We start from the raw sequence: 57,671 nt of genomic DNA on the forward strand, positions 1-57,671 counted from the left end.
GGCATGCTCCTGCTGGAGCGGTTGTCAGACGCCCGCCGCAACGGGCACCGGATCCTCGCCGTCATCAAGGGTTCCGCGGTCAACCAGGACGGCGCGTCCAACGGCTTGACCGCGCCCAACGGCCCGGCCCAGCAGCGCGTCATCCGTGCCGCGCTGAAGAACGCGAAGCTGACCGCCGCCGACGTCGACGCCGTCGAGGCGCACGGCACCGGCACGACCCTCGGCGACCCGATCGAGGCACAAGCGCTGCTGGCCACCTACGGTCGCGAGCGGGAAACCCCGCTGTGGCTGGGTTCGGTCAAGTCGAACATCGGGCACACCCAGGCCGCGGCGGGGGTCGCCGGGATCATCAAGATGGTCGAGGCCATGCGGCACGGCGTGCTGCCCCGCACGCTCCACGTGGACGAGCCGTCGCCGCATGTCGACTGGACGGCCGGAGCCGTCGAACTGCTCACCGAACCGAAGCCGTGGGACACCGGCGACCGCCCGCGACGGGCCGGGGTGTCGTCCTTCGGCATGAGCGGCACCAACGCCCACGTCATCCTGGAACAGGCCTCCGCGAGCGAGGACGCCGAGCCGGAGCGGACCCCGCCAGCCGTCCAGACGTGGCCTCTTTCGGCTCGCGGTCCCGCCGCGCTGAAGGCCACCGCCGCACAGCTTCTGTCCACAGTGTCCAATTCGGACGCCGTCGATCCGCTCGACCTCGGCTGGTCACTGGCCATCACCCGTACCGCGCTGGAAAGCCGCGCCGCGATCGTCGGCAGCGGCTTGGAAGACCTCAAGGCCGGGCTGACCGCGCTCGCCGAGGGAGAACCCGCTCCCGGCGTCGTCACCGGCGAACCGCTGCTCGGCCGCACCGCGTTCCTGTTCTCCGGCATGGGTTCCCAGCGCTGCGGCATGGGCCGCGAACTGTACCACACCTTCCCCGCCTACCGTGCCGCCTTCGATGAGGCGTGCGCCGCCCTCGACCCGCACCTCGACCGCCCGCTGGCCGGCGTCGTCTTCGGTGACGACCAGAAGCTGCTCGACCGGATGACCTTCGCCCAGCCCGCGATGTTCGCCCTGCAAGTGGCGCTGTTCCGGCTGCTGGAGTCGTGGGGCGTCCACCCGGACTACGTCGTCGGGCACTCCGCCGGTGAACTGGCAGCGGCCCACGTCGCCGGCGTCTGGGACCTGGCCGGTGCCGCGCGGATGATCACCGCGCGCGGCCGTCTGATGGAGGCCCAGCCGCCGGGCGGCGCGATGATCGGCATCCAGGCCACCGAAGAGGAGGTCGCCGCCGAACTGACCGACGGCCTCGCCATCGGCGCGCTCAACGCCCCAGACTCGGTCGTCGTCTCCGGTGAGGAGGCCGCCGCCGAGGCACTGGCGGAGAAATTCGCCGGACGCGGCCGGAAGATCAAGCGGCTCAACATCTCCCACGCGTCACATTCCGCGCGGATGGACGGCATGCTCGCCGAATTCGGCGCCATCGCCGAAGAGATCCCGCACGGGACCCCGTCGATCCCCGTGGTGTCCAACGTGACCGGCCGCCTCGCCGGACCCGACGAGGTCACCGTGCCCGGCTACTGGCCGCGGCACGTCCGGCAGCCGGTCCGGTTCGCCGACGGCATCGGATTCCTGCGCGGTGAAGGGGTTTCCCGGTTCGTCGAGATCGGCCCGGACGCGGTGCTGGCCGGGATGGCCGCGCGAACGCTGCCGCCGGAAGGCACCCTCGTCGTCCCGGTGCTGCGCAAGGATCGCCCCGGGGCCCAGACGGCGATGACCGTGCTCGCCGAGCTGCACGTCCGCGGCGCGCGCGTCGACTGGACCGAATTTTACGAGGGCACCGGCGCCCGCACGATCGATCTGCCCACGTACCCGTTCCAGCGCGAGAACTACTGGCTGCGCGGCGGCCACGGCGCGGGAGACCCGGGCGGGCTCGGACTCGCCGACGCCGCGCACCCGCTGCTGGGCGCGGCCGTCCCGCTGGCCGACGGCGCCGGGGTCGTGCTGACCGGCCGGATCTCGCCGTCCACCCATCCCTGGCTTGCCGATCACGCTGTCGCGGGCACGGTCATCGTGCCCGGCACCGCGCTGGTCGAACTCGCGCTGCGGGCGGGCGACGAAGCCGGCTGCGCGCACCTGGAAGAACTCACCTTGCGTGAGCCGATGGTCCTGGCCGGTCCGCTGGACGTCCAGGTCGTCCTGGCCGGGCCGGACGAGAGCGGCCGTCGTGCCGTCGCCGTGTACTCCCGCGCGGGTGAAAGCACCTGGACGCTTCACGGTTCGGGGACCCTGGCCCCGCAGGCCCCGGCCGCGGGCTTCGACCTGGCCGAGTGGCCGCCGCGCGATGCCGTCGCCGTGGACGTCGCCGAGGTCTACCCGGTGTTCGCCGCCGCCGGTCTGGAGTACGGCCCGGTCTTCCAGGGGCTCAAAGCCGCCTGGCGCCTCGGTGAGGAGATCTTCGCCGAGACCGCGCTACCGGAAGACACCGCGAAGGCCGACGTTGAGCGGTTCGGCCTGCACCCCGCGCTCCTGGACGCCGGTCTGCACGCGATCGGCCTGCTGACCGAGGAGCCGGGTGGCGCGAAGCTGCCGTTCCTCTGGCAAGACGTCACGCTGCACGCCACCGGCGCGTCCGCGCTGCGGCTGAAGCTCACGCCGGGGCCGTCCGGCGCCGTCTCCCTGCGCGCCGCCGACGGCACCGGCGCGCCGGTCGTCACCATCGGCTCGCTGACCCTGCGGGAACTCAGCCCCGTCACCTCGGCGACGCCTGGTCTCGACTCCCTGTTCCGCCTCGACTGGACACCGCTGCCCACCCCGGCCGACCCGGCTCCCGTCGAGTGGGCCTACCACGGAAGGGTCGGCAGTGGCGCCGTACCGCCGGTGGTCGTGCTCCCGGTGTTCACCGATCCGGCGGGCGCCCGCATCGCCACCCGCGAGGTGCTCGCCGTCCTGCAGCAGTTCTCCGCCGAAGACCGTTTCGCCGACGCGAAACTCGTCCTCGTCACCTGCGCCGCGATCGGGCCCGGTCGTGTCGATCCGGCCGCCGCCGCGGTCTGGGGTCTCGGCCGCTCCGCGCAAAGCGAACTGCCCGGCCGGGTGGTCCTCGTCGACACCGAGACCGGCGACCTGACGGACGCCGAACTCGCCGCCGCGCTGGCGACCGGCGAACCCCAGCTGACCTTGCGCGACGGCGGATTCGCCGCCCTGCGCCTCGGCCCGGTCCCCGGAACCGACGAACTGAACCCGCCCGCCGAACCCGCGTGGCGGCTCGGCATGGCCGCCCGCGGCACGCTGGAGGAACTGCGGCTCGAACCCTGCCCCCAGGCCCTGGAACCCTTGGCGCCCGGGCACATCCGCGTCGCCGTCGCCGCCGCGGGTCTCAACTTCCGTGACGCGCTCAACGTTCTCGGCATGTTCGAGGGCGAGCCCGGCCCGCTCGGCAACGAGATCGCCGGTGTCGTTTTGGAAACAGGGTCCGAAGTGGACGATCTGGTGCCCGGTGACCGCGTGATGGGTGTCGCCATCGGCGGTATCGGTTCCATCACCACCGCCCAGCGTTCGATGTGCGCCCGGATTCCCGACGGCTGGACGGACGAGGAAGCCGCGTCCGTGCCACTGGTGTTCCTCACCGCGTACTTCGGCCTCAAGGAACTCGCCGGATTGGAGGCGGGGGAGTCCGTGCTGGTCCACGCGGGCGCCGGTGGCGTCGGTATGGCGGCGATCCAGATCGCGCGCCACCTCGGCGCCGAGGTGTACAGCACCGCCAGCCCCGCGAAGCAGCACGTGCTGCGCGAGGCCGGGCTGGATGACGGCCACATCGCCAACTCCCGCACGCTCGAATTCGAACAGCACTTCCTCGCCACCAGCGAAGGGCGCGGTGTCGACGTCGTCCTCGACGCCCTCACCGGTGACTTCGTCGACGCCTCCCTGCGGCTGCTGCCGCGCGGCGGCCGGTTCCTGGAGATGGGCAAGGCGGGTCTGCGTGACCCCGAAGAGGTCGCCGCACAGCACCCCGGTGTGCACTACCGGCCCTACGACCTCATCGAGGCCGGGCCCGAGCAGTTCTCCCGGATGTGGGCCGAAGTACTGGAGCTGTTCGCGAGCGGTGTGCTGAAGCCGTTGCCGCGCCGGGTCTGGGACGTCCGCCGCGCCCCTGAGGCGTTCCGGCTGCTCAGCCAGGCCAAGCACATCGGCAAGGTCGTGCTCACCATCCCGCGCGGGCCGGAGCCCGATGGCACCGTCCTGATCACCGGCGGTACCGGTGGTCTGGGCGCGATGCTCGCCCAGCACCTGATCGCCGAGTACGGCGTCCGGCATCTGCTCCTGATCAGCCGTCGCGGCCCGGACGCCCCCGGCGCGACCGAGTTGTCACAAGTGTTGCAGGCGCTCGGTGCCGAAGCCACCATCGCCGCCTGTGACAGCGCGGACCGCGACGCCGTCGCCACGCTGCTGGCCGGGATCCCCGCCGAGCACCCGCTCACCGCCGTCATCCACGCGGCCGGTGTCCTCGACGACGCCCCGATCGACGCGCTCACCCCCGAACGCCTCGACCGCGTCCTCGCCCCGAAGGCCGACGCCGCCTGGCATCTGCACGAGCTGACCGCGGATCTGCCGCTGCGCTGGTTCGTCCAGTTCTCGTCAGCCGCCGGTGTGCTCGGCAACCCGGGCCAGGGCAACTACGCCGCCGCCAACGCCTTCCTCGACGGTCTCGCCACCCGGCGTCGCGCCGAAGGACTGGCCGCACAGTCCGTCGCGTGGGGCCTGTGGTCCGGCGGCATGAAGGGCGAACTCGGTGACGCGGGCGAAGAACGCATGCGCCGCAGCGGTTTCCCGCCGATCGACCCCGAAGAGGGCCTGGCGATGTTCGACCGCGCGGTCGGCCTCGACCACGCAGTCCTGCTCGGCCTCAAATTCGACCGCGCGACCGTACGCGGCAGCGACGCCCCGATCTCGCCGCTGATCCGCGCGCTGGTCGGCGGCTCGGGTCGCGCCAAGGCCAAGACCGCCACCGCCGAGCAGGCGGGCGAACTGCGGCGCAAACTCGCCGGGTTGCCCGCTCCGGACCAGGACGAACTGCTGTTGGACCTGGTGCGCCGCGAGGTCGCGCTGGTCCTCGGCCACGCCGACGCGGCCGGGATCGTCGCGACCCGCGCGTTCAACGAAATCGGCTTCGACTCCCTCACCGCGGTCGAACTGCGCAACCGTCTCGGCGCCGCCACCGGTCTCCGGCTGCCCGCGACGCTCGTCTTCGACCACCCGACGCCCGATGCGCTGAAGATGTTCCTGCGCGGCGAACTCGTCGGGGACGAGACGCCGGCCCCGGTCGCGGCCACGTCCGCCACGGCCGGGGCCGGTATCCACGACGATCCGGTCGTCATCGTCGGCATGGGCTGCCGGTACCCGGGTGAAGTCACCTCGCCCGCCGAACTGTGGCAGCTGGTCGCCGAGGGCCGCGACGGCGTCGGGGACTTCCCGGCCGACCGCGACTGGCCCCTGGACTCGCTGTTCCACCCGGACCCCGATCACCGTGGCACCACCTACGCGTCCGAGGGTGCTTTCCTGTACAACGCGGGCGACTTCGACGCCGAGTTCTTCGGGATCTCGCCGCGTGAAGCGCTGGCCATGGACCCGCAGCAGCGTCAGGTCCTGGAGACCGCGTGGGAGGCGCTGGAGCGGGCCGGGATCGAGCCGGGTTCCCTGCGCGGCACCAGCACCGGTGTCTTCGCGGGTGCCCTGTCCAACGACTACATCTCGCGGCTGAGCGCGATTCCCGAGCAGGTCGAGGGTTTCCTCGGCACCGCCTCCTTCAGCAGCGTCGTCTCCGGCCGCGTCGCCTACGCGCTGGGGCTGGAGGGCCCGGCCGTCTCCGTCGACACCGCTTGCTCGTCTTCGCTGGTCGCCGTGCACCTGGCGGCGCAGTCCCTGCGGTCGGGGGAGTGCACGCTGGCGCTGGCGGGTGGTGTCAACGTGATGGCCTCGCCCGACATGTTCGTCGAGTTCTCGCGGCAGCGCGGGCTGGCACCGGACGGCCGCTGCAAGCCGTTCGCAGGGGCCGCCGACGGTACGAACTGGGCCGAAGGCGTCGGGATCCTGGTGCTGGAGCGGCTTTCCGACGCTCGCCGCAACGGGCACCGCGTCCTGGCCGTCGTCAAGGGCTCGGCGGTCAACCAGGACGGCGCGTCCAACGGTCTCACCGCTCCCAACGGCCCTTCGCAGCAGCGCGTGATCCGTTCGGCGCTGGCGAACGCCGGGATCGAAGCGTCCACTGTGGATGTCGTCGAAGCGCATGGCACCGGCACGCCGTTGGGTGACCCTATCGAGGCGCAGGCCCTGCTGGCGACCTACGGCCAGGACCGTGAGCGGCCGCTGCTGCTCGGTTCGGTCAAGTCCAACATCGGCCACACACAGGCCGCGGCGGGGGTCGCAGGGATCATCAAGATGGTCGAGGCGATGAACCACGGTGTCGTCCCGGCGAGCCTGCACGTGGACGAGCCGACCCCGCACGTCGACTGGACGGCCGGTGACATCTCGCTGCTCACCGAGCAGACGCCGTGGCCGGAGACCGGCGGTCCGCGTCGCGCCGGGGTGTCGTCGTTCGGGATCAGCGGCACGAACGCCCACGTCGTCCTCGAACAGGCCCCGGCCGGACCCGAGCCCGAGCTTTCGGGAACGCTGCCGGCGGTGCCGCTGGTGCTTTCCGGACGCACGCCGGAGGCACTGGTAGCGCAGGCTTCCCGTCTGTCCGCAGCAGACTTCACGGCCGACACCGGCTACTCCCTCGCCACCACTCGTACTCACCACCAGTACCGTGCCGTCGTCGTCGGCGAGCCCGCCGCCGGACTGCGAGCGTTGGCTTCCGGTGGATCAGCCCAGGGCGTCGTCACCGGCGAGCCCGCGTCCGGCCGCCTCGCCTTCCTGTTCACCGGCCAGGGTTCTCAGCGCGAAGGTATGGGACGGGGGCTCTACGACGCCTTCCCCGCTTTCGCCGAGGCGTACGACGAGATCGCCGCGCTGCTTCCGCTCGACGGTGATCTCGGCCGGACCGGGACGGCCCAGCCCGCGATCTTCGCTCTCGAAGTCGCGCTCTACCGGCTCTTCGAGTCGTGGGGTGTGCGCCCCGCGTTCGTCGCCGGGCACTCGATCGGCGAGATCGCCGCCGCGCACATCGCGGGCGTGTTCTCCTTGGAGGACGCGGCGAAGCTGATCGGAGCGCGCGGCAGGCTGATGGAGGCACTGCCCGAAGGCGGCGCGATGGTCGCTGTGCAAGCCACCGAGGACGAAGTCGCCGAGTTCGACGGGGTCGCCGTCGCCGCGGTCAACGGACCGGACGCCATCGTGCTCTCGGGCGCCGAGGAATCGGTGCTGGCCGCCGCGTCGGCGCTGGAAGCCCGTGGCCGCAAGGTGAAGCGGCTCGACGTCTCCCACGCGTTCCACTCGCCGCTGATGGACCCGATGCTGGACGACTTCGCCGAAGTCGCGCGCGGCCTGACCTACGCCGAGCCGTCGATCCCGGTCGTCTCGGCGGTCACCGGTGCCGTCGCCACCGAGCTGACCGACCCCGGCTACTGGGTGCGGCACGTGCGGGAACCGGTCCGGTTCGCCGACGCGTTGACCGCCCTCTCGGCCGAGAACGTGACGACCTTCCTCGAAATCGGCCCGGCGGCGGTGCTTTCGGCGCTGGCCGCGGGATCCGGCGAGGCGATCCCCGCCCTGCGCGAGGACGGGGACGAGCCCACGGCGGCGGTCACGGCGCTGTCCCGCCTGCACGTCCGCGGGATCGACGTCGACTGGCCCGCGTTCTTCGCCCCCGCGAAACCGCGCGTTGTCGACTTGCCGACCTACGCCTTCCAGCACGAGCGCTACTGGTTGCGCGAACCCGCCGTGGCGCGCGTCGCCGGCGGCCTGCGGCATCCGGTGCTGGCCTCCGCGGTGACCTCCGCCGACGACGGTTCGGTCCTGTGCACCGGCGTTCTTCCCGCCGCCCCCTCGGATTCGCTGCTCGTCGAGCTGGCGATCCGCGCCGGTGACGAGGCCGGCGCGGGCACCCTGGCCGAATTCGCCGTCGAGGCTCCTCTGGCCGGGGACCGCGAGGTCCAGGTCGCCGTCGGCGCCGAAGCCGACGGCCGTCGCCCGGTCTCGATCCACAGCCGCGCCGGGCAGGACTGGCAGCGGCACGGCACCGGATTCCTGGTCACCACACCGGCCCCGGCGCCGTCGGTCCCGGACGGCACCCTGACCGAGCTGACCCTGCCGGACGACAGCGCGCAGCTGTACGGCCTGCACCCGAGCCTGCTCGATCCGGTCCTGGCCGAACACGGCTGGCCGGTCGCCTGGCGGAACGTGACCCTGCACGCCACCGGCGCCACCACCGTCCGGGCTCACCTGAGCCCGGCGGGGGAGCTGGCGGTGTTCGACCTCGCGGGAGCCCCGGTGCTGTCCGCCGAGGTGACCTTCGGCGAGCGCCCAGTGGCCGTGACGGCTCCGAGCGAGTCGCTCCACCGGATCGTCTGGTCGCCGGTTCCGGCGGGAGACGGCGAAACGTCGTGGGCACGCCGTGAAGACGTCGGCGCGGAGCTGCCCGATGCCGTGGTCCTGGAACTCGCCGAACCGGCGGGTGACGTGGCCGACGCGGCGCGCTCGGCGACCGCGACCGTGCTCGCCGCGCTTCAGGTCTGGCTCACCGAACCGAAGTACGCGGACACCCGCCTGGTCGTCCTGACCGCCGGTGCCGTCGCACTGTCCGAAGAGGACGGTGCGGATCCCGCCGCCGCGGCGGTCTGGGGGCTCGTGCGTGCCGCGCAGTCGGAGAACCCCGGCCGGTTCGTCCTCGTCGACGGCGACGGTGACACCGCGATCCTCGGCAAGGCGCTGGCCACCGGTGAGGACCAACTGTTGTTGCGTGAAGGGAAGCTGTACGCGCCGAGACTGGCGCTGGTGCGCGCTCCAGCCACCGAGGCCCCGGCCCTGGCGGACGGCGCGGTGCTCGTCACCGGCGGTACTGGCGGGCTCGGTGCCCACCTCGCGCGGCACCTGGTCCGGGCGCACGGCGTCACGGAACTCGTGCTCACGAGTCGCCGCGGGCCGGACGCCCCCGGCGCGACCGAGTTGTCCGACGAGTTGAAGGCTCTCGGCGCGAACGTCCGCATCGAAGCGTGCGACGTCGCGGATCGTGCGGCTGTCGAGGCCGTCCTGGCCGGGATCCCCCGGCTGAGCGGGGTCGTGCACGCGGCGGGTGTCCTCGACGACGGTCTCGTCGGCGCGCTCACCCCGGAGCGGCTCGCGACCGTGTTCGGTCCCAAGGCCGCCGCCGCTTGGCATCTGCACGAACTGACCAAGGGCCACGAGCTCGCGGCGTTCGTCCTGTTCTCCTCGGCCGCCGGGGTATTCGGCAACGCGGGACAGGGCAACTACGCCGCCGCCAACGCCTTCCTCGACGGTCTCGCCGTGCATCGCCGTGCCCTCGGCCTGCCCGCCCGTTCGCTGGCCTGGGGCCGCTGGGCGGACGGCATGGGCGGGGCGCTGGGCGCCCAGGCCGGGCAGCGCTTGAGCCGCAACGGTTTCCCCGCGCTGAGCGTCGGCGAAGGGCTGGCGTTGTTCGACGCGGCACTGGCAACGGACGTGGCCGCGTCGGTCCCGGTGAAGCTCGACAAGGCCGGTCTCGCCGACGCCGCCGCGGCCGGGCAGCTCACGCCGGTCCTGCGCGATCTCGTCCCCGCGGTTCGCCGGACCGCCGCGGCGGCCGACGCCGGCGCGCTGCGGCTCAAGCTCGCCGGACTGGCCGAAGCGGAGCAGGAACGCGCCCTGCTCGACCTGGTGCGAGGACAGGCCGCGGCCGTGCTCGGGCACGCCGGGGCGGCCGCGATCGCCCCCGGCCGCGGCTTCCTCGACCTCGGATTCGACTCGCTCACCGCGGTCGAGTTCCGGACCGCGCTGGCCGCCGCGACCGGTCTCACCCTGCCCACCACCGTCGTCTTCGACTATCCGGCGCCGGACGCGCTGGCCAAGTACCTCCAGACCGAACTCGCCCCCGAGACCGGTGCCGCCGCCGCGGTGACCGAGCAGATCGCCCGGCTCGAAGCCCTGCTCGACGGCGCCGACCCCGGCGACGCTGAGATCGACGGACGGCTGAAGCGGCTGGTGTCGGCCTGGGCGGCGAAGAAGCCCGCGCACGCCACCGCCGACCTCGAAGCCGCGTCCCCGGACGACCTCCTCGCGCTGATCGACGACGAGTTCGGCCCGCGCTGAGACCGCCCTCCCTCTCATTCAGTGCCGGTCGGCGGAGCTGAGACAACTCCCGGAAAGGTGACCAGACGCGTGAACCCGCATCGGCCGAAGGCCCCGCTATCGCGGTGGCAGGGCGCCTTTCCCTTGCTCGTGACGTGGATGACCAGGCAGCGCCCTGCCGACGTCGATCGCGGTCGCGGGTTCACCACAGACATCGAGGAGCCGTGACCCATGCCTTCGGAAGAGCAGTACGTCGACTACCTCAAGCGGATGGCGGCCGACCTGCGGGAGAGCCGCCGCGAGCTGGCGGACGCGCGGGAGAAGGAGACCGAGCCCATCGCGATCGTCGCGATGAGCTGCCGGTTCCCCGGCGGTGTCCGCACCCCGGAACAGCTGTGGGAGCTGGTCGACGGTGGCGGCGACGCGATCTCGCCGTTCCCCGCCGACCGCGGCTGGGACACCGAGGCGATCCACGACCTCGACCCGTCCGTACCCGGCACCAGCTACGTCCGTGAGGGCGGTTTCCTGCACGACGCCGCGGAGTTCGACAACGAGCTGTTCGGCATCTCGCCGCGCGAGGCCGAGGCGACCGACCCGCAGCAGCGATTGCTGCTGGAGACGGCGTGGGAGGCCGTCGAGCGGGCCGGGATCGACCCGCTTTCGCTCAAGGGCAGCGCGACCGGCGTGTTCGCCGGGGTCGGGTTCACCGACTACGCCTCGCGGCTGACCGCGCTGCCCGAGGAACACGAGGGCTACCTCGGCATCGGTACCTCCGGCAGCGTGGTGTCCGGCCGCGTCTCCTACGCGCTCGGTCTCGAAGGGCCGTCGGTGTCGATCGACACGGCGTGCTCGTCGTCGCTGGTCGCGGTGCACCTCGCGGCTCGCGCGCTGCGGTCGGGGGAGTGCACGCTCGCGCTGGCAGGCGGTGTCACGGTGATGGCGACGCCGGGCGCGTTCGTCGAGTTCTCGCGGCAACGAGGGCTCGCGCCGGACGGCCGGTGCAAGCCGTTCGCGGCCGCCGCCGACGGCACGAACTGGGCCGAGGGCGCCGGGATGCTGGTGCTGGAACGCCTTTCCGACGCGCGGCGCAACGGTCACCCGGTCCTCGCGCTCGTCCGCGGCAGCGCGGTCAACTCCGACGGCGCCTCCAGCGGCCTGACCGCACCGAACGGCCCGTCGCAGCAACGCGTGATCCGCGCCGCGCTCGCGAACGCCGGAGTCGAGGCGTCCACCGTGGACGTCGTCGAGGCACACGGCACCGGTACCGCGCTGGGCGACCCGATCGAGGCGCAAGCCCTGCTGGCCACCTACGGCCGCGATCGGGAAACGCCGCTGTGGCTGGGTTCGGTGAAGTCCAATATCGGCCACACCCAGGCCGCCGCCGGTCTCGCCGGGATCGTCAAGCTGGTCGAGGCGATGCGGCACGCCACGCTTCCCGCGACCCTGCATGTCGACGCGCCGTCCCCGCATGTGGACTGGTCGGCCGGTTCTGTGGAACTGCTCGACAAGGCCCGCCCGTGGACCGCGACCGACCGGCCGCGCCGCGCGGGCGTGTCGTCGTTCGGGATCAGCGGGACCAACGCGCACGTCATCCTGGAGCAGCCGTCCGAAGAATCCCCTGAAGACCGCGAGATCGTCGCTCCGCCGGTGGTTCCGTATGTGCTGTCCGGCGCTTCGCCCGCCGCCGTCCGCGCGCAGGCCGCCGCTCTGCTGTCCACTGTGGACGAATCCGGTGCCGAGCCGGTCGACGTCGCGCTCTCGCTGGCCACCACTCGCGCCGGGATGGAACACCGCGCGGTCGTCACCGGTGCCGATCGCGCCGAACTGGCCACCGGTCTCCGCGCCCTCGCGGGCGGAGAAGCGGGCACGGTCACCGGCAGCGACACCGCCGGACGGCTGGCCGTGCTGTTCACCGGCCAAGGCTCACAGCGGCTCGGCATGGGCCGCCGTCTCCACGAATGCTTCCCCGCCTTCGCCGAGGCCTTCGACGAGGCCTGCGAGCATCTGCCCGGTGTCCGGGACGTCGTGTTCGGCACCGACGCCGCGAGCCTCGACCGTACCGAATCCGCCCAACCGGCCCTGTTCGCCTTCGAGGTCGCGCTCTTCCGGCTCGTCACCTCGTGGGGCGTCACCCCGGACTTCCTCGCCGGGCATTCGGTCGGTGAGATCGCGGCCGCTCACGTCGTCGGCGTGCTTTCCCTGGAGGACGCGGCGAAACTCGTCCAGGCTCGTGGTCGCCTGATGCAGGCGCTGCCCGAGGGCGGCGCGATGATCGCACTGGAGGCGACCGAGGACGAGGTCCGCCCGTACCTGTCGGCCGACGTCGACCTGGCGGCGGTCAACGGTCCGCGCGCGGTCGTCCTGTCCGGTGCCGAGGCGGCGACGACCGCCGTCGCCGAACGCTTCCCGGGTCGCCGCACGACCCGGCTGTCCGTCTCCCACGCCTTCCACTCGGCGCTGATGGAGCCGATGCTCGCCGAGTTCGCCGCCGTGGCGCGGACCCTGACCTTCCGCGAGCCCACGATTCCGGTCGTCTCGACGCTGACCGGCGAGATCGCCGTCCGGCTCACCGATCCGGAGTACTGGGCCGAGCACGTCCGCGGCACCGTCCGGTTCGCCGACGCGGTGGAGACCCTGCACGGTGAAGGCGTCACGACCTTCCTGGAACTCGGCCCGGACGCGGCGCTCACCCCGATGGGCCGCTCGGTCCGTCCCGATGGCGCCGTCTTCGCCGCGGCCCAGCGCAAGGACCGCGACCAGGCCGCCACGCTCGTCACCGCGCTGGGCCTGATCCACGCGCACGGCGCCCGCGTCGACTGGGCCGCCTACCTGGCCGGCAGCGGCGCGCGGATCGTCACGCTGCCGACCTATCCCTTCCAGCGCAAGCGTTTCTGGCTGGAGGATCCGGGTGCGGGTGTGGTCGCCGCCGAGGACGGCCGGTTCTGGTCGGTCGTCGAGTCCGGCGACGTCGGCCAGTTCGCGGCAGAACTGAAGCTGTCCGACGTCGAAGCGCCGCTCGGCACCGTCCTGCCCGCGTTGTCGCGCTACCGCCGCGCCCGGTCGCTGTCGGCCGAAGCCGCGTCGCTGGCCTACCACGTGCGCTGGCAGCCCTTCACGCCCGCGACGACCACGGCCACCGGACGCTGGCTGCTCGTCATCTCCGCTCAGGCGCACCCGTGGATCGAGACCGCGGCCGAGGTTCTGGCCGGTGCCGAGGTGCGGCGGCTTGTCGTCGAGCACCCCGATCGCGTGGAGCTGCCGGACGAGTCCTTCGACGGCATCCTGTCCTTGCTGGCCCTCGACGAGACCGAGACCGACGGACTGTCCTTCGGCGCCGAAGCCACGATGACACTGGTGCGGGAGCTGACCGCCCGCGATCCCCAAGGTCCACTGTGGACGCTCACCCGCGGTGCGGTCTCGACCGGCGTCCACGACATGCCGGACTCGCCCGCGCAGGCCCAGTTGTGGGGCTTCGGCCGGGCGGCCGCGCTGGAGAACCCGCAGGCGTGGGGCGGTCTCGTCGACGTCCCGGCCGAGCCGGGGGAGCGGACCGTGTCTCTTCTGCGTGGCGTCCTCACCGGCCCTCGCGGTGAGGACCAGGTCGCCGTCCGGGCCACCGGCGCCTTCGGCAGGCGGCTCGCCCACGCCGAACCCGCCGGCACCGAGCGGTCCTGGCAGCCGCGCGGCACCGTGCTCGTCACCGGCGGTACCGGTGGCCTCGGCGGGATCGTCGCCCGCTGGCTTGTCGAGCACGGCGCCGAACACGTCGTTCTCGTTTCACGCCAAGGAAAAGACGCTCCCGGCGCCGCCGAACTGGCCGACGATCTCGGTACGCGCGTCACCATCGCCGCTTGCGACGTCGCAGACAGGGACGCCCTGGCCGCCGTCATCCAGCCGATCCGCGACGACCTCCGCGCGGTCTTCCACCTCGCCGGCGTACTCGAACTCGGCCTCATCGAGTCGATGGACCGCGCCCGCTACGCCGACGTCCTCCGCCCGAAGGTCGCCGGGACGCGCAACCTCGAAGAGCTGACCGAGGGACTCGATCTCGACGCCTTCGTCCTGTTCTCCTCGATCGCCGCCTCCATCGGCAACGCGGTCCAAAGTGCCTACGGCGCCGCGAACGCGTATCTGGAAGCGGTCGCGCAGCGCCGCCGGGCGAACGGCCTCCCCGCGACGTCGATCGCGTGGGGCCGCTGGGGCAAGGTCGGCATGGGGGTCGGCGCGGACCTCGACGAACTGCTCAGCGGTCTCGGCGTCCCGGCCATGGCACCGGAGACCGGCCTGGTCGCGCTCGGCCAGGCGCTGAATCGCGACGAGACCGCGCTGACCGTCGCCGAACTGACCTGGGAGAAGTTCGCGCCGCCGTTCGCCGCCCTGAGGCCGAGTCCGCTGCTCGCCGATCTCCCCGAGGTCGTCGCGATCGCCGAGGCCGAAGCCGCCCGCGCCGAGGAAGGCGCCGAAGCCGCCGACGCGTGGCGAACCCGCCTCGCCGGACTGCCCGAGGCCGAACGCGAACGCGTGATCACCGAACTCGTGCTGACCCATACCGCCGCGGTGCTCGGGCACACCGACGGCGTCCCGGCCGGGCAGCAGTTCACCAAACTGGGCATCGATTCGCTCACCGCCATCGAGTTGCGCGGCCGGATCAACACCGAGACCGGACTCGCGCTCCCGCCGACGATGGTGTTCGACCACGCCACCCCGGCCGCGCTCGCCGCGCACCTGCTGGCCGCGCTCACGCCGGTCGAGCGGGAGACGCGGACCGTCGTCACCGGACCGGCCGCCGCGGGCCAGGACGTCGCCGTGGTCGGCCTCTCCTGCCGCTTCGCCGGCGGCAGCGACACCCCGGAGAAGTTCTGGGAGAACCTGGTCCAGGGCAAGGATCTGGTGCGCGAGGTCCCGCCGGACCGCTGGACCGCCGCCGACTACTACGACCCCGACCGCACCGCGCCGGGCAAGGCGTACACGCAGCAAGGCGCGTTCGTCGACGACATCGCGGGCTGGGATGCCGCGTTCTTCGGCCTGTCGCCCCAGGAGGCGCGGCGGCTCGACCCGACCTTCCGCCTGCTCATGGAACTGGTGTGGGAAGGCATCGAGGACGCCGGGCTCACCGCCGACGAACTGCGTGGCAGCCGCACCGGCGTGTTCGCCGGGCTGATCGACACCATGCAGTACAGCATGCGGCAGCTCGAAGCCGACGGCATGGACGCGGCCGACGACCCCTACTTCGGGCTCGGCAGCTCGCTTTCCGCCGCCGCGGGCCGGATCGCGCATCTGCTCGACCTGCGCGGACCCTGCCTGACCGTCGACACCGCGTGTTCGTCGGCGCTGAGCGCGGCACATCTGGCCGTGCAGAGCCTCCGCCGCGGTGAGTGCGACATCGCCATCGTCGGCGCGGCCTCGGCGATGATCAACCCGGACGTCTTCATCCAGTCCTGCAAGATGAGCATGCTGGCCGCCGACGGCCGCACCAAGACCTTCGACGAGAGCGCCGACGGCTATGTCATCGGCGAGGGCGGCGGCGTCGTCGTGCTCCGTCGCGCGGGTGAGGTCGGCCCGGGCAGGCGGACCCGCGCGGTCATCCGCGGCACCGCGACCAACCAGGACGGCCGCAGCAACGGGCTCACCGCGCCCAACCGCGCGGCACAGAACGCGGTCATCCGCGCGGCGCTCGCCGATGCCGGGGTCACCCCCGACGAGATCGGTTACGTCGAGGCACACGGCTCCGGCACGCAACTCGGCGACGCGATCGAGTTCACCGCGCTCGGCGAGATCTTCGGCGAGCGGAACGCGCCCGAGCCGCTCTACGTCGGCGCGGTCAAGACGAACGTCGGCCACACCCTCGCCGCGGCGGGCATGGCCGGGCTGATCAAGACCGTCCTGTCGCTGGAGCACGGCACCCTGCCGGGCAACCTGCACATGAGCACGCCGAACTCGGTGGTCACCGTGGACGGCACGGTGCGCCCGGTTCCCGAGGCGCGGCCGTTCCCGGCCAACGCCGACGGGGTGCTGCGCGCGGGCGTCAGCTCCTTCGGCTGGTCCGGCTCGAACGTCCACTTCGTCCTCGACCAGGCCGCGCCCGCACCGATGCCCGTTCCGGGACCGGAATGGCAGCTGCTCACGGTTTCCGGGCAGAGCGAGGCCGGGCTGCGCGCCAACGCCGAGGCACTGGCCGGCCACCTGACCGAGGATCTCGAACTCGCCGACGTCGCCTTCACCACCCAGGCCGGGCGCAGCGCTCTTCCGCTCCGCAAGGCGGTGCTGGTGCGCGATCACGCCGACGCCGTCACGGCACTGCGGGGGGTCACCGGCGGCTCGGCTGTCACCGACAAGCGGCGCTTCGGTCTCCTGCTGCCCGGCACCCGCCGCGCGTGGCAGGGCACGACCGACGAGCTGTACCGCACGGAACTCGCTTTCCGTGCCGCGATCGACGAGTGCGCGGCCCTGCTGAACGGTCGCGCCGACCTGCTCGGCGCGCTCTACGGCACGGCCGAGGCCGACGAACGCGCCGTGGTCTTCGCCGTCGAGTACGCCTTCTGGCGTTTGCTGGCCGCGTGGGGCCTCGAACCGGCCGTGGTGCTCGGACGCGGAACCGGCGAGTGCGTCGCCGCCGTCGCGGGCGGGTTGTTCGGTCTCGCCGAGGGCCTCGAGCTCGCGCTCGGCGGACCGGTCCCGCGGGCGGGGACGCCGACGGTGCCGGTGATCTCGCCGCGCACCGGCACGGTGCTGACCGCCGCCGAGGCCGCCGATCCGGCGCACTGGCGGATCGCGGACGACCGCTTCGAAGACGGGCTGCTGGCGCTGGCCAAGTACGCCGGAGTCCTGGTCGAAGCCGGGCTCGGTGACGACGGCGCCGAGGCGGCCGGACGCTACCTGCCGCAGACGCCGGTGGTCTCGCTGCTGCCGGAACCGGTGGCCGGCGCAGGACGGCGGGCTTGGCTCACCGCGCTCGGCGAGCTCTGGGAGCACGGTGTCGAGATCGGCTGGGCGGACGGCGCGGGACCGGGCCGCCGGTTCGTCTCCTTGCCCGGTTACCGCTTCCAGCGCACCCGCTACTGGCCGGAGGTCGCCTCGCGAGGTTCCGGCTGGTCGCTCGACCAGATGTCCGCCGCCGAGCCCGACCCGCGGACGCCGGTCCGCGCGGGTCTGGCCGCGCACACGCCGACATGGCGCCGGGACAGCACCCGCAGGGTGTCCGCGACACCGGGTGACCTGGTCCTGTTCGCCGAGCCGGGCGCGTTCGCCGACGACTTCGCGACCGCGGCGGAGGCAGCCGGGCATCGCGTGATCGTCGCGGGCATCGAAGCGTCCGATGAGGACACTGTGGACGGATATCGCCGCGTACTCGCCCAGGTGACCGGAAACGGCCCGCTGCGGATCGTGCACGCCCACGGTCTCGCCACGAGCGACCTCGAGTCCGGTTTCTACAGCCTCCTGTGGCTCGGCAAGGCCATCGGCGCCGAATGCGCGGGCCGCCGGGTCGACCTGCTCTCGTTGGGACGCGGCGGCTTCGACGTCCTCGGCGGGGACGCCACCGACGCCTTCGCCCCGACCATCGCCGCCACCACCGACGCGATCGCCGCCGAGTACCCGCTCGTCCACGCGCAGTACGCGGACTTCGAGCGCGCTGGTGACAAGGTCGCCCAAGCCACGCACGAACTCGACCTGCTGGCGGCGTCCCAATCGGACACCGTCGACGGCGTCGCGGTCGCCGCCTGGCGCGGCGGGCGGCGCTGGCTGCGCGGCTTCGACGTCGTAGAGCTTCCCGAGACCGACGACTCGCTGGCTTGGAAGCCCGGCGGGACCTACCTGATCACCGGTGGTCTCGGCGTCCTCGGCCTGGCGCTGGCCCGGCGGCTCGCGCCGCTGGGCGTGAACCTCGCCCTGGCGGGCCGTTCCGAACTGCCACCGGAGGACGCCTGGGACGACTGGATCTCCGACCACGGAGTCGACGACCGCACCAGCGAAGTGCTGCTGGCGGTGCGGGACCTGCGCGCCCTCGGTGCCGACGTCCTGACCCTGCGCGCCGACGTCAGCGCTCCCGGCGAGGCCGCGGCGCTGCTGGCCGAGGTCCGCGGCTACTTCGGTTACCTCGACGGTGTCGTGCACGCGGCCGGCATCGCGGGTGGCGGTCTGCTGCAGAACAAGACCCGTGAGCAGGCGGCCGCGGTGCTGGCGCCGAAGATCGACGGCACCCTCGCCCTGACCGACGCGCTGCGCGTCGAACCGGTCGACCTGCTGGTCCTGTACTCCTCGACGGTGACGCTCACCGTCGGTGTCGGCGAGATCGACTACTCCGCCGCCAACGCCTTCCTCGACGGGGTCGCCTCGGCTTCGGCGGGTGGACGTGGTCCCGCGAAACAGGTCGTGTCGGTCGCGTGGGGTCCCTGGCAGCTGGACGCCTGGACGGCGTCCGGGCTCTCGGGGTCCGCCGAAGCGCAGGAGGGTTCCCGCAAGTTCCGCGAGGAGTTCGGCATCGGCGCCGAAGAAGGCACCGAACTGCTCTCGCGGATCATCGCCTCCGGCGAGCCGCTGGTGACCGTGCTGCCGCTCCCGCTGACCGACGTGCTGGCCGCGCTCGCCCGGATGGGTTCGGTCGACGCGCTGGTGGGCGCCGACGCCGCGATCCCCACCGGGGAGCGGTACCCGCGGCCCGATCTGCGCACCGCCTACGTCGCCCCGCGCACCCCGGCGGAAGAGCGCGTCGCCGCCGCCTGGTGCGACTGCCTCGGCCTGGAGCAGGTCGGCGTGCACGACCCGTTCTTCGACCTCGGCGGCACCTCACTGATCGGCCTGGTGCTGATCGGCCGCGTCGCCAAGGAGTTCGGCGTCGAACTGGCCCCGGCGAGCCTGTTCGAGAAACCGACCATCGCCGAATTCGTCACGCTCCTCGGCGAACCCGGCACGCCGCAGGTGGCGGCCGAGCCCGCCGAAGACGTCTCCGCCCGCGGCGAACGCCGCCGCGCCCGCACCGCGAAGCTCCGCAAGCGCCCGAGCCGGACCGGAAGGTGAACCACCCCATGACCACGCGAGAACGGGACACCGGCGACGACATCGCGATCGTCGGCATGGCCGGGAACTTCCCCGGCGCGCCCGACATCGGCAAGTTCTGGGCCGACCTGTGCGCCGGCCGCGACGGCATCACCCGGATGACCCGCGACGAACTGCTCGCCGCGGGTGTCCCGGCCGAAGTGGCCGACGATCCCGCGTTCGTCCCCGCGGCGGGTCTGCTGCCCGGGATCGACCGCTTCGACGCCGGCTTCTTCGGCTACAGCCGCGCCGACGCCGAACTGCTCGATCCGCAGCACCGGCTGTTCCTCGAATGCGCGTGGCACGCGCTGGAGGACGCGGGCATCGACCCGGACCGGATCGAGGGTCTCGCCGGGGTGTTCGCCGGCGGCGCCCCGAGCACCTACCTGCTGTCGAACCTGCTGTCCAACGACGTCACCGCGCTGACCGTGGGGCCGGACCAGCTGATCCTGCAGAACGAAAAGGACCTGCTCGCGTCCCGGCTTTCGTACGCGCTCGATCTGACGGGTCCGTCGGTCAGTGTCCAGAGCTGCAGTTCGACCGCGCTCGCCGCCGTCGCGCAAGGCTGCTCCAGCCTGCTCACCGGCGAGTCCGATCTGGTGGTGTCCGGTTCGGTTTCCGTTGTCGTGCCTCAGGAACCTGGCTACCTCTACCGCGAGGGCAGCCGGTTCGCGCCCGACGGGATCAACCGGATCCTCGACGCGGGCGCCAACGGCAAGGTTCCGGGCAATGGTCTCGGCGTCGTCGTGCTGCGGCGGCTGGAGGACGCGCTGGCCGACGGCGACCGGGTCTACGCGGTGATCCGCGGCTGGGCCATCCACCACGAGGGCAACCGCGCGCGGCAGGGCTTCAACCTGCCGGGCGTGCCCGGCCAAGCCGCTGTCGTCGCCGAAGCGATGGCCGCCGCCGACGTCGAACCCGCCGAGATCGACCACATCGAGGTGTCCACTTTGGGCACTCCGTTCGGTGACGTCGCCGAGATTTCGGCATTGCAGAAGATCTTCGACGTCGACGGGGTCGAGCGGGTCACGCTCGGGTCGATCGACGCGAACCTCGGGCACATCAACCAGGCGGGCGGGATCGCCCGGCTGATCAAGGCCGCGCTGGCGCTGCACCACGAGAAGCTGCCGCCGGCGGTCAACTTCGAAAAGCCCAACCCGCAACTGGCCCACAGCGGCGACAAGCTCGTCGTGCAGACGGAATTGGGCGACTGGCCGCGCGGCGAGCGGCCGCGGCTGGCCGGGGTGAGCGCGTACGGCTTCGGCGGCACCGACGCCCACGTCGTCATCGAGGAAGCACCGGAGGACTGCCCGGAGCGTCCGGCGGCGCGGCCGCATCAGCTGCTCGCATGGTCCGCGCGGACCCCGGAAGCCGCGGACGCGATGACCGGCAGGCTCGCCGCCCACCGTCCTGAGTGGACTGATCTGGCCGATGTCGCCTACACGCTGCACAACGGCCGGAAGGCGTTCGAGCATCGGCGGATGACGATCGTGTCCTCTGTGGAGGATGCCGCTGACGCGTTCGCGTCCGAGACCCGCGTGGTCGCCGAAGCGGACTCGAAGCCGAGGAAGGCGGGCTTCCTGCTCGCCGGGGTCGGCGAACAGTACCGTGGCATGGCGGGCGGGCTCTACGAGAGCGAGCCGGAGTTCAAGGCCGCCGTCGACGAATGCGCCGCGCTGTTCCGCACCCACCTCGGCACGGACCCGACGGCGAGCCTGCACGGCGAACGCGGTTCCGACGGCGGAGACCTGGCCCGCCTGCTGGGCCGCGCGACCGACGCCGAGGACGCGGCGCCGTCGGTCACGCAACCCGCCGTGTTCACCCTCGGCTACGCGCTCGGCCGCCTGCTGCGCGCGTGGGGAGTCCAGCCCTCCGTGCTCGCGGGGTACAGCGTCGGCGAGTTCGCCGCCGCCACGCTCGCGGGTGCCCTGACGCTGGAAGAGGCCACCGCCCTGGTGGCCACCCGCGCGAAGCTGATCGAGAAACTGCCGGAAGGCGCGATGGCCGCGATCCCGCTGGGCGCCGCCGAACTCACCGCGCTGGTGGGCGACGTGACCGCCTTCGGCGTCGACGTCGCAGCGGTGAACGGGCCGCGGATGATCGTGGTGTCCGGTGCGGGCGACGGTGTCGAGAGGCTGGCCGCCGAACTCGCCGGGCACGGCGTCCCGGCCCGGCCGCTGCGCACCACGCACGCCTTCCACTCGCGCGCCCTGCGTCCGGCCGCGGCCGAACTGACCGCGTGGGCGCGGAAGAACCTCACCCCGCGTGAGCCCGAAGTGCCGTACCTGTCGAACGTCACCGGCGCGCCGATCACGCTCAAGCAGTTGAAGGATCCCGGCTACTGGGCCGAGCACATGTGCCGCCCCGTTCGGTTCGCCGCGATGATCGAGCATCTTGCCAGTGTTTCCCCGGATACCGTGTTGCTGGAACTGGGAGCCGGGCAGTCGCTCGGCTCGATGTTCCGCGGCCACCCCGACTTCCCGCAGACCTCGTGGCCGCTGCTGGTACCGACCCTGCCCGGCGAGGCCGACCCCCGCCAGGACACGGCCGTGCTCACCGAAGCGCTCGGCCGCGCCTGGCTTTCCGGGGCGGACATCGACTGGCGGGCCTATCACGACGGCCGCGACCCGCGGAAGACCACGCTGCCGGGTTATCCGTTCCAGCGCGACCGCTACTGGATCGAGCCGACCCGGGCCGTCGCCGACGTCGCGCTCGGCGCCCGGTCCGCCGAGACCCCGGTCTACCTGATCGAAGGCGAACTGGACGTCACCGCCCGGGACCTGGCCACCCGGCTGGGCGCCGAACTGGGCGCGACCGTCGTGTTCGCCGAAGAGCACCCCGGCGGCCCCGACGCCGTACGGGCCGCCCACGGCCGGCTCGACGGCGTGCTGGACCTGACCACGAGCAACGCAGCCAAGGAGGAACGATGACCCTCGTCGGAGTCGTCGGCGCCGGTGTGATGGGCACCGGGGTCGCGCAGAATCTCGCCACCAGCGGGCACGAGGCCGTGCTCATCGACGTCGACCCGGGCAAACTGGCCGACGCCCGCGACCGCATCGAACTCGAATGCCGGATGAGCCGCATGCTCGGCGGACCCGAGATCGACGCGGCCGAGGTGCTGGGCCGGATCACCTTCGGCACCGAACTCGACCTGCTCGCCGAGGCCGAAGTGGTGATCGAGAACATCACCGAGAACTGGGACCTCAAGTCCCGCCTGTACCCGAAACTCGACGAGGCCTGCAAGGCCGACACGGTCTTCGTCGTCAACACCTCCGCCATCCCGATCACCAAGGTCGCCGCGCTCACCCAGCGCCAGGACAAGGTGATGGGCGTGCACTTCATGAACCCGGTGCCGATGAAGCCGTCGTGCGAGTTCATCCCCGGCTACCACACCAGCGAGTCCACAAAGGACATCGTGCGCGAGCTGCTGCTGTCGATGGGGAAGAAGCCGATCCCGGTCAACGACGCCTCCGGGTTCGTCTCCAACCGCGTGCTCATGCTCACCGTCAACGAGGCCGCTTTCCTCGTGCACGAAGGGGTCGCGGACGCGGAGACGGTCGACGAGGTCTTCCGCGGCTGCTTCGGGCATCCGATGGGCCCGCTCGAGACCGCCGACCTGATCGGCGTCGACACGATCCTCTACAGCGTCGAGGTGCTCTACGACGAGTTCAACGACAGCAAGTACCGCCCCTGCCCGCTGCTCAAGCAGATGACCGCGGCCGGACTGCACGGACGCAAGAGCGGCAAGGGTTTCTACAACTACAGCGGCTGAGCCTGGGCCTCGTGAGTGGTAAGGACGGTTCTAACCGTCCTTACCACTCACGAGCCCCAGCGCCCGCCGCACCTCATCTTCTTACTTACGAGAAAGGCATCCACCATGTCGCAGGACGTCCGCGGCGAGATCCGCGGCTTCATCGGCGCGAAGTTCCCCAGCCTGTCGTTCACCGACGAGCAGGACATCTTCGCGCTGGGTTTCGTGAACTCCCTGTTCGCGATGGAGCTGGTCATGTTCATCGAGAAGGCGTTCGCCACGCGGATCCCCAACGAGGAACTGAAGCTGGACAACTTCCGCACCGTCACGCGGATGACCGAGCTGGTCGAGCGGCGCACCGCCGCGGCCGCGCACTGAAACGGGGAGAACGACGTGAGGGCGAGGACACGGTCCGAAACGCCTGAGGTCGAGGTGGTCGGGCGTTTCGTCGACGAGGAGGTCGGACCGCACGCGGACGCGTGGGACCGGGACGAGCGCATCCCCGGTGACGTGCTGCGGCGGGTGGGGGAGCTGGGACTGTGGGCCCCGTTCCTCCCCGCCGAAGCGGGCGGCGCCGGGCTGGACATGGTGACCCTCGGGCGGCTGCACGAGGAGGCGGGCCGCGGCTGTTCGTCGCTGCGGAGCCTGCTCACCGTGCACACGATGGTGACCGCGACGGTACACCGCTGGGGCGACGACGAGCAGCGCGAGCGCTGGCTGCCTGCCTTGTCCGAAGGCGCGACGCTGGGCGCGTTCTGCCTGACCGAACCGGACTTCAGCGGAAGCGACTCGACAGCCGCCGGAACCGTGGCGGTCGCCGAGAACGGCGTCTGGACACTGCGCGGGCGCAAGACCTGGATCACCGGCGGCCAGGTCGCCGGGCTGCTGCTGGTGTTCGCCGGCACGGCCACCGGGATGAGCGCGTTCCTGGTGCCCTCGGATCATCCGGGAGTCCGGGTGACGCCGGTCCGGCACATGCTCGGCACCACGGCGAGCATGCTGGCGACCATCGAGTTCGACGACGTCCGGCTCGACCCGTCCGCGCTGGTCGGGCCGCCGGGCTGGGCCGCGGGCACGGTGATGACCGGCGCGCTCGACCTCGGCCGCTACAGCGTGGCGTGCGGTTCGGTCGGCATCGTGCGGGCGGCGCTCGCCGCGTCGGCCGCCTACACGTCGGCGCGTTCGGCGGGCGGGGGGCTGCTGCGGGATCTGCCGCAGATCCGCGCCAAGATCAGCGAGATGGTCACCGCGCGCGACGCCGCGCGCCTGCTGTGCGAGAAGGCGGGACGGCTCAAGGACGCGGGCGATCCGGCGACCATCATGGCGACCTGGGTGGCCAAGTACTTCGCGTCCACTGCCGCGGCCAAGGCGGCTTCGGACGCCGTGCAGATCCACGGCGCGAACGGCTGCGGCCCGGACTACCCGGTGGCACGGCTGTACCGCGACGCGAAAGTCATGGAAATCATCGAGGGCAGCACCCAGATCCAGGAGCTGACCATCGCGGACGAGGCGTACCGGGAGGTGGCGGGATGAGCGGGGACAGCACGGTCTTGGAGAAACCGAAGCGCGGCCGGATCAAATGCGTGGTGTGGGACCTGGACAACACGCTGTGGGACGGCACCCTGCTGGAAGACGGCGAGGTCACCGTCCGCCCCGAAGTGGTGGCGGAGATCAAGCGGCTCGACGAGCTCGGCGTGCTGCATTCGGTGGCCAGCCGCAACGACCACGAAGCGGCGATGGCGCGGCTGAAGACCGCCGGGCTCGACGAGTACTTCCTGTATCCGCAGATCAGCTGGAACCCCAAATCCGGTTCGGTGGAACGGATCGCGAAGGCGCTCAACATCGGCCTCGACGCGATCGCGTTCGTCGACGACCAGCCGTTCGAACTGGCCGAGGTCGCGCACGCGCTGCCGTCGGTCAAGACCGTCGACGTGGCGAAACTGGGGGAGACCCTCGCGTCGGAGGAATTCCGGCCCAAGTTCGTCACCGACGAGTCGCGGGTGCGCCGCGAGCTCTACCGCGCGGCCGCCGTACGGGAGCAGGTCGAACAGGACCACGAGGGCACCAGCGAGGAATTCCTGTCCACTTTGGACATGAAGTTCACGATCGCCCGTGCCCAGCGGGAAGACCTGCAGCGGGCCGAGGAACTGACCGTCCGCACCAACCAGCTCAACTCCACCGGCCGGACCTACTCCTACGACGAACTGGACGAGCTGCGCACCTCGCCCGACCACGTGCTGCTCGTCGCGTCCCTTTCGGACAAGTACGGCGGTTACGGCAAGATCGGGCTGGCGCTGGCCGAACGCGGCGCGCCCACCTGGCATCTGCGGATGATGCTGATGTCGTGCCGCGTGATGTCGCGCGGGGTCGGCACGGTCCTGCTCAACCACATCATGGGGCTGGCGAAGGAAGACGGCGCGAAGCTGCGCGCGGATTTCGTCGAGACCGGCCGTAACCGGGTCATGTACGTGACTTACGCGTTCGCGGGATTCACCGAGATCTCGCGAGACGGCGACAGGCTCGTCCTCGAGTCCGATCTGAGCACGATCCAGCCACCGCCGCCCTATCTGACGATGGAGCTGCGATGACCGCTCCGATCACGGCACGTCCCTGGCTGCCCGGCGGAGTCCCGCCGGGCGCGGCGACCAAGCTGTTCTGCTTCCCGCACGCCGGAGCGAGCGCGGCGGTCTACCGGGAATGGGTCCTCGCGGCGGGTGACGACCTGGCCGTCCTGCCGGTCCAGCTGCCCGGCCGGGCCGAACGCGGCCGGGAGACGCCGCACGAAGACGTCGAGAGTCTTGTCGAGGCCACTATCGAGGGCCTCGGTGACGCGCTCACCGGTGACTTCGCGTTCTTCGGGCACAGCGTCGGCGCCTTGACCGCGTACCTGCTCACCCGCAGGCTCGCCGAGCGCGGGGCCACGCTGCCGAAGCACCTGTTCGTCTCGGGACGGGCGGCGCCGCAGCTGCCCGACACCCGGCTCCAGCTGCGGGCGTTGCCGGACGAGCGGCTCGCCGCCGAACTGCACGCGCTCGGCGGGCTGCCGGACGTCCTGCGGCGCGAGCGCGAGCTGCTGGCGATGTTCCTGCCGCTGATGCGGGCCGACCTGGCGGTCAACGAGACCTACCAGCACGTCCCAGGGGAGCCGTTGCCGGTACCGCTGACCGTGTTCGGCGGCGATCGCGATCCGCGGGCCGATCTGGACGAACTGGCGGCGTGGCTCGAACTCTCCGCCGACTCGACGATGATGACCTACCCGGGCGGGCACTTCTACCTCGAACAGCACGTGCCGGAGCTGCTGGGCGTGATCCACCGGAAACTGGGCCGATGACCACGCAGTGGTTCTCGGCGTGGAAGCAGCCTTCGGGCGCGCTGGGCGAACGACTCCGCCCCGGCCGGGACGTGCACGTGTGGCGGATCGCCCTCGCCCGGGTGCTCGCCCCGGGCTCGGCCGAGGCCTACGGTCTGCTCGGCGCGCTATCCGAAGACGAGTTGCGCCGGGCGGCCGCCATCACGGTGGACGAGGAACGGGCCCGTTTCCTGGCCGCGCATGTCGCGCTGCGCGACATCCTCGCCTCCTACACGGGCACCTCGCCGTCCGCGCTGCGGTTCACCCGCGACGGTGACCGCCCGGCCTTGGCCGGCGCGGCGGGAATCGAGTTCAGCCTGTCCCGTTCCGGCGCGCTGGCGCTGGTCGCGGTCGCGGCCGGGGTCCGGGTCGGTGTGGACGTCGAAGAGGTCCGGGAGGTCGACCACGACGGCCTGGCCGCGCGGACACTGCGTCCGGAGGAGGCCGCCGCCGTGCGCGAGCCGCTGACCTTCTTCCGGTACTGGACCTGCAAGGAGGCCTACCTCAAGGTCGACGGCACCGGCCTGGCCGGACTGCCGGGGCCTTCCTTCACCCTCACCGGCGGCGACGTCGAACTCGACGACCGTCCCGAGTGGACGATCACGGAACTGGACGCCGGCGCCGGCAACGCGGCCGCGCTGGCCGTCCCGGCGCGCCCGGTCACCGTGCGCGCCTTCGACTGGCTTCCCGGCAGGCAGCGAACGGCCGGGGAGCACCGGAAAGGCGGAGTGAAATGAGCGACCCGAAAGCGGAGCTCGAAGCGTTCATCCAGACCACGGAGTTCAGCTGCCTCGGCGCTCGCGCGGCGTTGAAGAAGGGCTCGATCGTCCACGGCCACTACGCGGTGCTGGGCGATCCGGAATCGGCTCGTGCCCACTACCGCGACATGCTCGGCTACGCCCGCGACATCCGGCCCACGTTGTCGGACAAGAGTTTCCGCACGTTCGTGTCCACCTTCGAAGAACCCGGCGGGATCCTCGGCGAGGAGGAGTACGAACGCCTGCTGTGGCGCCATCTCCAGCTCATTCACGACATCGACAGCCGAACCTATGGCCTCGACGAAGGTGCCACCTCGGACCCCGACGAACCGAACTTCGGTTTCCACGTCGCCGGGCACTCGTTCTTCGTCGTCGGCATGCACCCCGGTTCGTCCCGGGCGAGCCGGAGGTTCTCCCGGCCGGCGATCGCGTTCAACTCGCTGATGCAGTTCATGTTGCTGGGCGACAAGTTCTTCTCGATGCAGGACGCGATCCGCAAACGCGAGACGACCAACAACGGCTCGGTCAACCCGAGCTTCACCACCTACGAGTACCAGATGCCGTCCCGTCACTTCTCGGGCCGGATGACCGAAGAGGACTGGAAGTGCCCGTTCACTTCGCGGCATGAGCCTTCGTCGGTCAAGTACACCTCGGACGTGATGCAGCGCCCCACCGGCTGATCTCGTCACGAGAATCCCCCGGCCGCTTCGGCGACCGGGGGCTTTCACGTGACCAGACACGTGACTCGCGTGATCAGAGACGGAACTCGCGTGATCAGACGGCGAACTCGTCTGATCACGCGAGTCACGGGTTCAATCACGCGAGTCACGCTTGCGGGCCCGCCGAAGCCGTCAGGCGAGGGCTTCGACGCGGCGCGGGATCGGGCGGCGGAGCAGCGCTGTGCGGGTCGCGCGCGGAATCCGCTGGTAGACCAGTTCCCGCAGGGTCGCGCGGCGGAACGTGTAGCCGGCGTCGTCGTCCTCACGGCGCAGCACCGCGAGGCTCGCCAGCCGGGACAGTGTTCCCTCGATCTCCGCGGTGTCCCGTCCGCAGACCGCGGCGACGTCCTCGGCGGTGAACGCGTCCCCGGCGAGGCTGGCCGCCTTCAGCAGTGATTTCTCGGCGGCGGGCAGGTTGTCGAGCTGCGCGGCGAGCGTCCGGCGGACCAGCGGAGGCGTCATCGCCTGGCCCAGTCCCGGAAACGGGGTGGCCCGTCCGTGCACGCCCTGGGCGTACGCGTGCGCGAACCGGGGATTCCCGCCGATCCTGGCGATCAGTTCCTGCCTGCCTCGGATGAGCCGGGCGGTGCCGGGCAGCAGTTTGTCGAGCAATTTGCCCACGGCGTCGTCGGCAAGCGGGGCGAGTGTCACCGTCGTGCCGCAGCGTTCGCCGTGTCCGGCTTCCAGCAGCCCGGGCCGGGCGGAGGCGACGATCAGGATCGGCAGTCCCGCGCAGGCTTCACCGAGCCGGTCGACGGCGTCGCGGGTCTCGACGTCGGCGCGGTGCAGGTCGTCGGCCAATACCACCAGCGGTCCGTAGGCGGTCAGTTCGGTGGCAGCGGCCCGAAGTGCCGCGTCGCCGCCCTCGGTGCGCAGTCGCGAGGCGGTCTGGGGAAGCAGGCCCGGAACGACGGCGAACGCCTCGGTGACGTCGGCTCCCGCGTCCAGCACCCGGATCCGGGGCTGCTCGGACAGGGCTTCGGCGAACTCGGCGAGGAGCCGCGTCTTGCCGATCCCGGGCTCGCCGAGCACCGTCACCCGATGCGGGCGTCCGCCGCGCTCGACGAAGCCGAGCAGGTGGTTCAGCAGGTCGCGGTCGTGATCGCGGCCGACGAAGCCGCCGGGATCGGCGGCCTCCGCCACCGGGTGCTGGCGGGCCGAAACGGCGTGCCACCAGCCAGGTGAGTCTTCCGACGCCTCGTGCACCACGGTGGGTTCGGAGGCTTCGCGGACCGCGTCCGACACGCGGATCCGGCCTTCGGGCGCGCGCAGCGCCGAGCGGACACAGCGGTCCAGTACGGGGCCCGCCACTTGACCGGGACCAGCGGCGGTGAACTCGACGAGGACGTCTCCGCTGTCGACACCGATCTGGGTCGCGATCCCGGCCGTGGCCAGCCTGTCGAGGATCCTCAGCGCGGTCCTGGTCGCGTGGACGGCGTCGTCGTCGCCGGTCCGGGGGAGACCGAACAGGGCCAGCACGACGGGCCCCGATTCTCCGGGCAGATGCGCGCCCGCGGCGATGGCCTCCTCCTCGACGACGGTCCGCAGCCGCGCTTGAGCCTCGACGGCCTCTTCGGGATCGTCGTCCGGCGTGGCGAGGGCGACCCCGATCGCGACGACCGGCTTCCGCTCGCTTTCGACAGGCTCCGTGCGGGGCAAGGCGATCACCGGGGCGGGGGTGAACGGCAGCGGCTCGATCACCGGGGTGGGCTCGGGCTCGGGACGCGGAGCCGGATCCGGCCGCCGGGTGAGAAGGGTTTCGTCGTGCTGGAGGATCGCGCGTTCCAGCTCACGCAGCTCCTTGCCCGGCTCCAGGCCGAGCCCCTCGGCGAGGCTGGCCCGCGTCGCGCGGTAGACCTCGAGCGCGTCCACGTGACGGCCGCAGCGGTAGAGCGCGGTCATCAGCTGGGCGTTGAGCCGTTCGCGATTCGGGTTGGCCTCCGCCAGCCCGCGCAGGTCGGTGAGCACCTCGTGGTGGTGCCCCCGGTCCAGCTCCAACCCGAAAAGATCCTCGTGGACGGCGATCCGCTGATCCTCCAGCGCGACCAGTTCGGGCCACACCACGCCGGTCTCGGTGAGGTCGGCGAGCACCGGGCCATGCCACAGCGCGAGCGCGTCACGGTAGGCCGATACGGCCCGCTCGGCGTCGCCGCCCGCCTGCGCCATCCGCCCTTCGGCGGCGAGCCGCCGGAAGCGGGCGACGTCGACCTGCTCGCTGTCGACGCGCAGCAGGTATCCGGGCGCGTGGGTGAGCAGCATGGCCTGCTCGGTGCCGCCGGTCCGCTGGGCCAGCGTCGAACGCAGCCCCGAAACGGCGTTCTGCACCATCTTGCGCGCGGTGGCGGGGATCTCGTCCGCCCAGATCGCCTGCAGCAGCGTGCTGGTGGCGATGACCTCGTTGTGGCGCAACAGAAGATAGGCGAGCACGGCCCGCTGGGTCGCCCCGCGCAGCACGACCGGACGTCCGTCGTGCACGACGTTGAAGGGGCCGAGGAGGTCGAAACGCACGGGGTCACCACCTTGTTCGGGACTTGCGAAGACGATCTCCACCGTGGCCCCGCACCCCGTCCGCCGACAACGCCGTGGCGCGGATACTGGCTCGGTGCCAGTGGCACCCGAGAACGATGCCAGTTACCACCCGATGTGTTGACTGTGGACGTTCTCATCTGCTAAGCGCCCTGCCAGGCCACGCATCGACGTCACGCGCCGGGACGAAGGACGCCGTGGACGGGACCTTTGTCACTACTCACGATGCCGGCGAGACCAGAAGATCACCGTGCTGGGTGACGTGGTCGTGGATGACGATGGACACGCTGGGGACACCCGTCGTGGGCGGGCTTTTCCGGCCGGAGGTACGGAATGGTCGCTGAACCGGACGCGGAAGGGGCGGAGAACAGGACCGGCGGCGCGCTGGAGGGTCTTCGCCTCGATGAGTTGCTGCGCGAGGTCCAGGAGCGGTTCAGCGAGATCGTCGGAACACACGACCGGTTGCAGGGGCTGCTCGAAGCGGTGTTCGCCGTGGCGACCGGGCTGGAGCTGGACGGGACACTGCAACGGATCGTGCAGGTCGCGGCGGATCTTGTCGATGCCCGCTACGGCGCTCTGGGTGTGCTCGGCGAAGAAGAGGGGCTCAGCGGCTTCGTTCACGTCGGGATCGACGAGGAGACCAGCGCGACCATGGGCGAACACCCGCAGGGGAAGGGGCTGCTCGGCCTGTTGCTCCGGCAGCCGCATCCGGTGCGGATCCCGGATCTGACCCGGCATCCGGCCTCAGTGGGCCTCCCGGCGAACCATCCGCCGATGCGCAGCTTCCTCGGCGCGCCGATCCGGGTGCGCGACCAGGTGTTCGGCAACCTGTATCTCACCGAGAAACGAGGCGCGCCGGAGTTCACCACCGACGACGAGATCGTGCTGCGGGCGCTGGCGGCCGCGGCCGGAGTGGCGGTCGAGAACGCCGTGCTGTTCAAGAGGGCGAAGGCTCGCGAACGATGGCTGGAGACCGTCGCCCGGATCAACGGCGGACTGCTGGGCGGGATGACGGTGGCCGACACCTTGAATTTGATCGTCGACCAAGTCCGGGAACTCACGGCGGCGGACCGGGTGCTGGTCGTGCTCGCCGACGACTCCGGTCGGGAGACCATGTCGGTGAGCGCGGCGTCCGGTGACCGGGCCGACGCGCTGCTCGGCGTCAGGATCTCGGTGGCCCACACGGCGATCGAAGAAGTGCTGAGGTCGCAGGAGCCGTTGTTCAGCGGGGATTTCGCCGCCTTGACGTCCAAGGAGCCGGAGTCGGTCGTCACCGGATGCGGCCCGGCGGTCGTCGTCCCGCTGATCGGGAGCGGTGGGGTCGGCGGTCTCCTGATCGCGATACGGGACAAGGGTGCCGCGCCGTTCAAGACGGATCAGGTCCCCATGCTGGCTTCGTTCGCCGATCAAGCGGCGGTGGCGCTGGAGTTCGCCGACAGGCAGCGCAGCCGGCGGCTGGTGGACGTGCTCGCGGACCGGGCCCGGATCGCGCAGGATCTGCATGACCATGTCATCCAGCGGCTGTTCGCCACCGGGATGAGTCTGCGAAGTCTCCTTCCCCGGCTCGAAGACGAGCTCGCCAAGACCAAGGTGACCGCGGGTGTCGAGCAGCTGGATCGTACGGTGCGGGAGATCCGGACCTCGATCTTCGACTTGCACGGCGCCGCCGTGGACCCGGCGGTCAGCCTCCGGCGGCGGCTGCTCGATGCCGTGGCCGAACTCGGTGGCGAGGCCGCCGTTCCGCCGTCGATACGGATCTCCGGCGCGGTGGACACCCTGGTACCCGGCCGGTTGCACGGGCACGCCGAAGCGATGGTGCGGGAGATTCTGGGCGACGCGGTCCGGCGGCCGGGGGCCGACCGGATCAGCGTCGGCGTCGAAGCCGGTCCGGACGAGCTGGTCGTCGAGGTCGCGGACAAGGGAACCGGGGTCCCGGACGGGGTACCCCGGACCGGGCCGGACGGCATCCGGCGGCGCGCCGAGCGGCACGGCGGAACGATCGAGTTCGCCGCGGGGCCCGGTGGCGGCACGATCGTGACCTGGCGCGTGCCGCTCGGCTGACGGCCGGTCCGCGTGCCCAGGACGCGCTGGGGCTCGTGAGTGGTAAGGACGGTTCTAACCGTCCTTACCACTCACGAGGCATGAAGACGGCTGACGGCCGGGCGGCGCTGGTGCCTCTCGGCCGTGATCCTCGGGACTTCCGGCCCAGGAGTCATCGGTGCCAGGGAGCGCATCCTGGACGATGAATGGTGGTGTGTCGTTCGTGGGGAGTGGTCATGGCCGGTCGGCGACATCTCGAGTCCTTGGACCGCGGTCGATGTCTGGAGTTGCTGCGGACCGTGCGGGTGGGCCGTCTGGTGTTCACCGAGAACCTGCTGCCGACGGTGCAGCCGGTGAACTTCCGGATCCATCGGGGACAGGTGGTGACCCGGGTCGCCGGAGGGGCGAAGCTGAGCGCCGCGACCAGCGGCGCGGTGGTCGCGTTCCAGGCCGACGAGCTCGACCCCGACCTGTGGACGGGATGGAGTGTGACCGTGGTGGGACATGCGAACCTGATCACTGACGTGGGTGAGCTGGTCGAACTGGCGGGCACCTTCCTGCAGCCGTGGGTCGACGGACGACGCGACCACTTCGTGCGGATCGGAACCGAGAAGGTGACCGGGCGTCGGCTGCACGGGCCCCCTCGCAAAGACGACTGTTTCCCCTGACTGGACCAACGTGCCTACCTGACGCGGGATCCTGAACCGTCGCCACCTCGCGGCCAAGTGAGCGTTCTCAGGTCAGGTATTCGCCGGTCAGGATCGCCGCCGCGAGCTCCACCCGGGACGCGTACCCGGTCCGGGAGAACAGCCTGCTGAGCCTGCCTTCCACGCTTTTTTCGCTGGTTTCGAGGACGACCGCCAGTTGCCGGTTGGTGAGGCCCTCGGCGACGAGGATCGCCAGCAGCCGTTCGTTCTCGGCTGTCGTCTCCGTCCGGCCAGGGCCGGCGAAGCCGTTTTCACGCAACAGCTTCCGCACCCGGCCGCGCCAGAACCAGGCGCCGACCTCGCCGAACAGTTCGTACGCCTCGGTCCACGACTGTTCCGGCCGGTGCCCGGCGAGGCCCGCCCGCAGGAGAGTCATCGCCGACTCGTAGGGGACGTCGCGGCGTTCGCGCGCGATGGCCGCGGCGCGCCGGGCCGAGGCGGGCTCGCGATGGACCGCCGCGCGGGCCAGGTAATGGTTCTGGTGCGCGCGGGCGGTGTCGAGCTGGGTGGCCGTGCGCGCCGAGCGCCGTACCCAGTGTTCCCCTTCGCGTTGCTTGTTCCGCGCCAGCGCGGAGCGCGCCAGGTCGGCCCAGAGGTCTTCGGTGCCCAGCAGGTAGCCGCCCGCGTCGGCGCTGCGCGCGGCGGAGTACAGCAACGCGTCGGCGCCTTCGGTGTCGCCGAGTTTGCTGAGCACGGTGAATTCGGCGTGGTCGATCGTGTGCCGCATCCCGGACGGGCGGCTTTCGGCGGCCAGTGCCCTCGCCCTGGCGAGCCAGCCCTGCGCGCCGAGGATCCGGATGGCGCATTGCGTCAGCAGGCAGTGCAGCGGCCGGGCCGGATCGGTGCCGCCCAGCATCGTCCGCCGGGCCAGTTCCATCGCCTCCGGCCAGTCCCCGCCCAGGTAGTTCAGCGCGAACCGGCCGGGCCCCGGCAGCTGGTCGAGGGGCATCCCGGCTCCGGTGATCAGCCGTCGCGCCTGCTGGAGTTCTCCCAGCAGCAGCAGCATTTCCACTTCGAACCGGCGCTGTTCGATGTTGTACTGCGGCAGATGTCCCGAACGCCACAGTTCCGGATGCGCCACGAGCGTGTGCAGCTGGGAGGTGTCGCCGAGCACCACGCCACAGGCCGCCAGGAACATCGTGCCGAAATCGGCGGTGATGGGGTTGCTCCCGGTCCACACCGCGCGTTCCCGCTCCAGCAGGTCCCGCGCCTCGATCCAGCGATGGCTCAACAGCAGGGCGAAGGCCCGGTTGATCACCGTCAGCGCGGGGTCGTCCGGCAGTACCGGCGACGCGCCCGCGGCGATCTCGGCGAGTTCCCCGAGATCGCCGCGGGCGGCGAGTCCGGTGATGAACACGGTGGACAGTTCCTGCGCCTGCGCCTGTTCGAGGTGGCCGAGATGCTTGCAGAGCACCTGCCGAGCGCAATCACCGGCTTCGGCAGCCCGGTAGTGCAACGCCTTGGCCGCGCTCAGCAGCATCAGCACGACCGTCCGCGCCGGCGGTTCGGTCACCCAGGACAACGTCGCGTGGAGCCAGCGTTCCGCCTTCGCGCCGTCGGTGAAAAGGACGCGCTTGCCGTTCTCGAGGAGCTCGGCCGACGCGCGACGTGTGTCGACCAGTGACCCGGCCTGGGTGATCCAGTCGAGCACCAGATCCGGATCGGATACGGACGCGGAGCCCGACCACACCGCCTGGACCGCTTGAGCGGCCAGGCTGCGCGAGGCGTACGGCCCGATCCCGGCCAGCAGGGCATCCCGGACGGCGGGGACCCTGAACCGGTGTCCGCCGTCCCGATCCCGGACCAGGACGCGTTCGGCGACGAGCCTGTCGAGCACCGCGCCGAGGTCTTCCTCCCGCCATCCGAGCGCGGTCGCGGCCAGCCCGGGGGCGGAGGCGCCGAGCGGGCAGAGCATCGCCATCGTCTCGGCCACCTCCCGCACGCCGCCACCCGCCTCGGTCACCGCCCGCAGGAGCGGATGGTCCTCGGTGGCCACCGGCAGGTCGACCCGTTCGACGCGGTACGCGGTGCGGTCGACGATCCGCAGGGCCCCGGCCGCCCGGTAGCCGTGCACGAGCGCGGTCAGCGCGGCGGGGTTGCCCCGGGCCGCGGTGTGCAGTTCGGTCACCAGGCCGTCGTTCGGCAGGGCCGAGACCAGCCCCGTCAGCAGCGATCGCGACTGGGCTCGCGAAAGCGGCCGCAGAAACCGCAATTTCGCGCGCCCACCCGCCCGCAGCCGGGCGAAGGCACCTCTCAGCGCGGGACTTCCGGACAGATCGTCCCCCGCGCCGATCCGCATCGTCGCGATCACGCTGATCGGCGTCTCCGCCGAACATCGGTGCAGCAGCGGGCTCACCAACCGGGCGCTGTGCTCGTCGAGCCACTGCGCGTCGTCGACCAGGACCACCAGCGGGGTCTGGGCACGCAGGAGGGTGAACACGGCGGTCGCGATCTTCGCGACGGTCTCCGGGGTCGGCGTGGTTTCACCCGCCCTGGCGAGCATGGCCAGCACGGAGCGCCGCGCGGGCTCCTCCTCCGCCCGGCCCCCGCCGAGGAGGACGAGAAGCCGGAAGATCGCGCCGTACGGGAGTGCCCGGTCGAGTTCGGCCAGCCGCAGCACCAGCACCTTGGCCGACGGGGTGAGTTCCTCGGCGAGCCTGTCCAGCACCGTGCCGCGGCCGCAGCCGGGCTCCCCGGCGAGCACCGTCAGCGGGGTCGTGCCGAGACCGGCCTCGTCCCGCAGGATCCCGGCCTCCTCGACGCGGACGTCCGGCGGTCCCGTCCCGGCGCCCGGGTGCCTGGTGCTCATGCGCCCAGTTCACCAGGACGGAGCCCGGCTGACCGTCACCCAACCGTATGAACCGGGCCGTCGAGGCCGTCTCAGGCACCCAGTGACCGGTAATTCCTGCCGGGAACCGGCGGTTCTCCGGCCGTCGACAAACCGGCCGGTATGCTGAATGCCCGCATGAGAAGGAGCCGGCCATGACACGAGCGACCACCCGGAGGGCCGAGGCGGGCGGTGAGGACCAGGCCGCAGTCCCGCGCCGTCTGCTGTCGCACGCCACGAAACTCTTCGCCAAGAAGGGTTTCGACCGCACCTCCGTGCAGGAGATCGTCGAGGCGGCCGGGGTCACCAAGGGCGCGATGTACCACTACTTCGGCTCCAAGGACGACCTCCTTTACGAGATCTACGCCCGGGTGCTGCGCGCGCAGACCGAGCAACTGGAAAAGGTGGCCTCGAGCGAGGCGCCGCTGCGGGAGCGGTTGCGCTCCGCCGCCTCCGACGTCGTCGTCAGCACGATCGACAACCTCGACGACAACACGATCTTCATGCAGTCCATGCACCAGCTCAGCGTGGAGAAGCAGAAGGCCGTCCGCGCGGAACGCCGCAAGTACCACGAGCGGTTCCGCACGCTGATCGAGGAAGGCCAGGAGTCCGGCGAATTCCGCGCGGACAAACCGGCCGACGTGATCGTCGACTTCTTCTTCGGCTCGGTGCACCACCTCGGTTCGTGGTACCGGCGCGGCGGCGCGCTCTCGGCCCGCCAGATCGGTGACCACTTCGCCGATCTCCTGCTGGCCGCGCTGCGACCCGAGTAGCGACGGCGCTCAGCCCGGTGGCGCGGGCACGAGCCGTTCGGCGAACCACTCGTTGCGGCGTTCGAGCACCGTTCCCACGTCCCATCCGGAGGCGAAGGCGAGCAGCCCTGTCGCCACGTCTTCGGCGGCTTCGGGAGGCCAGCCCTGGGCGGCGAGGCTCGACCGCAACGCTTCGGCATAGTCGGAATAGGTGAAGCCGGGCAGTTCCGCGACGAGTGCCGTCGTCGTCCCGCGATGCGAGCTCAGCCCGCCGAACGACCGTCCGCAGCCGCAGTCGGAATCGGGCGAGCTCTCGCCGTCGTCGCAGCACGGGGCGATCCAGAGCAGTTCGCCCTCGACGCAGTGGTCGAAGTCGTTCTCCCGTGCGCCCTGGGTCTTCGAGGTGGCCACGAGCAGTTTCATGATGACTCCCTGTTCGATCTGATGTTCGAACAGGTTGTACCGGCGGGGTCCGACACTTTCCGGGGCGAACCCCGCCGGGGGAGATCAGGCGGGCAGGTCGATCAGCGGCGCGAGGGCCGCGCGATGCCGTCCAGGAGTGCCCAACGCGATCTCGTCGCTCTTCGCGCGCTTCAGATACAGGTGCGCGGGGTGCTCCCAGGTCATGCCGATCCCGCCGTGCAGCTGGATCGCCTCTTCGGCGGCGTGGACGGCGATGAGGGAGTTGCGGGCCTGCGCCACCGCGACGGCGATCGCGATGTCGTCACCGGAAGCCAGGCAGTCGGCGGCGTACCGCGCGGTCGCCCTGGCGTTGACCAGATCCGTGTACAGGTTCGCCAGCCGGTGCTTCAGCGACTGGAAGGAGCCGACCTGACGGCCGAACTGGTAGCGCTCCTTGAGGTAGCGCACCGTTTCGGTCAGCGCCCATTCGGCGATCCCGAGCTGTTCCGAGGCGAGCAGTCCCGCCGCGGTCACGAGTGCCGTGTCCAGCGCTGACTCCGCCACCGAAGAGTCGGCGACGCGCTTCGCGGCCACGTTCTCCAAGGTGACGTCGGCGATGCGCCGGGTGAGGTCGAGGGAAATCGCCTCGGTGACCGTCACTCCCGCCGACGCCGCGTCGACCGTGTACAGACCAGGTCCGTCGGGCCCGACCGCCGGGACGACGATCAGTTCGGCCACCGAAGCGTCGACGACGCTGCGGACCTGACCACTGAGCGTGCTGTCCGCGGCCGCGGTGACCGCCGAGGGGAAGCCGGCGCCGGGTGCCGTCGACAGCGGTACCGCCAGCGCGCCGATGAGCGTGCCCGCGGCCAATTTCCCGAGCCGTTCGGTGACTTCCGCCTGCGACGTGTCGGTCGCCAGCAAGGCCGACGTCGCCAGGACGGCGCTGCCGAGATAGGGGACGGGGGCGACGCTGCGCCCGAGTTCCTCCATCACGACCGCGACTTCCCGTGCCGAGGCGCCGTGCCCGCCCAGTGCCTCCGGGACGGCGAGGCCCGCCGTGCCGAGGTCGGCGGCGAGCGTGCGCCACAGCTTCAGGTCGTACGGTTCCGCGGTCTCGGTCCTGGTGATCAGGGCCGCCGGTTCCGCGTGGTCGGAGAACAGGTCGCGGACGCTGGCGCGAAGGTCCTCTTCGACCTCGGAATACAGCAGGTCGCTCATCGGGGCAGGTCCTTCCAGGCGACGTCCTTGTCGATCCGCGGCTCGGACGGCAGCCCCAGCACGCGCTCGGCGATGATGTTGCGCAGGACCTCCGAGGTGCCGCCCTCGATGGAGTTCCCCTTCGCGCGCAGATAGCGGTAACCGGCCTCGCGGCCGAGGAAGTTCACACCGTCGGGACGTCGCATCGTCCAGTCGTCGTAACGCAGGCCTTCGTCGCCGAGCAGTTCGATCTCCAGCCCGGACGCGGCCTGGTTCAGCTCGGAGAACGCGACCTTGACCGCGGAACCCTCCGGTCCCGGCGCGCCCGCGGCGAGTTGCTGCCGCAGCCGCGAACTCACCAGGCGCAGGCTCTCACCCTCCACCCACAGTTTCAGCAGGCGATCGTGCATTTCCGAAGTCCGCAGTTCCGGGCGTTCGCGCCAGGTCTTCGTGACGACGCCGACCATCCCGCCGTCGCGCGGGAACTCGGTCCCGCCGATCGCGACCCGCTCGTTCATCAGCGTGGTCTGCGCGACCTTCCATCCCTCGCCGACCGCGCCGAGGCGGTGTGCGTCGGGAATGCGGACCTCGCTGAGGAAGACCTCGTTGAACTCGGCCTCACCGGTGATCTGACGCAGCGGCCGGACCTCCACGCCCGGCGCGGTCATGTCGCACAGGAAGTACGTCATGCCCCGGTGCTTCGGCACGTCGGGATCGGTGCGGGTGACCAGGATGGCCCACTGCGACTTGTGCGCGCCCGACGTCCAGACCTTCTGGCCGGTGACCACCCAGTCGTCGCCGTCGCGTACCGCGCGGGTGCCCAGCGCGGCCAAGTCGGATCCGGCACCCGGCTCGCTGAACAGCTGGCACCACACCTCGCGCTCGGTCCACAGTGGACGTAGGAAGCGCTGGTGCTGTTCGGGCGTGCCGAAGGCGAGGATGGTCGGCGCGGCCATGCCGAGGCCGATCCCGATCCGCCGTTTGTCGTTGTCCGGCGCGCCCGCCGCGGCGAGCTCCTTGTCCACAACGGACTGGAGCGAACGCGGTGCGTTCAAGCCGCCCAGGCCTTCGGGAAAGTGGATCCACGCCAGTCCGGCGTCGAACCGCGCGTCGAGGAAGTCCTGGCGCGGCGTGCTTTCCGGCGGATACGCGGCCAGCAGGTCGGCCACGTGCCGCTTGAGGTCGTCGGCAGTCGTCACTTCTTGACCTCCCCGCGGTACTTCTTCAGCTCACGGTGCGCCAGCGAGCGCTTGTGCACCTCGTCCGGGCCGTCGGCGAGCCGCAGCGTCCGTACCTGCGCCCACATCTCGGCGACCGGGAAGTCCTGGCTGACCCCGCCGGCGCCGAACAGCTGCACGGCCTTGTCGAGGATCCACTCCACGGTGATCGGCGTGGAGATCTTGATCGCCTGGATCTCGGTGTGCGCGCCCTGGTTGCCGACGGTGTCCATCAGCCACGCGGTCTTGAGCACCAGCAACCTCTGCTGCTCGATCTTGACCCGCGCCTCGGCGATCCAGTCCTGCACCACGCCCTGCTCGGCGATCGGCTTGCCGAAGGTCTCGCGCGAAAGCGCCCGGCGGCACATCAGTTCCAGCGCGCGTTCGGCCATGCCGATGGCGCGCATGCAGTGGTGGATCCGCCCCGGCCCGAGGCGGGCCTGCGCGATGGCGAACCCGTCGCCCTCGCCGGCGATGAGGTTCTCCGCCGGCACGCGGACGTCCTCGAAGAGCACTTCGGCGTGGCCGCCGTGGTCCCCGTCGGTGTAGCCGAACACGTGCATACCGCGTTTCACGGTCATGCCGGGGGTGTCGCGGGGGACCAGGATCATGCTCTGCTGCTTGTGCGGCGGACCGTCCGGATCGGTCTTGCCCATCACGATGAAGATCTTGCAGTTCGGGTTCATCGCGCCGGAGATGTACCACTTGCGCCCGTTGACGACGTACTCGTCGCCGTCCCGCCGGATGCTGGTGGCGATGTTGCGCGCGTCGGAGGAGGCGACGTCGGGCTCGGTCATCGCGAACGCGGACCGGATCTCGCCGTCCAGCAACGGCTGAAGCCACTGCTTCTTCTGCTGCTCGGTGCCGAACATGGTGAGGACTTCCATGTTCCCGGTGTCCGGCGCCGCGCAGTTCAGCGCGGTCGGCGCGAGCCGGAGACTGCGGCCGGTGATCTCGGCCAGCGGCGCGTACTGCAGGTTCGTCAGCCCCGCGCCGTGGTCACCGGGGAGGAAGAAGTTCCACAGCCCGCGCTTGCGGGCCTCGGCCTTCAGTTCTTCGACGATCGGCGGCTGCGACCACTCGCTGTCGCGCTCGGCCAGCTGCTGCTCGAAGACGGCCTCGGCCGGGTAGATGTGCGAATCCATGAACTCGAGGAGTTTTCCTCGCAGCTCCTCGGTTTTCGCGTCGAAGGCGAAGTCCATCTTGCTATCCCTCTTCCTTGAGAGTCTCATTGCCGTGCGCGATCAACGGGACGACGCCCGAGCCGATGCCGTCGAATCCGGCGCCGACGGTCTGTCCCTTGCTATAGCGGAGGTGGATGCCTTCCAGGATCACCGCGAGCTTGAAGAACGCGAAGCTCACGTACCAGTTGAGCCGTGAGACGTCGCGGCCCGAACGTTCGGCGTAGCGCGCGATGACCTCGTCGTTGCGCGGGTAGCCCGGCGCCGAACTGGCGTTGGACACGAACCGCAATGAGACCTTGTCACGTTCGGCGTAGGCCACCAGCAGGGCGAGGTCGGTCAGCGGGTCGCCGAGGGTGGACATCTCCCAGTCCAGTACCGCGGTGATCCGGTCGTCCGAGTTCACCAGCACGTTGTCCAGCCGGTAGTCGCCGTGGACGATCGACGGCTTACCCGATTCGGGTATCGACGCGGCGAGCCGGTCGTGCAGTTCGTCGACGCCGGGGAGGTCGCGGCTGCGGTTGCCGTCGAGCTGTTTCTTCCAGCGCCGCAACTGGCGTTCGAGGAAGCCCTCCGGACGGCCGAAATCGCCCAGCCCCACCGAGTCCGGATCGACGGCGTGCAACTCGACCAGGGTGTCGACCAGTTCGTCCGCGATCGCCTTGGTCCGGGCGGGGCCGAGCGCGGTCAGTTCGGTGTCCGAGCGGAAGGGCGTGCCCTCCACGAACTCCATCACGTAGAACCGCGAGCCGATGACGTCGGTGTCTTCGCACAGCAGCACGGTTTCCGGTACCGGAACGGCCGTGCCGTGCAGACCGGAGATCACCCGGAACTCGCGGCCCATGTCGTGCGCGGTCGGCAGAACGTGGCCCAGCGGCGGGCGGCGGACCACCCAGCGGGACCGGCCGTCGCCCACGATGTAGGTGAGGTTGGACCGGCCCCCTTCCACGACCTCGCCGCTCAGGTCGTCCTGGACGAGCCCCGGCCGGTGCTCGTCCAGGTGGGCCTTGAGCCTGGCCAGGTCCAGGCCCGGCAGGTCGGTCTGGTTCATGGTGCCTCCAGCGTCTCGCTTTCCGGTTACAGTACCGACCAGTCGGTATGTCAGGTAGGGGTGGTCCGGCGAGGTGCCGGAGGTCACCTTGTCAGGCGATCAGCCGGACGACCATCTCCGCGACGCAAGCCGGTTTGGGTTCGCCGTCGATCTCGATCGTCCACCGGACGACGGCCTGCTTGCCACCGGCGATGTCGGTGACCTCGACCAGTTCGGCGCCCGCCCGGATCTTCGCGCCCACCTTGACCGGCTGAGGGAACCGGACCTTGTTCAACCCGTAGTTGATGCCCATCTTGAGCCCGTTGACCCGGTAGAGCTTCCCGACGAAGCCCGAAATGAGCGACAGCGTCAGGAAACCGTGGGCGATCGGCGCCCCGAACGGGCCTTCGGTGGCCTTCTCGACGTCGACGTGGATCCACTGGTGATCGTCGGTGGCGTCGGCGAAGAGGTTCACCCGCTCCTGGGTGAGCGTGAGCCAATCGCTGTGGCCGAAGTGCTCGCCGACGGCGTTCTCGAACTCCTGCAGGGAGGCGAATTCGCGCATGGCTCAGTCCTTCGGTCCGCCGGCGACGTAGATGACCTGGCCGGAGATGAAGCCGGCGCCGTCGCTCACGAGGAACGACGCGAGGTTGGCGATGTCTTCGGGGGTGCCGACGCGCTGCACCGGGATCTGCGACGCGGCGGCCGCCTTGAAGTCCTCGAACGACATGCCGATCCGCTCGGCGGTCGCCGCGGTCATGTCGGTGGCGATGAAGCCGGGGGCGATGGCGTTCGCGGTGACGTTGAACTTGCCCAGCTCGATCGCGAGGGTCTTGGTGAAACCCTGCATGCCCGCCTTGGCGGCGGAGTAGTTGACCTGGCCGCGGTTGCCCAGCGCCGAGGTGCTGGACAGGTTGACGATGCGGCCCCACTTCTCCTGCGTCTGGTACTTCTGCACCTCGCGGGTCATCAGGAACGAGCCCTTCAGGTGCACGCCCAGCACCGAGTCCCAGTCCTGTTCGGTCATCTTGAACAGCAGGTTGTCGCGGGTGATGCCGGCGTTGTTGATCAGCACGGTCGGCGCGCCGAGTTCCTCGGCCACCCGGGTCACCGCGGCTTCGACCTGCGCGGCGTCGTTGACGTCCAGTGCGACGCCGACGGCCTTGCCGCCCTCGGCGACGATCGCCTCGGCCCCCTGCTTGACGCCCGCCTCGTCGAGGTCCAGCAGGCCGACGGCGAACCCGTCGGAAGCGAGCCGCTTGGCCACGGCCGCCCCGATGCCGCGGCCGGCGCCGGTGACGATCGCTACACGGGAGGGGTGTTCGGTCACGGGTGACTCCTCGTCGTCGAGTGGAAGTGACGTCGAGTCTGCCGTACTAAGCGGTTGCTTTGTAGGGCAAACCGGGGACGTGTCCCGCTTTCGGTGAACGCACCCGCGCGAAAGCGGGCGAGTGTGACCGTAATCACCCGTCGTGCGATGCCCGAACGAATACTTCGCACGACCTGATCGTCCCGATCCCTGCGTCACGCCCGCCCGTCCGAAAGCCTCGGCGTGGCCGTGCTCGGAGTGACCGGCGCGCAGTCCGCGCCGGCCGCACCCGGACAGCCGCCGAAGGAGAGCGCGGTGCCCGGCCCGCGCGCACCCTCACGCTCCTCATCGGAGACCTGATCACCGTGCAGGAGCGACCGGGCGACGTGCCCGCCCTCGCCGTGCGGCCGGGGCCGGGAGTTCCGGATCGACCGGTTGCTCGCCGACGGATACGACGACAGCGCGCGATCGACCGGTGAGCGGCGGCAGGCCTTGGTCGTGGCAGCGCCTTTCGGCTCCCCGCGTTTCGTCGACTTGCGGTTGTCCGCGATGGACTCCGACGGGAATTCGGTGACACAGACGATCGTCAACGCTTATCGCCTGCGATAGCGCGTTGGGTTCGCGCACGTGCCGACTTCGGCTGTCGCGAAAGCCACTTTCGGGACATCAGATGTCCCGAAAGTGGCTTTCGCGACATCGTTTTCCCGTCAGACCTCAGCGGGCCGATGTGGTCGTGAGTGGCGATTCGGTTTCTATTGAGGGGTAAGGCAAAGGCGGCAGGTTGCGAAAGCCTCTTTGTACGTGAATGCCCCTTCATTGCGCTAGGCGCAATGAAGGGGGCCTTCACGTACTTCAAGCGACCTGAGCAGCGGACCGTGGTGGGCTCGTGAGTGGTAAGGACGGTTAGAACCGTCCTTACCGCTCACGAGGCTCGCCGCCAGGGCATGCCACGTTTGCCCTTACCTCTTAGTATCCCCGTATCCGCAATGGATTGAAGCCTCTGGGCTGAACGGGTGTTCCCGAAGGCGGTTCGTGGCCAAGCGTGACAACCGGTGCCGGTCGTGCGCGGACGTGTTTTCGAGGCTCTGGTGACCTTTTAGTTCACCGAACGGCATCGGTACCGGCACCGTCAAGGTTCTTTCAGACGCCCTTTGGTGAATGCGGGCGCGAAATCGGTCATTCCGCGCCCGCCGGGGTCAACCCGCCCGCTTGCCCAGTACCTCGGTGATCAGCCTCGGCAGCTCGCCGCCATGCCACGAACTGGGGGAGAACCGCTCCTGCGCGATCCCTTCCCAAGGTTCACCGTCCAGTGAGATGCCTTCCTCACGGGGAACGAGGGAACCGATCTCCTGTGCTGCGATGCCTTCGCCGGCGAGGGTCTTCTTGGCGAGTTCGACATCCTGTGGCCGCACGGCGACCACGAGCGTCCAGTCGCCCCAAGCCTGCGCGAGCTCGAACCGGCCGAGTCCCGACTGCGCGCAGACGTCGGCGGGCGCGTCGTCCAGCCGGATGTCCTTCGTGATCCGCGCGCCGAGGCCGTTGGCGCCGCAGAGCGTCCGCACGGTCGGGAAGAGACCGTCGGAGACGTCCATCGCGGCGCGCGCCAGCCCGGCCGTGGCGAGTGTCCTCCCCGCCACCACCTGTGCCATCGGACGGCAGGCGCGCTCGCGGATGTCCGCGACGAGAGGCTCGGGGAGCCGTGCCTGCTCTTCGACGAGCAACGCGTACGCCCAGAGATAGCCGGGTGAACCGACCAACAGCAGGCGGTCGCCGGCTTCGGCGTTCGCGCGCCCGAGCCTTCCGCCGGGCACGCAGCGGCCGATAGCGGTCGCGGTGAGCTGCCGGACCGGGCCGTCCCGGAGATCGCCGCCGACGACCTTGGTCCCGTGGATCTCCGTGCAGTCGTCCACGCCGTCGAGAAGCCGCCGGAACTCGCCCGCCGTGGTCGTCTTCGGCAGGGTGTAGTTGACGACCAGGCCGAGCGGGGTGGCGCCGGCCGCAGCCAGATCGGACAGGTTGATCGTCGCCAGCAGCCACCCGGCGTGGTACGGATCCGTTTCACCCAGGATGGTGACCAGCGGCGTGGGGCAGCTGTCGGTGGTGGCGACCAGTTCGCCGCGAAGCCCTTCCGTGGTGTCGAGGACGGCGCAGTCGTCACCGAACCCGCGGACACCGCCGTAGCGCGGCCGGAGGATGTGCTCCAGGATCGCGTGCTCGCCGAGGTCGCCGAGGCGGACGTCGTCGCCGACGGGCGAGATTTCAGTTACGCCCGACATGATCCGCCAATCGGGACGGGGCCACGTTGTGGTCGCTGGAGTAGTTGTACGGCAGCGTGCCGTAGGGCTGGTCACTGCCCGTGGAGGCGAACAGCATCAGGTTGCAGATCCGCGTTCCGGGGTGCAGGAGCACCGGATGCCGCAGGTGGTTCACGATCTCCAGGGTCAGCACGGCGCCTGTCTCGTTGCCGAAGCCGGGGCTGACCTGACCGCACAGGACGACGCCGATGCCGAGCCGCGCGTAGTCGCTCGTGCCGTCGACGAGCCCGGCGAGCTTCTCCGAAAGCCCGATCTTCTCCAGCGTCGGCGCGAGAACGACTTCGCCGGGTTCGACGCAGAGCCTTCCTTCGGCGTCGAGTTCCTTCGGCCGGAGTTCCGGATACGTGCTCCGGTCGGCGATGTCGACGGTCCCGGTCGACTCCAGCGCGAACGCTTCGTGCCCGAGCCGCAGGCTGATCGCGGCGGGGCGGACGAGGCCGGCCTCGAACGGGGTGATCGTGAGTTCCCCGTTGCGGTGCGCACGTTTGATGGCCCTGTCGGTCAGGATGCCGCGGCGTAGTGCGGGCCAGGTCAGCGACATGACGCCACCGCGTTCGCGACGGCGCCGACCAGGACGCGGAAATCGGTCTCGGTCAGTTCGCCGTTGGGCTGATCATCGGTCTGGCCGGGCTCGCAGTAGACGACCGTGGTGCTGGTGCGATGCGGACCCTGGATCACCACCGTCGCGGTCAATCCCGCTTCGATGGGCCGGACGGTGTGCACGATGCCGGTGTCGCACGAGTAGACCTCGCCGAGCCGGACGTGCGGGGTCTTCTCCACCGCGAGCCGGGCTTGGCCGTCCGCGAGCAACGCGGCCGGATTCGCCGGATCGGCGCCGTAGCGGTACCGGTCGTACGGCTTTCCGCCTTCCGTCGTTTCGCGGAACTCGACCATGTGCAGGCCTTCGCCGGCGACGATGGTCGAGGCGAATTCCCATCGATGGCTGTGCGGATTGGATTCGCCGCGGGACGGTTCCGAGGATTCCGGCCAGACGTGGAGCCGGATCCGGAGATCGGCCGAGGCGTGGAGCACCATTTTGGCGAATCCGTTGGGATGCCAGTAGGAACGCTTCGCCGCGGAGCGGACGGCTTCTTCGTCGCCGAGGATGTCTTCGAGCCACGAAAGGAAAGTGCCGGGGGTTTCCTGGACCCGGTGCGCGACCGTGCGCAACCAGGGCAGGTCCGCGTTTCCGTGGCCGGGGCGGGTGCGGGTGACGTCACGGAGGAACGCGTGCGTGCCTGCTGGAGTGACGGTGAGGGGCGATGGCGGGGTGTCGATCATCATCCGGTCGTACCTGGAGTTCCTGGAGGGCTGAGCGGAGGCGCCGCGGCGGCGAGTGCGGCCGCGCGGAGCGCGGTGACGGCGTCCAATGTCTGCCAGATGGGTAGGTCGCCGCTTCCCCAGGCCCACAGTCCCTGATCGGCGTCGTAGCGCTCCCAAAGGGTTCCGAGCGCCCGGTTGAGCCGGGGGAGTGGCAGGAAGGGGGCGGTGGCGAGTGCTTGGACGACCCAGGCTGCGGTGAAGTGCCGGATGATGATCCGGGTCGTTCCTTCCCCGTCGGGGCGAGGCCTTTCGAGATCCTCGGCCACGCCATCGTCCGAATGCGACCGGTCGATGAGCCATTGTGTGGCTTCGTCGGCCGCCTCACGGACGTCGTTGCGATCTTCACGGCTGCGCAGGACGTCCCGCAGGGCGACGACCGACCGCGCGGTGTGCACCACCGAAGCCTCCGGGGCGACGAGCCCGGCCTCGTTCTTCTCCGGCCACAGGTGCGAGCCGTCGAAGTCGAGCCGGGCCGCCAGGAGGGCGTCGATCAGCCGGTCGGTCAGCGGGGCGTCCGGCCGCAGCCGGACCGCCGTGTGCAACACGGCGGACAACAGGTACGGGCGGGTCCTGCTGTACGGGTCGAGCGACCCTTCGAGCCGGTCCAGCCCTTCGTCGGCGGACATGGTGCTGGTGCGGAAAAGGGCGTCCACCACCGACGCGGTGGTCTCCGGCCGCTTGCCACCCGCGCGGCCCCGCCAGCCGTGCTCCGACTGCAGCCGGTAGAGATCTTCGGCGAGCGTATGTAGGTCGATGTAGGGACTGCCTACCACCAGCATGGTGTTGATCCCATACGCGGTGCTGAGCGCCTTCGGCCCGGTGCTCTTCTGCAGGTTGTGCCGCCAGCCCAGCGGTTTTCCGTTCTCGTCGCGGATCAAGTGCTCGGCGAGTCTGGCCCCGACGGTGTGGAAGACCTGCAGCAGCGACCGTGAAGTGTCGACGACGGCTGCGTCGCCGAGGACCGGCGGGGTGCGTTCCTGGGGTGAACGGGCCCTCTCCACCAGTGTGAACAGCGCGTTCGCGGCGCGGAAGTGGTCGTCGAGCTGGCGGGCGTTGTGTGCCGACGGCAGATATTTGCCGGTCTCCCACTGGGTCAGGTTCGCCCTGGTCACCCCGATGATCCGGGCGGTCTCCGCCTGCGTTTCGCCCGCGGCCTTGCGCAGCCGCCGCAGCTCACGTCCGACACCCGACGCGGTAACGGTTTCCGCATCGGGGCTTACCGGCTGCCGCCCGGCCGATGTAGGCTTCATGTAGGCACTAGACACAGGCTTACCTACCTCTAGTAGGCAAACTAGGGCGGTGACTGAACGTGCACACAACGGCGAGGGTACAGCAAGCGAATGGGACCGCGCTGCCGCGTCGGCCAACGTCGTGTCACAACGTGCGAGTAGCCGTGTCGAACCCTGTTCTGCCTGGTCCTGGGTGCGAGACCCCTCCGGCGGGCAGGACCGGCCCGGCCCGGGCTCGACCGGAGAGCGGATGCTGTCAGCCATCTGAACGTGACGCTGCGCATCCGACCTGGTCGGAGTCGTCTGCGGGCCACACGAATGCCGGAGTAGGCGTCGTGTGTGCCGACCCGAGTCCGCGCTTCGCAGTATCGGGGGTGAACCTCATGTACAACCAAGAGAACCACACGGCAGCGCCCCGATCTTGGTTCGATCGACTTCTCGAACGCTTTCACGAATGGCTCCTCGCGACCGACGAGGACGCCAGGGCGGCTGCTCGCGGCTGGCAGGTGACCCGGGTGCCGAACAGCAGGCGCCGTGTCTACCGCGATCCCCGCTGGGACACCGTGCACGCGTGCGAACCGTGCGGGGGCACGGGGTGGTGGCCCTACGAGGACGCCGTTTGCCCGGACTGCGCCGGTGCCGGTGTCGTCCGCTCCATTCCCGCGGCGGCCGTGGCCGCCGAGCAGACCGCCGGACGGACAGGAGGAAGGTCATGAGCCGTTGGCAGGAACCTCAGGAGATCGCCGAGCTGGCCAGGGAGATCACGGTGGTCAGGAGGCCCAACCCGGTCGCCGCCCTCTATCACTGGCGGTACGAGATCGGCGCGCTTCTCCTCCTCCCGTATGCGCTGTTCTCCCTTTTCCAGGCGGTCGGCCCGATCTGGGGCGCGGTCGTGCTGTTCGGTGTCACGAACTGGCTGTTCTACCGGCGCTCGACGCGGCGATTCCTCCGCGACAGGCTCCGCTCGGTCGTCGTGCAGCACCGGTTGCGGACCGGGTTCGCCCGTGCCCGGGTGTGCACCCTCGACGGCAAGCTGCCGGTGATCCTGTGGACCAAGCCGCGAGGTGACGAGATCGAGGTCACCGTGTTCTGCCCGGCGGGGGTCGGCTACGAGCGCATCGAGGAACGGCGGGCGCTGCTGGCCGCCGCGTGCTTCGCCACCGACGTCCATGTGTACCGCCACCACAAGCGTGCCAACGTGGTGCACCTTTCGGTCTGCACCGCGCGGTTGCGCAAAAACGCGGACGAGGACGATGCCGGGCTCACGCCCGGTCTGCCGCCCGCGCGACGATATGCCGGGCAAGCGGGCGGTGCCGCCATTCCCCTGCCGGGACGCGTCGCAGGAATTCCTCGCGCGGCGCGGCGATGAAGAACGTGTCCGCACGGCTCCTTGCGTAGCAGGCCTCGTGTCCGTCGGAGGGTTCGCCCCAGCGACGGGCGACGTGGGCTAGGAGTTCGGCGGTCAGGACGCGACCTGCAGCGCTTCGGCCTCTTCCGTGACCGGAATGATCGCCCGCGACGGGATGAGCAGCGACGCCAGCGCGAGCAGCCCGGTCAGCGCCATCGCGCGCTCGACCAGTCCGAGGGGGATCGCCCGCCACCAGGGCTCGCCACCGTTCATCGAGACCACGATCGCCCCGAGGATCACGCCGAACCACGCCAGTGCCGCCACCGCCAGCACTCGCGTCACCGCGCGCCGGGCGGGGGAGGAGGGGAACACGGCTTTCGCCGCGAACCACACGGCCAGCGGCAGGCAGACGAAGGCCACGACGCTCGCGATCCGGTGCACCGTCCCGCCGGTGCTCGGGCCGATCGCCCAGTTGTTCTTGGGGAACGCCACGATCACCACCAGGCTCACCGTCCAGAGCGCGCAGAAGACCGATGCCGCGGACAGTACGGGGAGGTGCTTGCGGCGGATCAGCGCGCCGAAGCCGATCGCCGAGCCGAACGCGACCAGGAGGACAGCGACGTCGAAGATCCACTTGTTCTCGCTGAGCGCGTACTCGCTGATGGTGCGGCGGACCGGGCTGATGTCGCTGGTGCCGGGGAGGACCTGCAACAGCAGGATCAGCAGCGCTCCGCCGGCGACCGAGACCACGGCGGCCAGCGGTACCAGCGGTGACCTGGCGGTGACCTGGGGCGTCGTCATGGTTGAAAGGTAACCACCCAACCTGAAGGTTTTCTTAGGCCTTCCTGTCGGAATCGACAGGAAGATCCCATTCCCTGGAGTACGTGGTGGTGATCGTTCCGGCACGGTCGGTGAGATCGTTGGGCCGAAAGGGGTGTAGGCGACTTGTGGCGGGTCCCTCGGACGGGGTCTCGGGTCTAGGGTCTCGCTACCGGTGACCTCACCCGGTCACCGGACTGTCCAAGGAGGTCAGTCTGTGGGGTATTCACCAAACCGGCGAAGAGCGGGATGGACGGCGGCGACCCTGGTGCTCGCCGGCACCTTCGTGGCACTTCCGTCGGCCACGACGGCGGGGGCCGCGGACAACGTGGTGCGAGCCAACCAGGCCGTACCGCGTTCCTGTTTCGCCGCGTTGCAGAAGCCGGGCACGTCCGGCACCGACCGGCGCGAGTTCACGTCCACAGTAGACGGTCTGCTGCAGGCACGGATCGCGCCCCGTGGCGGCGGTGAGGGCGACTGGGACCTCGCGGTCTTCGACGAGGCCACCGGCGCCGTGGTCGCCGCGTCCGCCGCGTTGCGCAGCCACGAGCTCGCCGAAGGCTTCGTGAAGAAGGATCAGAAGCTGGTCGTGCAGGCCTGCCGGTACGACGGGCAGACGCGCGACGCGGTGCTGGGGGTCGACTTCCTCGCGCTCACGCCGCAGGGAACGCCGACCGGCGCCGCCCTCGCGCCGCAGCGCGCCGAACTGGTCCGGGTCGAGACCCCGGCCAAGCAGGACAAGGACAAGCTCCTCCGGCTCGGGCTGGACGTCACGGAGAAGGCGGACGCCACCGGCGTCGAGGTCGTCCTCGCCACTGACGCCGACCGCAAGACGCTGGCGGACAACGGTTTCAAAGCGAAGGTGATCGACCCCGACCTTTCGGCGCGGTCGATCCAGAACGCCAAGACCGACCGCGAGTACGCCGCGAAGACGCCGGGCTCCACCCTGCCGTCCGGGCGCACGAGCTACCGGCACCTCTACGACTACCAGTTCGAGGTCAAGGAACTGGCCCGCAAGAACCCGAGGCTCGTCACGGCGTTCACGCTGCCGCAGCCGACCTGGGAAGGCCGTGACGTCGTCGGGCTCGAGATCGCGACCGACGTCAAGAACATCGCCGACGGCAAACCCGTCAACTTCACCATGGGCGTGCACCACGCCCGGGAGTGGCCGGCGGGCGAGCACGCCATGGAATGGGCCCACGAACTGGTCAAGGGCTACACCGGCAACAACGCCGAGGTCCGCGGCCTGGTCGGCAAGACCCGGAACATCATCGTGCCGATCGTCAACCCCGACGGCTTCGAAATCTCCCGTGAGGCCGAGCCCAAGGGCGACTTCTCGCGCTTCGACTACGAGATGAAGCGCAAGAACTGCAACGTCAACGACTCGCCCAAGGAGTTCGCGACCGGCGTCTGCAAGGCCAATCCCGGCGGCCGTGAACGCGGTACCGACCCGAACCGCAACTACGCGGGTTTCTGGGGCGGCGCCGGCGCGTCGACCCTGTGGCGCAGCGACACCTTCCGCGGGGCGGGCCCGTTCTCGGAGCCCGAGACGCAGAACATCCGCTCGATCGTGTCCAACCGCCAGGTGACCAACCTGATCACGCTGCACACCTTCTCGAATCTGGTGCTGCGTGTCCCGGGTGTCGCCGCCGTCCGTCCGCCGCTCGACGAGCCGGCGTACAAGGCGCTCGGCGACAAGATGGCCTCCCGCAACGGATACACCAGCGAGCCGTCGTGGGCGCTCTACGACACGACCGGCTCGACCGAGGACTGGTCGTACTGGGCCACCGGTGGCTGGGGTTTCACCTTCGAGATCGGGAACACCGAGTTCCACCCGCCGTTCCAGACAGGTGTCGTCGCCGAGTACACCGGCGTCGCCCCCGCGGCCGGTGCCGGCAAGGGTGGTAACCGTGCGGCCTTCATCGACATGCTGGCCAACGCCGCCGACCCGGCGGCACACTCGACGCTGATCGGCACGGCGCCGAAGGGTTACCAGCTGAAGCTGCACAAGACCTTCCAGACGCCGACCTCTCCGGTGGTGCAGCCGGACGGCTCGACGAAGCCGCCGATCTACGTGACCGACGACCTGAACTCGTCGCTGTCCTCGACCGGCGGCCGGTTCGCGTGGTCGATCAACCCGTCGACCCGTCCTTACGTCGCGGGCCGTTACGGCCGCGAACCGCAGGGCCCGGCGCAGCCGCCGATCCAGGTCGCCAACCCGGCCGGGGTGCCGGCGATCAACACCAACTACCCGACCGACCCGGCTTCGGAAAGCTTCACGTTCCACGTCGACGGGCTCCCCAAGGTGGACAACGGGAAGTTCAGCGTCGACGTCAAATGGGCCAGTCAGGACACCGACTGGGATCTGTACGTCTTCGACGCCGCGGGCAACATGGTCTCGTCGTCGGCGAACGGCGGGACCACGGAGGAGCACGCGATCCTGTACGACCCGCCCGCCGGGGACTACAGGGCCGTGCTGGTCAACTACGCGCAGGCGAATCCGTCCACTGTGGACGACTGGACCGGCGGTGTGTCGTTCCAGTCGCCGATCCCGCCGACCTACGGCCCGAAGGAGGCGTACCAGCTGACCTGTACGTCGCCGAAGGGCAAACTCGTCGGGCTGGCGGACGTCTACATCGACCGCGGCCAGACGGTCGACGTCGGTGAGGTCTGCACCCGTTCCGCGCGTGCTTCGAAGGAGCGCTCGGTCCGGTAGTGCTTGTGCTGAAGGGCCCTTTCCCCGCATGCGATGCGGGGAAAGGGCCCTTCGTCGCGTGAGACGAGGGGAAAGTCCCCTTCAGCCGGTGCCGACGACTCGGTCCCGCACCAGCCGCATCGTCGCCGAGTCCACAGTGGACGGCTCCGCCGCCAGCCATCCGCCGATCTCGTGCAGGAACTGTTCCGGCGTCATCGGCGGCGCGGGGGAGGGGTCTTCGTGATCCGTGGTGATCTCGCCGGTCCGGCTCGGGTACACGATCATCGCCCCACGCAACGTGACCCCCGGCAGGACCCGCCGGTACTCGGCGAGGCTTTCGGCCAGTCTGCTCCCGCCGCCGCGGAAGGCTCGGCCGTTGCGCAGCAGACGGTCGTCGTCCCCGGTTTCGTAGTGCCCCGGCAGCCACAGCTTCGATTCGATGAGCACGAGCCGCTTTCCGCACAACACGGCGTGGTCGACGTCGGCGAACACCGAGTCCGGCCACGAGAGGCCGTGGAAGATCCGCGCGCCGGGCAGCCGGGTCAGGTAGCGCTCGAGCAGGTCGGCGGTGAGCCGTTCGGCGAGTTCGTCGGTCTCGACGCCGGGGGTGCCGAACACGCGTTCCCCGCCGAATTCGGCGGCGAACCGGTTCTTGGCGCGGGAAGCGGCGAGGTAACCGCGCGCGAGCCGTTGCACGAGGAGGGCGGTTCCGGCGGTCAGGATCAGCCAGACGATCAGAGTGGGGGCGGAGAATCCGACGCCGGTCAGCACCGGCAGCAGGACCAGCACCATCCCGCCGACCGCCGCCACCACGGGGGTGTGCCCGGGGCCGCGCCGCCGTCCGTGGCGCACGCGCCCGTCCTGTGCGGCGAACTCCCACCATTCGAGGTCTTCCGGATCGATCACGACCGGCTCGGGCTCATAGCCCGGTTCGTCGCCGAAGCGCCGCCGCGGCCGCGGGCGGATCGGGGCGCGCACCGAGCGCCCGCCCGCGTCGTAGCCCGCGCGCCGCATCGGATCGCTGAGCGTGTCGTAAGCCTCGCGGACCAGTTGGAACGTGAGCGCGGACCCCCCGGTGTCCGGGTGATGCGACTTCGCCAGCCTCCGGTACGCGGTCTTGATCTCGTTGACCGAGGCGGCCTTGCCCACGCCGAGCACCTCGTAGTAGTCGACATCGGGCACGGGCGGTTCACCTCCAAAGGGCCGGGCCGCAACACTATTCGGCCCCCGCCGGCCGCCCGCAACCACCTCCGCGGCGCGTCGGGGTGATGTCGCGGGCATACTGTTTCGCTTGTGGTGGAACGAGGTCCGTCTCCGCCGCGTCCTGGATATCGTGGAGATCGACAGCACGCGAGGAAGGACAACGGTGGGAGAACCCGTCACAGGCACGGCCGCGGGGGTGCCGTTCACCGTATTGCCGCCATCGGCCGAGGTCAGCGGCCTGGCGCCGGTGGTCGTCGCCTGGCACATGATCGATTCGCCCCGCTCGGACGCCGCGTTCGCGGCCGCGTTGCCGCTGGCGGGAGTGCCGGCGTGGCGGGTGTATCTCGGAATGCCGTTGTGCGGCGCGAGAATGGTCGACGGCGCCATGGACGCCGTGATCGAACGGGCCCGGCGTGACGCGATGCTCGCCTACGTCGACCCGTTCGTCCGCCAGGCGGCACTGGAGTTCCCCGCCGCGCTGGCCGAACTGCGCGAACGCTTCGGCTTCGACACTTCCCGGACGGCGGTCGTCGGCGGGTCGCTGGGCGGTGCGGTGGCGCTGACGATCCTGGCCACGCGGGAGATCCCGGTCCGCGCCGCGGCTCTGATCAACCCCGCCGTACGGGCGCGTTCGGTGGTCGGCCTGGTGGAAGGCCTGCTGGAGCAGCCGTATCCGTGGAACGACGAGTCGGAGCAGGCTGCGGATCAGCTCGACTTCGTCGCACGATCGGGTGAAATGTCGGAGCGGGAAAAGCAAGTCCCGTTGTTACTCGTCAGCGGCGAGGACGACTATCCGTCCCTGCGAGCCGACGCCGACGATCTGGTCGCCACGCTGCGCGAGCGGTACGCCCGTCCGGACGACGTCCGCCTGACCAGGGTGCCCGGTCTCGCCCATCCGCTGGCCGAAGACCCGGGCATCGAACCCGCTCCGCAGCTGCCGATCGCGAAAGTGGTCGACGACGCGGTCACCGAGTGGCTGGCGCGCCACCTGATTTGACGCCCGTCAGCACCCCGGTGGCGGCACCGACCGGGGCGGGCCGAATTCGAGGCGCAGCTTGTCGGTCTTCGGGATCACGAACGCGACGCCGGTCGGGGCCCGCCAGTTCGCCGGGAGGAAGACGTACTGGCCACCGGACTGGAGCAGGAGCTTCAGCCCGGTGTACCGGTACTTGTAGGCCGATTCGGGGTCGGCGCATTTCACCTGCACGACACCGTTCGCGGTGAGGTTGAGGCTTTCCGCGCTGTACAAGGTCGCGGCCGGTCTCGTCGGGATCACCCCGGCGGCCTCGAAGGCGCGGCTCGTGCCGAGAGCTGCCGAGTAGTCGCCGACTGCCCAGAAGAGGCCGATGCTCACCAGGGCATAGCCGGTCACCAGCTCCGTCACGCTCGACCGCGTGCTCCCCGTCCCGCGCGAGGTCCAGTGGCGCCAGGAGAAGAGCACCATCAGGACGCCGATCGCGAAGCCGAGCCCGGGTAGGCCCGGGTAGTCGCGAAAGGGTTCCGGGTCGAGTGCGATGGCGGTCGCCGAGACCAGGAGCCCGAGGCCGAGAACGGCGGCGACGGGCGAGCAGATCCGCAGCAGGCGGGTCCAGGAGGCCTCGCCGAGACGGATCTTCAGGAACCGGGTCAGCACCAGGAAGAGCAGAACCGCACCCGCCGCACCGGTCAGAGGCAGGAGCACACCGTCGACGCCCCGCCCGAAGATCTCGTCCGGCGTTTGGGCGAGCAGCGTGTAGTGCACGCGGAAGTAGATGAAGTACGTCTGCGTCTCGACCAGCCCGAAGAAGTAGAGCAACGCGGTGAGCAGGGTCGTGTTGGCCAGTGTGGTGCCGACCAGCCTGAGCGCGTGCGACGGGCTCGCCGGGGGTTCGGGCTCCGGGGGCGCGGGGGCGCGGAGCCCCCGACGGAGTGGCCGCCGGGTGGTCATCCGCTCGTGGTTTCGCTCGGCTTCGCGCTTTCCGGCTTCGGGGGCGCCGAGCTCTCCCCCGTGGTCTCGGTTTCGCACGCCCTGGTCTGGATCGTGATCGTCTTGCCGGGGTAGACCGGATTCGGGCCGATAGCGCGGATGCAGTCGCCCTTGCCCGCGATCACGACCGAAACGCCGCACCGACGGGGACTCAGGCAGAGGTCCGCGAGATTCTGCTCGATCGCGTTCTTGGCGGTGGCGGGTTCGGCGTTGAGAAGGTCGCTGTTGTACCTGATGGGGCTTCCGGGGATGACGGGCGGCCGGGATTCCCCGGGGTGGCCGCTCGTCGTCCCCGGTGCGGACTCGCTGGGCGAGGCCGATTCGGAAGACGCGGTCGGGGCCGTCTCCGTCGTCGTCGCTCCGCTGTCGGTGGTCAGATCGGCAGGAGCCGTGTCGCGGGGAGTGGACCCTCCGCCGCAGGCCGCCGCGAACCCGAGTGCGGCGATTGCCATCGCCGCGCTGAACAGCCGTTTCATGGACCTCACCGTCCCTGGGGAAGACGTCCCTCCCGGACAAGGAGCGGAACGACGGTTCCCTGATACGTCCGGGCGGCGTATTCCCGGGGATTCCGCCCTTTCGGGCAATTCCGGGTGGACCGGCGCGCGACAACTTTGCGGACCGGCCTTCCGACACGCCGGAAATTATGTTAAGAAACTTTACTAACTAACAGGGAGGCGCGTTTTGAGTTCATCCCCGCGGCCGGGGCTCGAGCGGAAGATCGGACCGCTCCAGGCGACCGCCATCAACATGACCCAGATGTGCGGCATCGGCCCGTTCGTCACCATCCCGGCGATGGTGGTGACCCTGGGCGGCCCGCAGGCCATGTTCGGCTGGCTCATCGGCGCGGTCATCGCACTGGCCGACGGCCTGATCTGGGCCGAACTCGGCGCCGCGCTCCCCGGTGCCGGCGGTACCTACGTCTACCTTCGCGAGGCGTTCGGCTTCCGTACCGGCAGGCTCATGCCGTTCCTGTTCGCCTGGAGCGCGGTGCTGTTCATCCCGCTGATCATGTCCACCGGCATCATCGGCCTGGTCCAGTACCTCGGCTACCTGGTCCCCGGGGTCGCCGACGACGGCGGGACGACGACGCTCGGCAAGGTCATCGGCCTCGGTGTCATCGCCTTGATCGTGCTGGCGTTGTTCCGCAGGATCGGCGAGATCGGGAAGCTGACCACCGTCCTGTTCGGCATCATGCTGTTCGCCGCGCTCTCGGTGATCGTCGCGGCCTTCACTCATTTCGACGGCGCGCAAGCGTTCGCCTTCACGCCGGGCGCGTTCTCGTTCGGCGGCGGCGCGTTCTGGGCAGGGCTCGGCGCGGGCCTGATCATCGCCATCTACGACTACCTCGGCTACAACACCAGCGCCTACCTCGGCGGCGAGGTGCGGGACCCGGGCCGGACACTGCCTCGGTCGATCATCCTCTCGATCCTCGGCATCATGAGCCTGTATTTCCTGCTTCAGCTCGGCGTGCTCGGCTCGATCCCGCTGGAGGAACTGAAGAAAGCCACTTCGGTCGCCTCCACCGTGCTGGAACAGGCCTGGGGTACGGGCCCGGCCAAGGTCATCACCGTGTTCATCGTGATCGCCGCGATCGGTTCGGTGTTCGCCGGCCTGCTCGGCGGCTCGCGGGTCCCGTTCGAGGCCGCGCGTGACAAGGTGTTCCTGCCGGTGTTCGCCAAACTGCACCCGAGACTGAACCTGCCGACCGCCGGTGTGCTGACGATGGGCGGCATCACCGCGATCGGCTCGCTGTTCACGCT

The 57,671-nt window shown here is 70.5% G+C and carries 36 protein-coding genes (2 of these 36 only partly in view); 18 read left to right on the forward strand and 18 right to left on the reverse strand.

Features of this window, described 5'->3' with window-relative positions; all coding sequences use genetic code 11:
* The 10 genes from H074_RS09330 to gntA all read left to right on the forward strand — a co-directional run.
* Positions 1-10,233 carry the 3' portion of a type I polyketide synthase gene (locus tag H074_RS09330; protein ID WP_007029782.1) on the forward strand. Its footprint begins 819 nt before the window's first position, so 10,233 of the gene's 11,052 nt are visible here — the last part of the coding sequence; the start codon falls outside the window, past its left edge; its stop codon occupies positions 10,231-10,233.
* A 210-nt stretch (positions 10,234-10,443) separates the two neighbouring features.
* Positions 10,444-19,227: a type I polyketide synthase gene (locus tag H074_RS09335; RefSeq protein ID WP_007029783.1), complete on the forward strand. Its 8,784-nt coding sequence runs from the start codon at positions 10,444-10,446 to the stop codon at positions 19,225-19,227.
* A gap of 8 nt (positions 19,228-19,235) precedes the next feature.
* Positions 19,236-22,175: a type I polyketide synthase gene (locus tag H074_RS09340; RefSeq protein WP_007029784.1), complete on the forward strand. Its 2,940-nt coding sequence runs from the start codon at positions 19,236-19,238 to the stop codon at positions 22,173-22,175.
* On the forward strand, positions 22,172-23,017 hold the full coding sequence (locus tag H074_RS09345) for a 3-hydroxyacyl-CoA dehydrogenase family protein (protein ID WP_007029785.1): 846 nt from the start codon (positions 22,172-22,174) through the stop codon (positions 23,015-23,017). Before H074_RS09340 ends, H074_RS09345 begins: the two co-directional genes overlap by 4 nt.
* A 105-nt stretch (positions 23,018-23,122) precedes the next feature.
* Positions 23,123-23,374: an acyl carrier protein gene (locus H074_RS09350; RefSeq protein ID WP_007029786.1), complete on the forward strand. Its 252-nt coding sequence runs from the start codon at positions 23,123-23,125 to the stop codon at positions 23,372-23,374.
* Between the two features lie 15 nt (positions 23,375-23,389).
* The gene (locus H074_RS09355; RefSeq protein WP_007029787.1) at positions 23,390-24,529 is read left to right on the forward strand and encodes an acyl-CoA dehydrogenase family protein; all 1,140 of its coding nucleotides are present in this window, start codon (positions 23,390-23,392) and stop codon (positions 24,527-24,529) included.
* Positions 24,526-25,584 carry an HAD-IIIC family phosphatase gene (locus H074_RS09360; protein ID WP_007029788.1) on the forward strand — a complete coding sequence of 353 codons (1,059 nt, stop codon included), beginning with the start codon at positions 24,526-24,528 and terminating at the stop codon, positions 25,582-25,584. Before H074_RS09355 ends, H074_RS09360 begins: the two co-directional genes overlap by 4 nt.
* A complete protein-coding gene (locus H074_RS09365; protein WP_007029789.1) occupies positions 25,581-26,327 on the forward strand; it encodes a thioesterase II family protein in 747 nt (248 codons plus the stop codon). The genes H074_RS09360 and H074_RS09365 overlap by 4 nt, the downstream gene beginning before the upstream one ends.
* Entirely contained in the window at positions 26,324-27,082 is a 759-nt protein-coding gene (locus H074_RS09370) for a 4'-phosphopantetheinyl transferase family protein (RefSeq protein WP_007029790.1), read from the forward strand. Before H074_RS09365 ends, H074_RS09370 begins: the two co-directional genes overlap by 4 nt.
* Positions 27,079-27,783: a guanitoxin biosynthesis heme-dependent pre-guanitoxin N-hydroxylase GntA gene (gntA, locus tag H074_RS09375; RefSeq protein ID WP_007029791.1), complete on the forward strand. Its 705-nt coding sequence runs from the start codon at positions 27,079-27,081 to the stop codon at positions 27,781-27,783. Before H074_RS09370 ends, gntA begins: the two co-directional genes overlap by 4 nt.
* Before the next feature lie 171 nt (positions 27,784-27,954).
* On the opposite strand, the gene H074_RS09380 is transcribed toward gntA, so the two are convergent.
* The gene (locus H074_RS09380) at positions 27,955-30,330 is read right to left on the reverse strand and encodes an ATP-binding protein (RefSeq protein WP_007029792.1); all 2,376 of its coding nucleotides are present in this window, start codon (positions 30,328-30,330) and stop codon (positions 27,955-27,957) included.
* A gap of 351 nt (positions 30,331-30,681) precedes the next feature.
* Between H074_RS09380 and H074_RS09385 the strand changes: the two genes are divergently transcribed.
* Together H074_RS09385 and H074_RS09390 are read left to right on the forward strand one after the other, a co-directional pair.
* Entirely contained in the window at positions 30,682-32,409 is a 1,728-nt protein-coding gene (locus H074_RS09385) for a sensor histidine kinase (protein WP_007029793.1), read from the forward strand.
* Between the two features lie 215 nt (positions 32,410-32,624).
* Positions 32,625-33,056: a pyridoxamine 5'-phosphate oxidase family protein gene (locus H074_RS09390; protein WP_039921941.1), complete on the forward strand. Its 432-nt coding sequence runs from the start codon at positions 32,625-32,627 to the stop codon at positions 33,054-33,056.
* 67 nt (positions 33,057-33,123) lie between these two features.
* Here the strand turns inward: H074_RS09390 and H074_RS09395 are convergent, their stop codons facing one another.
* Entirely contained in the window at positions 33,124-35,904 is a 2,781-nt protein-coding gene (locus tag H074_RS09395; protein ID WP_007029795.1) for an AAA family ATPase, read from the reverse strand.
* Positions 35,905-36,077: 173 nt separating this feature from the next.
* On the opposite strand from H074_RS09395, the gene H074_RS09400 reads away from it, so the two are divergent.
* Positions 36,078-36,695: a TetR/AcrR family transcriptional regulator gene (locus tag H074_RS09400; RefSeq protein ID WP_007029796.1), complete on the forward strand. Its 618-nt coding sequence runs from the start codon at positions 36,078-36,080 to the stop codon at positions 36,693-36,695.
* A gap of 9 nt (positions 36,696-36,704) precedes the next feature.
* Here the strand turns inward: H074_RS09400 and H074_RS09405 are convergent, their stop codons facing one another.
* The 12 genes from H074_RS09405 to H074_RS09460 form a co-directional block, all read right to left on the reverse strand.
* The gene (locus H074_RS09405) at positions 36,705-37,097 is read right to left on the reverse strand and encodes a DUF7715 family protein (RefSeq protein ID WP_007029797.1); all 393 of its coding nucleotides are present in this window, start codon (positions 37,095-37,097) and stop codon (positions 36,705-36,707) included.
* A gap of 84 nt (positions 37,098-37,181) precedes the next feature.
* Positions 37,182-38,297 (reverse strand): acyl-CoA dehydrogenase family protein, encoded by a 1,116-nt coding sequence (locus H074_RS09410; RefSeq protein WP_007029798.1) that lies wholly within the window; start codon positions 38,295-38,297, stop codon positions 37,182-37,184.
* Positions 38,294-39,475 (reverse strand): acyl-CoA dehydrogenase family protein, encoded by a 1,182-nt coding sequence (locus H074_RS09415; protein WP_007029799.1) that lies wholly within the window; start codon positions 39,473-39,475, stop codon positions 38,294-38,296. The genes H074_RS09410 and H074_RS09415 overlap by 4 nt, the downstream gene beginning before the upstream one ends.
* Entirely contained in the window at positions 39,472-40,695 is a 1,224-nt protein-coding gene (locus H074_RS09420; protein WP_007029800.1) for an acyl-CoA dehydrogenase family protein, read from the reverse strand. Before H074_RS09420 ends, H074_RS09415 begins: the two co-directional genes overlap by 4 nt.
* A 4-nt stretch (positions 40,696-40,699) precedes the next feature.
* Entirely contained in the window at positions 40,700-41,725 is a 1,026-nt protein-coding gene (locus H074_RS09425) for a phosphotransferase family protein (RefSeq protein WP_007029801.1), read from the reverse strand.
* A 91-nt stretch (positions 41,726-41,816) separates the two neighbouring features.
* A complete protein-coding gene (locus H074_RS09430; RefSeq protein WP_007029802.1) occupies positions 41,817-42,269 on the reverse strand; it encodes a MaoC family dehydratase in 453 nt (150 codons plus the stop codon).
* 3 nt (positions 42,270-42,272) lie between these two features.
* Positions 42,273-43,034, reverse strand: a complete 762-nt coding sequence (fabG, locus tag H074_RS09435; protein WP_007029803.1) for a 3-oxoacyl-ACP reductase FabG — start codon at positions 43,032-43,034, stop codon at positions 42,273-42,275.
* A gap of 194 nt (positions 43,035-43,228) precedes the next feature.
* Positions 43,229-43,603 (reverse strand): hypothetical protein, encoded by a 375-nt coding sequence (locus H074_RS09440; protein WP_007029804.1) that lies wholly within the window; start codon positions 43,601-43,603, stop codon positions 43,229-43,231.
* Between the two features lie 606 nt (positions 43,604-44,209).
* A complete protein-coding gene (locus H074_RS09445) occupies positions 44,210-45,289 on the reverse strand; it encodes a thiamine-phosphate kinase (RefSeq protein ID WP_007029805.1) in 1,080 nt (359 codons plus the stop codon).
* On the reverse strand, positions 45,273-45,869 hold the full coding sequence (gene dcd, locus H074_RS09450) for a dCTP deaminase (protein ID WP_007029806.1): 597 nt from the start codon (positions 45,867-45,869) through the stop codon (positions 45,273-45,275). Before dcd ends, H074_RS09445 begins: the two co-directional genes overlap by 17 nt.
* On the reverse strand, positions 45,860-46,609 hold the full coding sequence (locus H074_RS09455; protein ID WP_420805373.1) for a hypothetical protein: 750 nt from the start codon (positions 46,607-46,609) through the stop codon (positions 45,860-45,862). The genes dcd and H074_RS09455 overlap by 10 nt, the downstream gene beginning before the upstream one ends.
* The gene (locus H074_RS09460) at positions 46,609-47,901 is read right to left on the reverse strand and encodes a helix-turn-helix domain-containing protein (RefSeq protein ID WP_007029808.1); all 1,293 of its coding nucleotides are present in this window, start codon (positions 47,899-47,901) and stop codon (positions 46,609-46,611) included. Before H074_RS09460 ends, H074_RS09455 begins: the two co-directional genes overlap by 1 nt.
* 362 nt (positions 47,902-48,263) lie before the next feature.
* Between H074_RS09460 and H074_RS39155 the strand changes: the two genes are divergently transcribed.
* Together H074_RS39155 and H074_RS09465 are read left to right on the forward strand one after the other, a co-directional pair.
* Positions 48,264-48,596, forward strand: a complete 333-nt coding sequence (locus H074_RS39155) for a hypothetical protein (protein WP_083920395.1) — start codon at positions 48,264-48,266, stop codon at positions 48,594-48,596.
* Positions 48,593-49,249, forward strand: coding sequence for a hypothetical protein (locus tag H074_RS09465; RefSeq protein ID WP_007029810.1), 657 nt, complete (start codon positions 48,593-48,595; stop codon positions 49,247-49,249). Before H074_RS39155 ends, H074_RS09465 begins: the two co-directional genes overlap by 4 nt.
* 93 nt (positions 49,250-49,342) lie before the next feature.
* Here the strand turns inward: H074_RS09465 and H074_RS09470 are convergent, their stop codons facing one another.
* A complete protein-coding gene (locus tag H074_RS09470) occupies positions 49,343-50,029 on the reverse strand; it encodes a DUF998 domain-containing protein (protein ID WP_007029811.1) in 687 nt (228 codons plus the stop codon).
* Positions 50,030-50,264: 235 nt separating this feature from the next.
* Between H074_RS09470 and H074_RS09475 the strand changes: the two genes are divergently transcribed.
* On the forward strand, positions 50,265-52,763 hold the full coding sequence (locus H074_RS09475; RefSeq protein ID WP_235096713.1) for a M14 family zinc carboxypeptidase: 2,499 nt from the start codon (positions 50,265-50,267) through the stop codon (positions 52,761-52,763).
* A gap of 81 nt (positions 52,764-52,844) precedes the next feature.
* Here the strand turns inward: H074_RS09475 and H074_RS09480 are convergent, their stop codons facing one another.
* The gene (locus H074_RS09480; protein ID WP_007029813.1) at positions 52,845-53,924 is read right to left on the reverse strand and encodes a J domain-containing protein; all 1,080 of its coding nucleotides are present in this window, start codon (positions 53,922-53,924) and stop codon (positions 52,845-52,847) included.
* Positions 53,925-54,108: 184 nt separating this feature from the next.
* On the opposite strand from H074_RS09480, the gene H074_RS09485 reads away from it, so the two are divergent.
* Positions 54,109-54,942, forward strand: coding sequence for an alpha/beta hydrolase family protein (locus H074_RS09485; RefSeq protein WP_007029814.1), 834 nt, complete (start codon positions 54,109-54,111; stop codon positions 54,940-54,942).
* Positions 54,943-54,948: 6 nt separating this feature from the next.
* Here the strand turns inward: H074_RS09485 and H074_RS09490 are convergent, their stop codons facing one another.
* Positions 54,949-55,872, reverse strand: a complete 924-nt coding sequence (locus H074_RS09490) for a hypothetical protein (RefSeq protein WP_007029815.1) — start codon at positions 55,870-55,872, stop codon at positions 54,949-54,951.
* Complete coding sequence (locus H074_RS09495) at positions 55,869-56,387, reverse strand: hypothetical protein (RefSeq protein ID WP_039921945.1); 519 nt, start codon at positions 56,385-56,387, stop codon at positions 55,869-55,871. The genes H074_RS09490 and H074_RS09495 overlap by 4 nt, the downstream gene beginning before the upstream one ends.
* A 205-nt stretch (positions 56,388-56,592) precedes the next feature.
* On the opposite strand from H074_RS09495, the gene H074_RS09500 reads away from it, so the two are divergent.
* Positions 56,593-57,671, forward strand: partial view of an APC family permease gene (locus H074_RS09500; RefSeq protein ID WP_007029816.1) — the 5' portion only. 331 nt of this gene lie beyond the right edge of the window; the window shows 1,079 of its 1,410 coding nt (coding positions 1-1,079); it begins with the start codon at positions 56,593-56,595; its stop codon lies off the right edge, out of view.

The sequence above is a fragment of the Amycolatopsis decaplanina DSM 44594 genome (assembly GCF_000342005.1).
In the GTDB taxonomy this organism is placed as follows: Bacteria; Actinomycetota; Actinomycetes; order Mycobacteriales; family Pseudonocardiaceae; genus Amycolatopsis; species Amycolatopsis decaplanina.

What these genes read in the sequence shown, in the direction of transcription:
- H074_RS09425 (WP_007029801.1), bottom strand. Translation starts at nt 41,725, where the DNA reads ATGAACCAGACCGACCTGCCGGGCCTGGACCTGGCCAGGCTCAAGGCC.
- H074_RS09390 (WP_039921941.1), top strand. Translation starts at nt 32,625, where the DNA reads ATGGCCGGTCGGCGACATCTCGAGTCCTTGGACCGCGGTCGATGTCTG.
- H074_RS09340 (WP_007029784.1), top strand. Translation starts at nt 19,236, where the DNA reads ATGACCACGCGAGAACGGGACACCGGCGACGACATCGCGATCGTCGGC.
- H074_RS09335 (WP_007029783.1), top strand. Translation starts at nt 10,444, where the DNA reads ATGCCTTCGGAAGAGCAGTACGTCGACTACCTCAAGCGGATGGCGGCC.
- H074_RS09410 (WP_007029798.1), bottom strand. Translation starts at nt 38,297, where the DNA reads ATGAGCGACCTGCTGTATTCCGAGGTCGAAGAGGACCTTCGCGCCAGC.
- H074_RS09455 (WP_420805373.1), bottom strand. Translation starts at nt 46,609, where the DNA reads ATGATCGACACCCCGCCATCGCCCCTCACCGTCACTCCAGCAGGCACG.
- H074_RS09490 (WP_007029815.1), bottom strand. Translation starts at nt 55,872, where the DNA reads ATGACCACCCGGCGGCCACTCCGTCGGGGGCTCCGCGCCCCCGCGCCC.
- H074_RS09360 (WP_007029788.1), top strand. Translation starts at nt 24,526, where the DNA reads ATGAGCGGGGACAGCACGGTCTTGGAGAAACCGAAGCGCGGCCGGATC.
- H074_RS09470 (WP_007029811.1), bottom strand. Translation starts at nt 50,029, where the DNA reads ATGACGACGCCCCAGGTCACCGCCAGGTCACCGCTGGTACCGCTGGCC.
- H074_RS09405 (WP_007029797.1), bottom strand. Translation starts at nt 37,097, where the DNA reads ATGAAACTGCTCGTGGCCACCTCGAAGACCCAGGGCGCACGGGAGAAC.
- H074_RS09495 (WP_039921945.1), bottom strand. Translation starts at nt 56,387, where the DNA reads ATGAAACGGCTGTTCAGCGCGGCGATGGCAATCGCCGCACTCGGGTTC.
- H074_RS09370 (WP_007029790.1), top strand. Translation starts at nt 26,324, where the DNA reads ATGACCACGCAGTGGTTCTCGGCGTGGAAGCAGCCTTCGGGCGCGCTG.
- H074_RS09350 (WP_007029786.1), top strand. Translation starts at nt 23,123, where the DNA reads ATGTCGCAGGACGTCCGCGGCGAGATCCGCGGCTTCATCGGCGCGAAG.
- H074_RS09400 (WP_007029796.1), top strand. Translation starts at nt 36,078, where the DNA reads ATGACACGAGCGACCACCCGGAGGGCCGAGGCGGGCGGTGAGGACCAG.
- H074_RS09345 (WP_007029785.1), top strand. Translation starts at nt 22,172, where the DNA reads ATGACCCTCGTCGGAGTCGTCGGCGCCGGTGTGATGGGCACCGGGGTC.
- H074_RS09445 (WP_007029805.1), bottom strand. Translation starts at nt 45,289, where the DNA reads ATGTCGGGCGTAACTGAAATCTCGCCCGTCGGCGACGACGTCCGCCTC.
- H074_RS09460 (WP_007029808.1), bottom strand. Translation starts at nt 47,901, where the DNA reads ATGAAGCCTACATCGGCCGGGCGGCAGCCGGTAAGCCCCGATGCGGAA.
- H074_RS09365 (WP_007029789.1), top strand. Translation starts at nt 25,581, where the DNA reads ATGACCGCTCCGATCACGGCACGTCCCTGGCTGCCCGGCGGAGTCCCG.
- H074_RS09420 (WP_007029800.1), bottom strand. Translation starts at nt 40,695, where the DNA reads ATGGACTTCGCCTTCGACGCGAAAACCGAGGAGCTGCGAGGAAAACTC.
- dcd (WP_007029806.1), bottom strand. Translation starts at nt 45,869, where the DNA reads ATGTCGCTGACCTGGCCCGCACTACGCCGCGGCATCCTGACCGACAGG.
- gntA (WP_007029791.1), top strand. Translation starts at nt 27,079, where the DNA reads ATGAGCGACCCGAAAGCGGAGCTCGAAGCGTTCATCCAGACCACGGAG.
- H074_RS09395 (WP_007029795.1), bottom strand. Translation starts at nt 35,904, where the DNA reads ATGAGCACCAGGCACCCGGGCGCCGGGACGGGACCGCCGGACGTCCGC.
- H074_RS39155 (WP_083920395.1), top strand. Translation starts at nt 48,264, where the DNA reads ATGTACAACCAAGAGAACCACACGGCAGCGCCCCGATCTTGGTTCGAT.
- H074_RS09385 (WP_007029793.1), top strand. Translation starts at nt 30,682, where the DNA reads ATGGTCGCTGAACCGGACGCGGAAGGGGCGGAGAACAGGACCGGCGGC.
- H074_RS09430 (WP_007029802.1), bottom strand. Translation starts at nt 42,269, where the DNA reads ATGCGCGAATTCGCCTCCCTGCAGGAGTTCGAGAACGCCGTCGGCGAG.
- H074_RS09465 (WP_007029810.1), top strand. Translation starts at nt 48,593, where the DNA reads ATGAGCCGTTGGCAGGAACCTCAGGAGATCGCCGAGCTGGCCAGGGAG.